This is a genomic window from Mycolicibacter terrae, from assembly GCF_010727125.1.
GTDB classification, from domain to species: domain Bacteria; phylum Actinomycetota; class Actinomycetes; order Mycobacteriales; family Mycobacteriaceae; genus Mycobacterium; species Mycobacterium terrae.
Genome location: NZ_AP022564.1, coordinates 2,281,818 through 2,338,657, shown reverse-complemented (window position 1 = coordinate 2,338,657; position 56,840 = coordinate 2,281,818). Strand labels below are relative to the sequence as shown.

The following is a 56,840-nucleotide window of genomic DNA, read 5'->3' as shown; positions in this document are numbered from 1 at the left end:
CTGGTGCGCCAAGGGGTTCCGTTCCGGACCGCGCACGAGGCGGCGGGCGCGGCGGTCAAGGCCGCCGAACAGCGCGGCGTCGGCCTCGACGAACTCACCGACTCCGAACTGGCCGGTATCAGTCCCGACCTGACCCCGCAGGTGCGCGAGGTGCTCACCGTCGAAGGTTCGGTGGCATCCCGCCACGCTCGCGGCGGCACCGCGCCGGCACGGGTCGCCGATCAGCTGACCGGCCTTGCCGAACGCGCTGCGCGGCAGCGCCAGTGGGTCGACGGCTGACCGATCTCGCGTTGCGCTAGCGTGGGCGGATCAACGCCCGCCGAACCGTTCTGAGCCCGTGGCGCCTTTTGATGGCGATCGCGGTGTGCGGGCTGTTGCCGCAATGCACCGGTGCGCCGCCGCCGGCCGCTTCGCCTGCGACGCCCCCGCCATCCGCCGACGCCCAACCGGCACCCGCAGCCGTCACCGCCGTCAGCGCCGCCGACCTCGGGGTCAGCTGGCGCCCCGGCTGCCCGGTCACCCCGGCGCAGCTGCGGCGGGTCACCGTGACCCACCTCGGCTTCGACGCCCGACCGCACCGCGGCGAGCTGATCGTGCATCAGGACCTGGTTCCGCAGGTCGTCGCGATATTCGAGCGGCTCTACCAGCTGGACTACCCGATCGAGAAGATGCGGTCGGTCACGAACTACCGCGGAGGCGACGATGAACTGTCGATGGAGGACAACAACACCTCGGCATTCAACTGCCGGCGGATCCCGGGTTCGGGCAACTGGGCCCAGCACGCCTACGGCCGTGCCATCGACATCAACCCGCTGCTGAATCCGTCGGTCGATCGCGGCAGGTTCGAGCCCAAGAACGCCGCGGTCTATCTGGATCGCCACCGCATCGAACCGGGACTGCTGCACCCCGGAGACCCCGCGGTGCGCGTCTTCACCGACGCCGGCTGGCGCTGGGGCGGCAATTGGAAGTCGCCGGTGGACTACCAGCACTTCGAGCGGCGCTGACGCGCTAGTCTGCGCTATTCGACGATCTCCGAGAGCTCCAGCCAGCGGCCCTCCTGCTCGGTCACCTCGTCCTCCAGAGCACGCAACTCCCGGGTGAGCTTCGCCAGCCCCACGTGATCGGAGTGGTCAAAAGCGGCCAGCTCGTGATGCTTGGCCTCGATCTGTTCGGCCAGCCGTGCCAGCCGGCGCTCGACGGCGGTCAGATCTTTCTGTGCGGCACGCAATTCCGCTCCCGACAGTGCCCCCGAAGCAGCCGGCGCCGGTCGCGACACCGGCACCCGGCGTGCAGCTGCGGCCAGCCGCAGGTACTCGTCGACACCACCGGGCAGATGCCGCAGGCGGCCGTCCAGGATCGCGTACTGCTGATCGGTGACGCGCTCCAGCAGATACCGGTCGTGGGAGACGACGATCAGCGTGCCCGGCCAGGAGTCCAGCAGGTCCTCGGTGGCGGTCAGCATGTCGGTGTCGACGTCGTTGGTCGGCTCGTCGAGCACCAGCACATTCGGCTCGGCCAGCAGGGTGAGCATCAACTGCAGCCGGCGGCGCTGCCCGCCGGAGAGCTCACCGACCCGCGCCGACAGTTGCGCGCTGCCGAACCCGAGCCGTTCCAGCAGTTGAGCCGGGGTCATCTCGCGGCCGTCGACCTGGTAGTCGTTGCGCAGCCGGCCCAGCACGTCGGCTACCCGGTCCGCGGCGAGCGACGCCAGCTCCCCGGACTGCTGATCGAGCATGCCCAGCCGCACCGTCTTGCCGCGCTTGACCCGTCCGCTGTCGGGCGTCACGGTGCCGGCGATCAGCCCGAGCAGGGTGGACTTCCCGGCGCCGTTGGCGCCGACGATCCCGGTGCGCTCCCCGGGACCGATCCGCCACTCGATGTCGCGCAGCACCTCCCGGCCGTCGAATGAGACCGAAACGTCGAGCAGGTCGATGACGTCCTTGCCCAGCCGCGCCGTCGCCAGCTTCACAAGCTCGACCTCGTTGCGCAGCGGCGGAACATCGGCGATCAGCGCGTTGGCCGCCTCGATGCGGAACTTCGGCTTGGAGGTACGCGCCGGCGCGCCCCGACGCAGCCAGGCCAGCTCTTTGCGTAAGACGTTCTGCCGCCTGGCTTCACTGGCCGCGGCCATCCGGTCGCGTTCCACCCGTTGCAGGACGTAGGCCGCATAGCCGCCCTGGAAGGGCTCGACGATGCGGTCGTGCACCTCCCACGTGGTGGTGGCCACCTCGTCGAGGAACCAGCGGTCGTGGGTGACCACCAGCAGGCCGCCGCTGTTGCGGGCCCACCGCTGCTGCAGGTGGCCGGCCAGCCAGGTGATCCCCTCCACGTCGAGGTGGTTGGTGGGCTCGTCGAGGGCGATCACGTCCCATTCGCCGATCAGCAGCGCGGCCAGCTGTACCCGCCGGCGCTGCCCGCCGGACAGCTCCGAGACGGTCGCATCCCAGGCGATGTCGGACACCAGTCCCTCGACCACATCACGAATACGCGGGCTGGACGCCCACTCGTGGTCGGCCTGGTCGCCGACCAACGTCGCCCCGAGGGTGCGGTCGGGGTCGAGGGTGTCGGCCTGGTCCAGCAACGCGACCCGCAGGCCGGTGCGGCGGGTGACCCGGCCGGAGTCCGGCGTCATGGCACCGGCGAGCAACCGCAGCAGAGAGGATTTGCCGTCGCCGTTGCGACCCACGATGCCGATGCGGGCGCCGTCATTCACCCCGAGGGTGACCGAGTCGAGCACCACGCCGGTGGGGTACTGCAGGTGAAGGGCCTCGGCTCCGAGCAGGTGTGCCACTGCCAGAACGCTACTGCCTGCCCGACGGTGCTTGCTGAACGAGCCGGGCCGACCGCGCTGATGTGCCAGAATGTGCACGTCATTGACGATCGGGCGCGACGTAGGGGAGCAGCGTGGATCTGAATCTGTCGGCCATCACCCGGCCGGTCGAGTGGCTCATGGCCACCGCGCAGAACGGCCTGGAGGTGCTGCGCTGGGGCGGTCTGGAGACCGGCACCGTGCCGTCGCCGTTCCAGATCGTCGAGAGCACCCCGATGTACAAGCTGCGGCGCTATTTTCCCCCCGACAATCGGCCCGGCCAGCCGCAGCCCGGGCCGCCGGTGCTCTTGGTGCACCCGATGATGATGTCGGCGAACATGTGGGACGTCACCCGCGAGGACGGCGCGGTCGGCATTCTGCACGCGGCCGGGGTGGATCCCTGGGTGATCGATTTCGGCTCACCCGACGAGGTCGAGGGCGGCATGCGCCGCAATCTGGCCGACCACATCGTCGGGCTCAGCCAGGCCATCGACACCGTCGCGGAGACCGCCGGGCGTGACGTGCACCTGGCCGGCTACTCCCAGGGCGGCATGTTCGCCTATCAGGCCGGCGCCTACCGGCATTCGAAGAGCATCGCGTCCATCATCGCGTTCGGCTCCCCGGTGGACACCCTGGCCGCGCTGCCGATGGGAGTGCCGCCCAATATCGCTTCCGGGGTCGCGGGTTTCATGGCCGACCACGTCTTCAACCGGCTGGACATCTCCGGGTGGCAGGCGCGCCTCGGCTTCCAGATGATGGACCCGCTCAAGACCGCCAAGGCGCGGATGGACTTCCTGCGCCAACTGCACGACCGGGAGGCCCTGCTGCCGCGCGAGGCGCAGCGGCGCTTCCTGGAGTCGGAGGGCTGGATCGCCTGGTCGGGTCCGGCGATCTCGGAACTGCTCAAGCAGTTCATCGCCCACAACCGGATGATGACCGGTGGCTTCGCGATCAACGGGCAACTGGTCACCCTGACCGACATCACCTGCCCGGTGCTGGCCTTCGTCGGCGAGGTCGACGATATCGGTCAGCCGGTTGCGGTCCGCGGTATCCGCCGCGCCGCTCCCAACGCGAAGGTCTTCGAATACCTGCTGCGGGCCGGGCATTTCGGTCTGGTGGTGGGGTCCAAAGCCGCCGAACTGACCTGGCCGACGGTCGCCGACTGGGTGCTGTGGCAAGAGGGCCAGGGTCCGCAGCCTGCCGGCGTGGCGCTGATGGCCGATCAGACCTCCGAACGCACCAAGGGCGGCGTGGCGATGACGTCGCGGGTCGCGCACGGGCTGGGGGAGGCCGGCGGTGTCGCGCTCACGCTGGCCCGCGGGGCCGCCGACGCCTTGGTGGCGGCGCAGAAATCGATGCGGACCATGGCGGTCGAGACGGCCCGCACCCTGCCCCGATTGGCCAGGCTCGGCCAGATCAACGACCACACCCGAATCTCACTGGGCCGCATCATCGATGAACAGGCCGCCGAGTCACCTGACGGCGAGTTCCTGCTGTTCGACGGGCGGGTGCACACCTATGAGGCGGTCAACAAACGTATCGACAACGTGGTGCGCGGGCTGATCGACGTCGGGGTGCGCCAAGGCGTCCATGTCGGTGTGCTGATGGCCACCCGGCCCAGCGCCATGGTTGCGATTGCGGCGCTGTCTCGACTGGGAGCGGTCGCCGTACTGATGCCGCCCGACGGCGATCTGGTCGCGGCCGCGCGCCTCGGCGGCATCTCCGAGATCATCAGCGGCCCGGGCAATTTGGACAATGCCATCGCGGCTGCCCGGGAACTGGACTGCAAGGTGCTGGTGCTCGGCGGTGGTGAGACGCGTGATCTGGGCCTGCCCGACGACGTCGACGTCGTCGACATGGAGCAGATCGACCCTGACGCCGTCGAGCTGCCCGGCTGGTACCGGCCCAACCCGGGATTCGCCCGCGACCTGGCCTTCGTCGCCTTCGGCACGATGGCCGGCGAGCTGGTGGCCAAGCAGATCACCAACTACCGCTGGGCGCTCTCGGCGTTCGGCACCGCCTCGACGGCCGCGCTGGGGGCCAACGACACGCTGTACTGCCTGACGCCGCTGCACCATGAGTCCGGGCTGCTGGTCAGCCTGGGCGGCGCCGTGGTGGGCGGGGCGCGCATCGCGCTGTCGCGTGGCCTGAACCCGGACCGGTTCGTCGCCGAGGTCCGCCAGTACGGGGTCAGCGTGGTGTCCTACACCTGGGCGATGCTGCGTGAGGTCATCGACGACCCGAACTTCGTGCTGCAGGGCAACCACCCGGTGCGGCTGTTCATCGGCTCCGGTATGCCGGTCGGTCTGTGGAACCGGGTCACCGAGGCGTTCGCGCCGGCCCACGTGGTCGAGTTCTTCGCCACCACCGACGGCCAGGCGGTGTTGGCCAACGTCTCCGGCGTCAAGGTCGGCAGCAAGGGGCGCCCGCTGCCCGGCGCGGTCGAGGTGGAGCTGGCCGCCTACGACCCCGAAAACGACCTGATCCTGGAAGGTGACCGTGGCTTCGTGCGCATCGCCGAGACCGACGAGGTCGGCGTGCTGTTGGCCAAGCCGCGCGGCCCGATCGACCCGTCGGCTTCGGTCAAACGGGGGGTGTTCGCCCCGGCCGACACCTGGATCTCCACCGAATACCTGTTCCGGCGCGACGCCGACGGCGACTACTGGCTGGCCGGTGGGCGCGGGTCGAGCGTGCACACCGACCGGGGGACGGCCTATCCGGTGTTGATCACCGACGCCCTGGGCACCGTCAACGGCGTGGATCTGGCGGTGACCTATCGGGTGCCGGCCGGCTCGCCCGGAGCTGCGGACCTGGTGGTGTCGGCGTTGACGGTGCGCCCGGGTGCGACGATCACCGCCGCGGACCTCAGTGAGGCGGTGGCCGCGATGCCCGTCGGCGCCGGGCCCGATGTCATCCATGTCGTGCCGGATCTGCCGCTGAGCGCCGTCTACCGCCCGACGCTGGGTGCGCTGCGCGAGACCGGACTGCCCAAGGCGGGCCGGAACTCCTGGTACTTCGATGCTGCCGGTCAGCATTTCAAGCGGCTGACCGCCGCGGTGCGCGCCGAACTGGCCGGGGGCCACAAGTGATCGACCCCGACCTGTTGGCCATTCTGGTCTGCCCTTCCGACCGCGGGCCGCTGCTGCTGGTGGAGCGCTCCGGGGACCGGGTGCTCTACAACCCGCGCATGCGCCGCGCCTATCGCATCGAGGACGGCATTCCGGTGCTGCTGGTCGACGAGGCCGCCACCATCGGCGACGACGAGCACGCCCGCCTCATCGCCCAGGCCCCTCCGGCAGATCGCCGGTGAAATAGCGCTGCAGGGTCGGGGCGACCATGTCCACGATCTGCTCGGCAGGCAGTGAGGCCAGTGGTTCCAGGCCGACGATGTAGCGGGCTACCACGATGCCCATCAGTTGGCTCGCGGCGAACTCGGCACGCAGGACGCCGGTTCCGTCCGGTTCGTCGATGCGGTGGGCCAGTTCTGCGACGACGATGTCGCGGAAGAACGAACGAGCCAGCGGCACTTCGGTTCCGGTGAGCATCGAGCGCATGGCCGCGATCAATCCGGTGCCGGACTGCGAATCCCACAGTGGCAACAGCAGCTCCGGGAGGGTGCGGCCGAGCTGATCGACAGGGGTTTCCCGCAACGGTCCCAGCACGACCATCGGATCGATCGGCAGCTCGGTGGCGGCGGCGAACAGCTGCTGTTTGGTACCGAAGTAGTGGTGCACCAGCGCGGCGTCGACGCCCGCATCGGCGGCCACCGCCCGGATCGAGGTGTTCCCGAATCCGTTGCGGGCAAACAGCTCCCGTGCGGACGCCAGAATCCTCTCCCGGCTGCCGGAGGCACCGGATGGACGGCCCGGCCTCCGGTTGGTCATTTCGGCGGACATCACGCCGTCCGTCGCCGCAGCGTCACCGCCGCCAGGGCCAGCGCGGCGACCGCGAACGCCAGCACGATGATGATGTCGCGCACCGCCACCCCGGTCAGCTCCGGATGGGTGCCCACCTGCTGAAGCGCTTCGAGTGCATAACTGGCCGGCAACGCGTTGCTGATCCACTGCAGCCACTCGGGCATCGCCGCGCGCGGCACGATGATTCCGGCCAGCAGCAGTTGCGGCACCATGACGAGCGGAATGAACTGCACGGCTTGGAATTCGGTGCGGGCGAAGGCACTGCACAACAGGCCCAGACCGACGCCGAGCACGGCGTTGACGATCGCGATCACGAACACCCACGCTGGGCTGCCCACGGTCTCGAAGCCCAGTAACCAGAACGCGACCACGCAGGCCAGCACGGCCTGGGCGGCCGCGGCGATCGAGAACGCCGTCCCGTAGGCGGCCAGCAGGTCGAGCCGGCGCAGCGGGGTGGTCAAGATGCGCTCCAGTGTTCCCGACGCGCGTTCGCGCTGCATCGTGATCGCGGTGATGACGAACATCAAGAACAGCGGGAACAGTCCCAGCAGGATCAGGCAGGCGACGTTGAACGGCGACGGCGTACCCGGCGGGTGCACGGCGTTGCCGAACATGAAATACATCAGGGTGATGACCAGGCTGGGCAGCAGCAGCACCATCGCGACACTTCGGTGGTCCCCGGCCAGTTGCCGCAGGATCCGTTGCGTGGTCGCCAGGAACGGCCGCAGCTGCAGCGTTCCGGTCAGCCGGCCCGGGGCGCGGTGGTGCGCCGGATGACGGACAGGAACGCTTCCTCCATCGACGTACATCCGGTCTCCTCTCGCAGTCGTCTCGGCGAGGTGCGCGCCAGCAGCCTGCCCTCGCGCATCAGCAATAGATCGCCGCAGTGCTCGGCCTCGTCCATCACGTGGCTGGACACCAGCAGCGTCGTGCCGCGCCGGGCCAGTGTCTGAAACTGGTGCCAGAGCTCCGCGCGCAGCACCGGGTCCAGGCCGATCGTCGGTTCGTCGAGCACCAGCAGGTCCGGCCGGCCGACCAGCGCGCAGGCCAGTGAGACCCGAGCGCGCTGCCCCCCGGACAGGTTGGCGCAGTAGTCGGCGCGGTGGCGCTGCAGATCCACCGCGTGGACCGCCTCGTCAGCGGCCTGGGTGTCGACGCCCGCCAGGGCCGCGAAGTACCGCACGTTGTCGATCACCCGCAGGTCGTCGTAGATCGTCGGCTGCTGAGGCATGTAACCGACCCGGTGGCGCAGCGGCGCCGAGCCGGCCGGGCTGCCCAGCACATCGACGCGTCCGGCGGTGATGACCTGGGTGCCCACGATGCAGCGCATCAGGGTGGTCTTTCCGCAGCCCGACGGCCCGAGCAGGCCGGTGATGGCACCGGGGGCGATCCGCACCGACAGATCGTGCAGCACCGGCCGCTTGCCGCGGACCACCCGGAGGTGCTCGATGGCCACGGCGGGGGCGCCGTGAGGCCCGGAGAATTCATCACGCGATGAAATCATCATGTGATGAATATTTGCCCGGTCGCGGCGCGTTGTCAAGGGTCCGGCAGAATCTGCGCCGTGAGTGCTGCCGAGCTTGCGGTGGATCCGCTGGCGGCCGCCCACCTGCTGCTCGGTGCCACGCTCGAGGCCCGCGGGGTTTGCGCGACGATCGTCGAAGTGGAGGCCTACGGCGGAGTGCCGGACGGACCCTGGCCGGACGCGGCGGCCCATTCCTATCGCGGGCCCACGGGTCGCAACACGGTGATGTTCGGCCCGCCCGGGCGGCTCTACACCTACCGCAGCTACGGCATGCACGTCTGCGCCAACGTGGCCTGCGGTCCGGACGGGACCGCCGCCGCGGTGTTGCTGCGGGCGGCGGTCATCGACGGGGGATCCGCGGTGGCCCGCTCCCGTCGCGGCGAGACGGTGCCCGCCACCGGCTTGGCCCGCGGGCCGGGAAATCTCTGCTCCGCACTGGGAATCGCCATGGAGGACAACGGGATCGATTTGTTCGACGCGCGCAGCCCGGTGCGTCTGCGGCTCGGTGTGCAGCTGGCCGCGCAGGCCGGTCCGCGGGTGGGGGTCAGCCAGGCCGCCGACCGGCCGTGGCGATTGTGGGTGCCCGGCCGACCCGAGGTATCGGCCTACCGACGCAGCCCACGGGCACCGGCGCCCGGCGCCAGCGACTGATCCGGGAGGGGGCCGCTGCTCAGGGCAGTAGATCCAGCGGCGCGATATCGCCCGGATCCAGCAGCGCGGTGCCGGCGGCGGAATGGGCCAGCGTGTGGATCAGCGCTTCATTGAGCGCGGTCAGTGATTCCCACAGCGGCGTGGACTCACTCAGTGGCGCAAAACCGCCGGGTGCGTTCATCATGGCGACGGCGAGGTCGTCGCGGGCGTTGAGGAATCCGGCGGTGATGCTGGTGGCCGGGTCGGTCAACGTCAGGTCGAAGATCGTTCCGAGCCCCTGCGCCACCGTGCCGAATGCCGCCCACAACTCCGGGAAGTCGCCAGACGACATCGCGGTCTGGATCGCCTCACTGCTATGCCCGGCGAGCACCTGGAGCCGCTCGACCAGCAGAATGACCGGCAACTCGATGTCTTTGATCGCCAGGGGCAGATTGTTGATGAGCGCGGACAGGCTGCCGTCCGGATTGGTCACCATGTCGTGGGCGATGATGCCCAGGTTGGGGCTGAACTCCGGGGTCAGCCGGTCCAGTACCGAGGGCACATCGGTTTGACCCCCGAAAATCGCGGTGAACTGCTCGGCGCCCATCGCCGCCTTGACCTGGTCGTACATCAGGTTGGCCCCCACCCAGGCGATGCCGTGGCTCTGGTCGTGCGCGTAGCCGTACTCGAATAGGCGTTCCTGTAGATCGGCGGCGCGTTCCGCGGCGGTGACGAGCGGGGTATCAGCCGGCAGAAGAGTGCCGATCTCATTCTTGACGTCGGCGACGTCGACGACCTCAGCCCGCACCGGGATGCTGGGAACGGAGCCGGTGATGTTCTGCCACCGCAACCAGACGCCCCCGTTGGTGATACCGGAGTTGTCCACCCAGTTCGCGACACCCGGGTCTTTGCCGCTGATGACGTAGTAGGTGAAGCCGTCGGAGTCATGGACGGCTTGGGTGTTGTTGAGGCTGCCGAATGTGGTCGCAAACGGAGCGGTCTGTCCCCAGGCGTTGGCGACCATGATGCTCGAGTACGCCGCGTCGATATGCGGCACCTGCACGATGAGTGCCTGGTCGGGCGTCAGCGAGAAGTGGCCCAAACTCGTCAGCTGGTTCGACAGCAACGGCCCCGGTATGTGCTCGGTGGTCGGTGCAATATCGGAGAACGTGTTGGCCGGGACGGTGTCGACGCCCTGGAACTGTCCGAGGTAGCTGCCGGACAGATTTTCCCTGGGGAGGTTCGCGGCGATGGTGCCCAGCATCGACGTGATCTGGTCGTCTGACAGCAGCGGGAAGGTCAGCGCCCCAGAGCCGCCCTGCTCCTCGATGGAGAAGCTGTTGTGTATCTGGCCCCAGTTGCCGAGGGTATCTCGAACGACAACCGTGTCGGCCCCGGCGATATCGACCCAGTTGCCGGCCGATACGCCCGTAGGCGCGGTGGAGCTCAGGACGATGGTGTAGCTGCCGTCCGCGTTGGGTGTGGCGTTCGTCAGGTCGACGCCGGCCGCGAGCGGCTCGAAGTCGGTCGTCACGCCGTTGCCCGAATTGGCCAGGAAGGTCACATCCTGGGTGCCGGGGGCGGGGTGCACCGTGATCACGTAGGTCTTGTCCGGGTCAACCGGCAGGGAGCTGTAGAAATTGTCTGGATTGTTGTAGGTCAAAAACGGTTGCGGGTCAGCAACATTGGCAGACCACGGGTACGGCGCCCAGGGCATGACCACGTCGTGGAACTCGTTTCTGGCCAGCATGTTGAGCGATGAGGCGAACATCGTGCCCGCCAACATCTGCTGATACTCGTGCAGCGTGGACAGGTCGGCCGGGGTGATGAAGGGAAAGCCGGTGTTGGTGTCGGTGATCTGCTGCTGCGCGTCGAGCAGCTGGTCGATCACCGGCTGCAGGGGAAGCGACGGCGCCGACTCGCCAACCGCGCGCGGTGCCATCATCAGCATCGCCATGGCGCCGGCCGCCAGGGACGTCGTCACAGTGGCCGCGGCGGCCGTCGATCGCCGCGTCAATCCGACAGGTGACATTGATCCCTCCGGTGGGTGATCGCGTGACTGAGGGCAACAATCGCGAGGCGAGGTCTGCCGTCGTGATATCGGCCAGGTTGAACAGGGTCACGCCGGCGCTGCGTGCCCGGCCCGGAAGCAGCGAGCCGAGATCGCGGCATACGACCCTCCCGGGTGTGGCAAAACTCCGAATAACGTGAGTGATCCATGAGATGCCCATAAATTGTGCGCGGTGGACACCCCTCGAGACAAGGGCATCGCCCACCTTCATCCAGCGCAGTGCAACACCTCACGGGCGGACACCTGGTTGTTCACGCATCGCAACACGGTGCCGCGCAGGTTCGACTACGCCGACGAGCTGTCGCAGCTGTGCGCTGGCGCGGGGTCACCGGTTGACCGAGCCTGACTGACGCCGGCCAAACATCAACGGGGAAGATCAAACCCATGAGTACTGCACCCGCGGGCATTCTCGACGAGCTGAACTGGCGCGGGCTGATCGCCCAATCCACCGACCTCGACGCCCTGACCGCCGCAGTGACAGGCGGGCCTATCACGGTCTATGCCGGATTCGACCCGACCGCGCCCAGCCTGCACGCCGGAAACCTGGTGCCGTTGCTGGCGCTGCGGCGCTTCCAGCGAGCCGGGCACCGGCCGATCGTGCTGGCCGGCGGGGCCACCGGCCTGATCGGCGATCCCCGCGAGACCGGCGAACGTAGCCTCAGCAGCGCCGACACCGTGGCCGAGTGGTCCGAGCGGATCCGCGGTCAGCTGGAGCGCTTCGTCGACTTCGACGACAGCGCCACCGGCGCGTTGGTGGTCAACAACCTGGAGTGGACCGCGTCGCTGTCCGCGCTGGAGTTCCTGCGGGATGTCGGGAAGCACTTCTCGGTCAACGTGATGCTGGACCGCGACACCATCCGGCGCCGGCTCGATTCCGAGGGCATCTCCTACACCGAGTTCAGCTACATGCTGCTGCAGGCCAACGACTACGTGCAGCTGCACCAGCGGCACGGGTGCTCGCTGCAGATCGGCGGCTCCGATCAGTGGGGCAACATCATCGCCGGGGTCCGGCTGGTGCGTCAGAAGCTGGGCGCGACCGTGCACGCGCTGACCGTGCCACTGGTCACCGCCGCCGACGGCACCAAGTTCGGCAAGTCCACCGGCGGCGGCAGCCTGTGGCTGGATCCGGAGATGACCAGCCCGTACGCCTGGTACCAGTACTTCTTCAACACCGCCGACGCCGACGTGATCCGCTACCTGCGCTGGTTCACCTTCCTGTCCGCCGACGAGCTGGCAGAACTGGAGCAGGCGACGGCCGAGCGTCCGCACGAGCGGGCCGCCCAGCGCCGGCTGGCCCGCGAGTTCACCACCTTGGTGCACGGTGCGGCGGCCACCGAGTCCGTCGAGCTGGCCAGCCAGGCCCTGTTCGGGCGGGGCGAGCTGGCCCGGCTGGACGAGTCGACCCTGACCGCGGCCCTGCAGGAGACGTCGGTGGCGCAGCTGGAGCCCGGCGCCGAGGGGATCGTCGATCTGTTGGTGGCGACCGGGCTGTCGGCGAGCCGGGGCGCGGCGCGGCGCACGATCGGTGAGGGGGGCGTGTCGGTGAATAACGTCCGCATCGACAGCGAGGAATGGGTGCCGGAGCCCGAGGACTTCCTGCACGGCCGGTGGTTGGTGTTGCGCCGCGGCAAGCGCAACGTGGCCGGCATCGAAAAGGTCTAGAGAAGGTCTAGAGAAGGTCTCCAGCGTGTCCAGCCGGGGGCCGGCGGCGCCGGAGGTTGATCTTGAAGGGCCGAAAAACCTCTGCTAGCAGCGGATTTGACTCCCAGTTTCACCTCGCGTAACTTAGTGCACGTCGCCGCGACCAGGCCAGACCGGGTAAGCGCGACAAGCCCGCGGAATCCGAGAGATTCACAAAGCGATTCCGGGGGCGTTTCACTTGTCCGCACGGCCGATGCGCGGCTTTATAGCCGCGGGTTGACTGCGCGTCCGGGTGAGGCGTGTTGTTTGAGAACTCAATAGTGTGTTTGGTGGTTTTTGTTTGTTGTTGTTTTTGCCATGCCTTCGGCGCCCCGTGTTGGGGGTGTGGTGTTGTTTTTGATGTCAGTTTTTGACTGATGTTTTTGGGATTGTTTCCAAATGGTTTTTGTTTGGAGAGTTTGATCCTGGCTCAGGACGAACGCTGGCGGCGTGCTTAACACATGCAAGTCGAACGGAAAGGCCCTTTCGGGGGTACTCGAGTGGCGAACGGGTGAGTAACACGTGGGTGATCTGCCCTGCACTCTGGGATAAGCCTGGGAAACTGGGTCTAATACCGGATAGGACCATGGGATGCATGTTCTGTGGTGGAAAGCTTTTGCGGTGTGGGATGGGCCCGCGGCCTATCAGCTTGTTGGTGGGGTGATGGCCTACCAAGGCGACGACGGGTAGCCGGCCTGAGAGGGTGTCCGGCCACACTGGGACTGAGATACGGCCCAGACTCCTACGGGAGGCAGCAGTGGGGAATATTGCACAATGGGCGCAAGCCTGATGCAGCGACGCCGCGTGGGGGATGACGGCCTTCGGGTTGTAAACCTCTTTCAGTATCGGCGAAGCTCCGTGGTTTTCTGCGGGGTGACGGTAGGTACAGAAGAAGCACCGGCCAACTACGTGCCAGCAGCCGCGGTAATACGTAGGGTGCGAGCGTTGTCCGGAATTACTGGGCGTAAAGAGCTCGTAGGTGGTTTGTCGCGTTGTTCGTGAAAACTCACAGCTTAACTGTGGGCGTGCGGGCGATACGGGCAGACTAGAGTACTGTAGGGAGACTGGAATTCCTGGTGTAGCGGTGGAATGCGCAGATATCAGGAGGAACACCGGTGGCGAAGGCGGGTCTCTGGGCAGTAACTGACGCTGAGGAGCGAAAGCGTGGGGAGCGAACAGGATTAGATACCCTGGTAGTCCACGCCGTAAACGGTGGGTACTAGGTGTGGGTTTCCTTCCTTTAGGGATCCGTGCCGTAGCTAACGCATTAAGTACCCCGCCTGGGGAGTACGGCCGCAAGGCTAAAACTCAAAGGAATTGACGGGGGCCCGCACAAGCGGCGGAGCATGTGGATTAATTCGATGCAACGCGAAGAACCTTACCTGGGTTTGACATGCACAGGACGCCGGCAGAGATGTCGGTTCCCTTGTGGCCTGTGTGCAGGTGGTGCATGGCTGTCGTCAGCTCGTGTCGTGAGATGTTGGGTTAAGTCCCGCAACGAGCGCAACCCTTGTCTCATGTTGCCAGCACGTTATGGTGGGGACTCGTGAGAGACTGCCGGGGTCAACTCGGAGGAAGGTGGGGATGACGTCAAGTCATCATGCCCCTTATGTCCAGGGCTTCACACATGCTACAATGGCCGGTACAAAGGGCTGCGATGCCGTGAGGTTTAGCGAATCCTTTAAAGCCGGTCTCAGTTCGGATCGGGGTCTGCAACTCGACCCCGTGAAGTCGGAGTCGCTAGTAATCGCAGATCAGCAACGCTGCGGTGAATACGTTCCCGGGCCTTGTACACACCGCCCGTCACGTCATGAAAGTCGGTAACACCCGAAGCCGGTGGCCTAACCCTTGGGAGGGAGCCGTCGAAGGTGGGATCGGCGATTGGGACGAAGTCGTAACAAGGTAGCCGTACCGGAAGGTGCGGCTGGATCACCTCCTTTCTAAGGAGCACCACTTTTTCCCCCGTGCCTCACATGGGTGAGGGTTTTTGCGGTTGGGACAGTGTTTGCCGGTGCCTGTAGTGGGTGGCCGGTGGTGCAGAGGAATTACGAACAACAACAAGCTTGCGAGATCATCAACTGCCAGGAGTCCTTGGGGGTTTCTGGTGGCCGGCTTTTGTGCTGGGCACACTGTTGGGTCCTGAGGCAACAGGCCCGTTTGTGCCCCCGGGTGGGGGTGGGTGTTGTTGTCGCCTCACACTTGGTGGTGGGGTGTGGTGTTTGTTTTGTGGATAGTGGTTGCGAGCATCTAACAAGCAGATTTTTGGTCTGTTTGTTTTGCAATTTTTGTTTCTTGGTTTTTGTGTTTGTAAGTGTTTAAGGGCGCATGGTGGATGCCTTGGCATCGAGAGCCGATGAAGGACGTGGGAGGCTGCGATATGCCTCGGGGAGCTGTCAACCGAGCGTGGATCCGAGGATGTCCGAATGGGGAAACCCGGCACGAGTGATGTCGTGTCACCCTCCGGTGAATGTATAGCCGGTGGGGAGGTAACGCGGGAAGTGAAACATCTCAGTACCCGTAGGAGAAGAAAACAAAATGTGATTCCGTGAGTAGTGGCGAGCGAAAGCGGAGGATGGCTAAACCGTATGCATGTGATACCCGGCGGGGGTTGTGTGTGCGGTGTTGTGGGGTCTGTGTTCCTCTTACCGCCGTGAGGGGCAGCAGTGAGAAAAGATTGTGTTAGCGGAAGTGGCCTGGGATGGTCTGCCGTAGACGGTGAGAGCCCGGTACGTGAAAACATGATCTCTGCTGTCACAGTGTCCCCGAGTAGCAGCGGGCCCGTGGAATCTGCTGTGAATCTGCCGGGACCACCCGGTAAGCCTGAATACTTCTCGATGACCGATAGCGGACGAGTACCGTGAGGGAATGGTGAAAAGTACCCGGGAGTGAAATAGTACCTGAAACCATGTGCCTACAATCCGTCAGAGCCTTCTCTTTGAGTGGGGTGATGGCGTGCCTTTTGAAGAATGAGCCTGCGAGTCACCGGCACGTCGCGAGGTTAACCCGTGTGGGGTAGCCGTAGCGAAAGCGAGTCTGAATAGGGCGTATCGCATCCGTTGGGGTGTGTGTAGTGGCGTGTTGTGGACCCGAAGCGGAGTGATCTACCCATGGCCAGGGTGAAGCGCGGGTAAGACCGCGTGGAGGCCCGAACCCACTTAGGTTGAAGACTGAGGGGATGAGTTGTGGGTAGGGGTGAAAGGCCAATCAAACTCCGTGATAGCTGGTTCTCCCCCGAAATGCATTTAGGTGCAGCGTTGCGTGTTTCTCACCGGAGGTAGAGCTACTGGATGGCCGATGGGCCCTACTAGGTTACTGACGTCAGCCAAACTCCGAATGCCGGTGAGTGTAAGCGTGGCAGTGAGACGGCGGGGGATAAGCTCCGTGCGTCGAGAGGGGAAACAGCCCAGATCGCCGGCTAAGGCCCCTAAGCGTGTGCTAAGTGGAAAAGGATGTGCAGTCGCGAAGACAACCAGGAGGTTGGCTTAGAAGCAGCCACCCTTGAAAGAGTGCGTAATAGCTCACTGGTCAAGTGATTGTGCGCCGATAATGTAGCGGGGCTCAAGCACACCGCCGAAGCCGCGGCAATACGTATGTATTGGGTAGGGGAGCGTCCTGCATCCGGTGAAGCCACAGAGTGATCTAGTGGTGGAGGGTGTGGGAGCGAGAATGCAGGCATGAGTAGCGATGAGGCAAGTGAGAACCTTGCCCGCCGAAAGACCAAGGGTTCCTGGGCCAGGCCAGTCCTCCCAGGGTGAGTCGGGACCTAAGGCGAGGCCGACAGGCGTAGTCGATGGACAACGGGTTGATATTCCCGTACCCGTGTGTGGGCGTCCCTGATGAATCAGCGGTACTAACCACCCAAATGGCAGATGATCTGATCCCTTCGGGGTGAGGGCGTTCGCCGGCTGCGTGGGACCTTCGTTGGTAGTAGTCAAGCGATGGGGTGACGCAGGAAGGTAGCCGTACCAGTCAGTGGTAATACTGGGGTAAGCCGGTAGGAAGTCAGATAGGCAAATCCGTCTGGCATATATTCCGAGAGGTGATGCATAGCCAATTGTGGCGAATTCGGTGATCCTATGCTGTCGAGAAAAGCCTCTAGCGAGCACGCACACGGCCCGTACCCCAAACCGACACAGGTGGTCAGGTAGAGAATACCAAGGCGTACGAGTGAACTATGGTTAAGGAACTCGGCAAAATACCCCCGTAACTTCGGGAGAAGGGGGACCCTCATACCGTCAACACCTTCGCGGTGGGCAGCGGGAGGGGGTCGCAGAAACCAGTGAGAAGCGACTGTTTACTAAAAACACAGGTCCGTGCGAAGTCGCAAGACGATGTATACGGACTGACGCCTGCCCGGTGCTGGAAGGTTAAGAGGACCGGTTAACCCTTCGGGGTGAAGCTGAGAATTTAAGCCCCAGTAAACGGCGGTGGTAACTATAACCATCCTAAGGTAGCGAAATTCCTTGTCGGGTAAGTTCCGACCTGCACGAATGGCGTAACGACTTCTCAACTGTCTCAACCATAGACTCGGCGAAATTGCATTACGAGTAAAGATGCTCGTTACGCGCGGCAGGACGAAAAGACCCCGGGACCTTCACTATAGCTTGGTATTGATGTTCGATGCGGTTTGTGTAGGATAGGTGGGAGACTGTGAAACCCGCACGCCAGTGTGGGTGGAGTCGTTGTTGAAATACCACTCTGATCGTATTGGACCTCTAACTTCGAACCATGAAGCTGGTTCAGGGACAGTGCCTGGTGGGTAGTTTAACTGGGGCGGTTGCCTCCTAAAATGTAACGGAGGCGCCCAAAGGTTCCCTCAACCTGGACGGCAATCAGGTGTTGAGTGTAAGTGCACAAGGGAGCTTGACTGTAAGACTGACACGTCAAACAGGGACGAAAGTCGGGACTAGTGATCCGGCACCCCCGAGTGGAAGGGGTGTCGCTCAACGGATAAAAGGTACCCCGGGGATAACAGGCTGATCTTCCCCAAGAGTCCATATCGACGGGATGGTTTGGCACCTCGATGTCGGCTCGTCGCATCCTGGGGCTGGAGCAGGTCCCAAGGGTTGGGCTGTTCGCCCATTAAAGCGGCACGCGAGCTGGGTTTAGAACGTCGTGAGACAGTTCGGTCTCTATCCGCCGCGCGCGTCAGAATCTTGAGGAAACCTGTCCCTAGTACGAGAGGACCGGGACGGACGAACCTCTGGTATACCAGTTGTTCCACCAGGAGCACGGCTGGATGGCCACGTTCGGACAGGATAACCGCTGAAAGCATCTAAGCGGGAAACCCACTCCAAGACCAGGATTCTCACCCATTTAAGTGGGATAAGGCCCCCCGCAGACCACGGGATCGATAGACCAGACCTGAAAGCACCGCAAGGTGTGAAGGGAACTGGCACTAACCGGCCGAAAACTTACCAACACACAACAAACAATGTGTTGCCCGCAACCACAACCACAAAACACCGTAAACCCACACCCCACCACCAAACACAAACATTGGTGACCCAGTGGACCCCCCCAACAAAAAGGGGAAACCGTCCACACACGGGAAAAATAAATAGAGTTACGGCGGACATAGCGACAGGGAAACGCCCGGTCCCATCCCGAACCCGGAAGCTAAGCCTGTCAGCGCCGATGATACTGCCCTACCGGGTGGAAAAGTAGGACACCGCCGAACACAACATAGTGAAACGCCCCCCGAGAAATCGGGGGGCGTTTCCATTTGCCAATTTGCCTCGCTGGCGATTCTGAAAATTCGTATGGAATTCAGGCTGGCGGGCCCAGCCAATGGTCGATCTCGAGGGCCACCCCCACCTCCAACCAGCGGTTGGGCAAGCGCCCGGGGGAGAGCAGTTTCTCGGCGCGTTTGAGCCGGCTGAGCACCGTATTGCGATGCGTGTAGAGCGCGCGAGCGGCGCGGGCGGCGCTGAGACCTTCGCGGAGGTAAACCCGCACGGTGTGGCGCAGGTCCGGGTCTGCGGTGGACAGCCGGCCCAGGACCCGGCCGAGGTAGGCGCGGGCAGCCTGCTCGTTCTGGGTCGCGAGGTGTACCAGGGCGATGTCGTCGAAGGCGGCCGCGCGTACCCGGTGGGCGCGGAGCAGCAATTGTTGCGCGCTGACTGCCTCGAAGTGGCTGCGCCGGAATCCGTCGACGTTGACGCCCGTGTCACCCACCGCCAGCCGCACTCCGTTGTTCTCATCGTCGGTGTCGTTGCGCAGCGCCTCGGTGAGGACGACGGGGTCCAGGGGCTGAGCAGACCCCAGCCAGAGCCACAGTGAGGAGGAGCTGGCCGGTACGGCCACCATTGGCGGTGACCCGGCGCGGCGCCGCAGCTCGGTCGCCGTGTGCATCAGCGCCGCCTGATCGGGCATGGCGGCGGCGGTCCACAGTACGGCGGCCACGTGGTGAGTGCCGCGGAGACGGTAGCCCAGCCGGTGCTCGGTGAGGTCGAGGTCGACGGGGTCCTCGTCGAGCAGCTGGGTGACGGTCGCGAGTCGCTGGGCGTGGGACTGCCACAGATAGTCCTCGCGTTCACGCTCGACCAGTGCGGTCAGCTCGTCGAGCGTGGCGTCGACCCATGAGCTGAGCGACCGGAAGACCAGGTCCAGTGCTGCGGCGACAGCGGCTGGGTCTGCATCCAGCTCGAAGGTCCGCTGCATCCACAGCCGCCAGGCCTCGTCCTTGGCGACGTGGTAGCCGGAGAAGACGGCGCGGTCGGCTCCCCGCCGAATCACCTCGCGGGCGATGCCCACGACGGGGCCCGCCAGCGCAGGAGCCACCGGCTGATGGGGCGCTCGCGCGATGCTCGCCGCCCAGTGCCGGACGTTGAGGCGGGTGGACTCGCGCGCTTCCTGGCTCAACAGCGGATCGGTGTTGACCGGCTCTCCGAGGCCGGTCAGTGCGGCCGCTTCCACGCGGGGTAGCGCCCCGCTGTCCGGGTCGAGGAACCAGGACGCCACCTCGCGCACCAGATCCTCGGGCACGACTCGTCTGGGCCCCGGTTCGGATCCGTCGCCCGCCGTCATGGCTGGAGGCTACGCCCAGATGTGCAATTGCACATCCATATGCGCTAAGTCAGTGCGAATTGCCCCTGTCGCCGTGCCAAGGATCACGTGACGATGGACACAGATCAACGAAGGAGTTGTCGTGGCCACCAATTCACGCACCGTTGCCGCCCTCGACCGGGGCGCACACTCGCACAACCCGGACTCGCCCGATGTGGAGATCCTCATCATCGGCGCCGGCCTCACCGGGCTCGGCTTCGCCTCCCGGCTGAAGATGCAGATGCCCGAGCGGTCGGTCCTGATCGTGGATGCCCACCAGGAGGTCGGGGGCACCTGGCACCTGTTTCGCTATCCCGGCGTCCGCTCGGACTCCGACCTGATCACCTACGGCTATCAGTACAAGCCGTGGACCAAGGAAAAGGCGATCGCACCGGGTTCGGAGATCAAGGACTATCTGATCGAGACGGTCGAGGAGTTCGGCCTCGCCGACCGGGTGCGCCTGGGCACCCGGGTCGAGTCGCTGGCCTGGTCGTCGGCGGAGTCACTGTGGACGGTCACCCTGCGCGACGTCGCCGGTGGTGAGTTGGACACGCTGCGTGCGCGCTGGATCGTCTCGGGCACGGGCTACTTCGACCACGCGGGCGGCTACCGCCCGACCTGGCAGGGTGAGGAGCACTTCGACGGGACCCTGGTGCACGCGCAGCAGTGGCCCGAGGACCTCGACTACACCGACAAGCGCGTGGTGGTGATCGGCAGCGGCGCGACCGCCGTGACCCTGCTGCCGGCGCTGGCCGAGAAGGCCGAATTGGTCACCATGTTGCAGCGCTCACCCAGCTACATCCTGCCGCTGCCGGCCAAGGACGTGGTCTTCAACCTGCTGCGCCGCTTCATGCCGGTCGGCTGGGCATTCCAGGCGACTCGCCAGGCCAACATTCAGCGCCTGCGCGCGATCGTCAGCCTCAGCCGGCACTGCCCGCGGCTGGTGCGGTCACTGATCCGACGGGTCAACAAGGCCTTTTTGCCCAGCGGCTTCGACGTCGACACCCACCTGAACCCGGCGTACAAGCCGTGGGAGCAGCGGATGTGCTTCGTCCCCGACGGCGACCTGTACGGCGCGATCAAGCGTGGTCGCGCCACGATCGCCACCGACACCATCAAGCGGTTCGTCCCCGACGGCATCGAGCTGGCCTCGGGGCAGTTCCTGGCCGCCGACATCGTGGTCGCCGCCACCGGCCTGAAGCTGCTGCCCTTCGGAGGTATAGCGGTTTCCGTCGACGGTGAGTCCGTCGACTGGTCTGACACGGTCACCTACAAGTCGGTGATGCTCAGTGGGCTGCCGAACTTCTTCTTCGGCTTCGGCTACACCAACAACTCGTGGACCCTGCGGATCGATCTGGCCAGCGAATACCTGACCCGGCTATTGGACTTCATGGACCGGCGCGGGTTCGACACCGTCGTGCCGCAATTCACCGACGTCGATGCCGAGCGGGAGCTGATCCTCGACGATCTGACGTCGAACTACGTGCGGCGCAGCGTCGGCGCCTTCCCCCGTCAGGTCAAGGACGGTCCGTGGACGTTCAAGAGCCACTACCGCTTCGACCTCGAACGGCTCGCGGGCCCGATCGACGACGGCACCCTGCAGTTCGCGTGCAGCGCCGTCCGCCCGCAGTTGACGACTGCCGGCGGTGCCGCATGAAGCGCAATGACGTGACTTTCCGCAGCGCGGGAACCACCTGTGCCGCTTGGCATTATGCCGGGCAGGGCGCGGCATTCCAGACCGAGGCCGGGCGCCCCTGTGTGGTGATGGCCCACGGCTTCAGTTGCACCCGGGACGCCGGACTGGAGGGCTACGCCGAAGGGTTCGCCGCGGCGGGACTCGACGTGTTGCTCTTCGACTACCGCGGGTTCGGCGCCTCCGGCGGGGAGATGCGCCAACACATCGACTACCGGGGGCAGCGCGCCGACTACCATGCCGCCGTCGCCGCCGCCCGCCGCCTGCGCGGCGTCGACCCCGACCGAATCGTGTTGTGGGGCACCTCCTACTCGGGCGGGCACGTCCTGAACGTGGCGGCCCGTGACCGGCGTATCGCCGCGGTGCTGTCGCTCACGCCCGCCGTCGACGGAATCCCGGTGCTCGGCATGATCGCCAAGTCCGCCGGGGTGGGCAAGCTCCTGGCGCTGACCGTGGCGGGGCTGCGCGACCGGGTCGGCCGGCGCCCGTACATGCTCCCGGCGATCGGACCGGCCGACTCCCCGGCCGTGATAGCCAAAGACGGTGCCCTCGAGGACTTCCTGGCGGTGACCGGCCCGTGGTGGCGCAACGAGATTCGTGCCCGGTGCACCCTCGACGTCGCCCGCAACCGGCCGGTCCTGGGCATCCGAAGGATCACAGCGCCGCTGCTGGTCCAGGTGGGTGATCTGGACACGGTGGTGTCCTCGCCGGCCGCCGAGCGCGCCGCCCGCAAGGCCACCGCGCCCACCGAACTGCGTCACTATCCGGTGGACCACTTCGACGTCTACGCTGATCCGTGGCTGCCGACGGTCTTCAAAGACCAGCTGGAGTTCGTGTCCCGCTGGCTCGATGCGTCCGGAACCGACGCCACGGCGAGTTCCCGCGAAGTGGTCACCTCGGTAGCGATCTGACAGCCCGCAGACCGCCGAACACAACCTGGTGAAACGCCCCCCGAGAAATCGGGGGGCGTTTCCATTTCAGAGCCCCGGCGTGTCAGGGGTTTTTGGTCAGCCGGATAACCAGGGTGGGCTGACCCGGGCAGTGCGACGTGAGAATGAGCGAGGCGTTGTCCAGCGTGGCCGTGCAGGGCGCACCCCCGGCGTCGAAGGCGCCGACGGGGCCGCTCCAGATATTGCGCTGCAGGTGCAGGTCACCCGGTGACCCGGCGCCGGTGTCGAGGTGGCTGCAGTCGGGACCGCACGGGGTCAGGGTGAAGGTGGTCGTACTGCCGCGTTGGTAGCGGCCTCCGCCGTCGATCATCGTCGCGGTGTAGCTTCCGTGCAGCGGTGCTGCCGAGGCGGGACCGACCAGGCCGGCCACCGCGCCTGCCACCGCCCCGACGACGGGCGCAAATCGCATGAGCATGCCGCGCCTCCTCATCTACCTCGCGATGGCGACCCCCCGCCTCGACGTCGTGGACTGACTGGCCTGACGCTAACCGGATCGGGACGCTCGGGGATACAGGGATTTCCCTGGTAATCGTCTGCGGTCGAACGGTGGGAAAACAGGGCCGAAGGGCCCTCAGCGGGCCGGCATCGCCGCTATCCGCATCCGGTTCGATGGTGGCGGCGGCACGGCAGTGAATGGGCAGCTCGGGGGGCGGTTTGGGCGATTCGGTGCAGTCGTCGGAGTAACGACGACGGCCCGTATCCTTACACGAGGTTTTACGGTGAAAGGTTTTCGTGGTCGACAACAGAGCAAGTGGCGGGCGCGGTCAGTCGCGTGGGGGTTCCGGAAGTGGCCAACGCGGCCCGCAGCAAAGGCGGGGTGCGGGCGACCAGCGGCGCACGTCCACCGGCGACCAGCGCCGGACATCCGGGGGTCCCAGACCGGACCGGGATCGGCGTACCTCGCCTCGGCGGGATCACGACGGCGGCCAGCGGCCGCCCCGGCCATCCGGTGAGGAATTCACCCCGCGCTATGACGATCCGCCGCTTCCCGAGGGGATCGAACCCAAGCAGTTGGCGCCGGAGGTGCGCCGGGAACTGAGCACCCTCAACCGCGCCACCGCCGACGGGGTCGCCTGCCATCTGGTGGCCGCCGGCATGCTGCTCGATGACGACCCGCACACCGCGTTGCTGCACGCCCGGGCGGCCAGGGCGCGTTCGACGCGGATCACCGCGGTCCGCGAGGCGGTCGGGATCGCTGCCTACCATTGCGGCGACTGGGCCCAGGCCTTGGCCGAGCTGCGCGCCGCGCGCCGGATGGGTAGTAAATCCGCTCTGCTGCCGTTGATCGCCGACTGTGAACGCGGCCTGGGCCGGCCGCAGCGGGCGATTGAGCTGGCGGCCGGCCCCGAAGCCGCCGAACTGGAGGGTGACGAGGCCGACGAGCTGCGGATCGTCGTTGCCGGCGCCCGCGCCGACCTCGGCCAGCTCGAGCAGGCGCTGACGGTGTTGTCGGCTGCGCCGGCCGACCCCGAGCGCACCGGATCGACGGTGGCGCGGCTGCACTACGCCCACGCCGAGACCCTGGTCGCCCTGGGCCGCGACGACGAGGCGCTGGAATGGTTCCTGCGGGCCGCCGCGGCCGACACCGAGGGAGTCACCGACGTCGAGGAGCGGATCGCCGATCTGGGCGGCTCGGCGACGCTGGCAGACGAATACGACTGTCTGCTACTGGATCTCGACGGCACGGTGTTCCGCGGTGGCGAACCGACCGTCGGAGCCGTCGAGACCCTGGCGGAGGTGGGCAGCCGCGCCGTGTTCATCACCAACAACTCCTCGCGGGGCGCTGACGAGGTCGCCGAGCATCTGACCCGGCTGGGCTTCACCGCTGCCGCCGAGGACGTGGCCACCAGCGCCCAGATCGCGGCGCACCTGCTGGCCGAGCAGCTGCCCGCCGGATCACGGGTGCTGGTGGTCGGCACCGAGTCACTGGCCGCCGAAATCACCGCCGCCGGACTGGAACCGGTACGGCTGGCCGCCGATGAGCCGGCCGCGGTGGTGCAGGGCCTGTCCACCGAGACCGGCTGGGCCGAGCTGGCCGAGGCTGCCCTGGCGATCCGGGCCGGCGCGAAGTGGATGACCACCAACGTCGACAAGACCCTGCCGTCGGAGCGCGGTCTGCTGCCCGGCAACGGGTCGATGGTGGCCGCGCTGCGGGCCGCGACCGACGCCGAACCCCAGGTCGCCGGCAAACCCGGCCCGGCATTGCTCACCGAGGCCCTGACCCGCGGCGAGTTCTACGCCCCACTGGTGGTCGGTGACCGGCTGGACACCGACATCGCCGCCGCCAACGCCGCCGCGCTGCCGAGCCTGATGGTGCTCACCGGCGTCAACTCGGCACGCGATGCGGTCGGCGCCGTAGCCGAGCAGCGACCGACCTACATCGGCCACGATCTGCGGGCACTGCGCCTCGACGCCGATCGGCTGGCGATCGGCCCGCAGCCGTACTGGCAGACCAGCGTCGAGGGCACGACGATCACCGTCGCGACGGCGCAGACCGACGACGACGGCGGTGATGGTGATGGTCTGTCGATCGTGCGGGCGCTCGCGGCCGCGGTGGCCGACGCCGACCTGGCCGGGCGCCCCTTCACCGTCGAGTCCGCCGACGACACCGCCGGGCAGGCTCTGCAACATTGGTCCCTGCTCGGCCCGTGGCCCGGAGGGGCCCCAACGGGCATGGACTAGCGTTGGTGGCACCCATGAACAACGAGATTGATGACGTCCGCGAGCGCATCGCGGTGTTGCTGGCCGAGCTGCCCGGGGAAGCCGAGCTGGCCGGCCTGCCGGCCCACAGCGATCTCGGTGATCTCCAGGCCTTGGCGCGGCGGCTCGAAGAAGCCCACGAGGTCTTGGTGCGGGCACTGGAGTCGGTGGAGAAGGGCTGAGGGCACATGTCGCGGCGCGCTCGCGTTGACGCCGAGCTGGTCCGGCGCGGGCTGGCGCGCTCCCGCCAGCAGGCCGCCGAATTGATCGGCGCCGGCAAGGTCACCATCGACGGCATTCCCGCCATCAAACCGGCCACCGCCGTGACGCTCACCGCCGCCCTGGCGGTCGTGGATGACGGCGAACGCAGCTGGGTGTCGCGCGGCGCGCACAAGCTGATCGGCGCCCTGGACACCTTCGGGATCAGCGTCGCCGACCGGCGATGTTTGGACGCGGGCGCCTCGACCGGCGGATTCACCGAGGTGCTGCTCGACCGGGGCGCGGCCCGGGTGGTCGCCGTCGACGTCGGCTACGGACAGTTGGCCTGGGCGTTGCGCACCGACCCGCGCGTCGTCGTGGTCGAACGCACCAACGTCCGTGGGCTGACCCCCGACACCGTCGGCGGACCCGCCGAGCTGATCGTCGCCGACCTGTCGTTCATCTCGCTGGCCACCGTGCTGCCCGCGCTGACTGGCTGCGCGTCACCCGACGCCGATATCGTTCCGATGGTGAAGCCGCAGTTCGAGGTCGGACGAGAACAGGTGGGCGCCGGCGGGGTGGTGTCCGACCCGGGCCTGCGTGCCGACGCGGTGCTCTCGGTGGCGCACCGCGCGGCCGAATTCGGGTGGGGCACCGTCGCGGTCACGGCCAGCCCGCTGCCCGGGCCGTCGGGCAACGTCGAATATTTTCTGCATCTGCGTGCCGCCGCCGCGCCGCTTACCGGTGACGCGTTGGAGGCAGCCGTCCAGGATGCCGTCGCGAGGGGGCCCCAGTGAATATCGGGAGCCAGGAACGCACCGTTCTGCTGGTGGTGCACACCGGGCGTGAAGAGGCCACCGACACCGCGCGCCGCGTCGAGAAGGTGTTGGGCGACCACGGCATCACGCTGCGGGTGCTGACCGCCGAAGCCGTCGACAAGGGCTCGCTGCACCTGGCGCCCGACGACATGCGCGAACTCGGCGTCCAGATCGATGTGGTGGACCCCGACACCCGGGCCGCCGAGGGCTGCGAACTGGTGCTCGTTCTCGGCGGTGACGGCACCTTCCTGCGGGCCGCCGAACTGGCCCGCAGCGCCGACATCCCTGTGCTGGGGGTCAATCTCGGCCGGATCGGCTTTCTGGCCGAGGCCGAAGCCGACCACATCGACCGGGTCCTCGACCACATCATCGCCCGCGACTACCGGGTGGAGGACCGGATGACGCTCGATGTGATGGTGCGCGCCGACGGGGAGATCATCGACAGCGGGTGGGCGCTCAACGAGGCCAGCATGGAGAAGGGCCCGCGGCTGGGCGTCTTGGGTGTCGTCGTGGAGGTGGACGGCAGGCCGGTGTCGACGTTCGGCTGCGACGGCGTGCTGGTGTCGACACCGACCGGGTCCACCGCCTACGCGTTCTCCGCGGGCGGGCCGGTGCTCTGGCCCGACCTGGACGCGATCTTGGTGGTGCCCAACAACGCCCACGCCCTGTTCGCCCGGCCGATGGTGACCAGTCCCGACTCGACGATCGCGATCGAAGTCGAGGGCGATGGACACAATGCACTGGTGTTCTGCGACGGCCGGCGCAAGATGCTGGTGCCGGCCGGCGGCCGGCTCGAGGTGCAGCGCGGCGACACCCCGGTCAAGTGGGCACGGCTGGGCCGATCCCCGTTCACCGACCGGCTGGTGCGCAAATTCCGGCTGCCGGTGACCGGCTGGCGCGGACAATGACCACGGTGCCGGCCGTTGCTTACTGAGATCCGGATCGAGTCGCTGGGCGCGATCCACGCGGCGACCGCCGAATTCGACCGTGGCCTGACGGTTCTGACCGGGGAGACCGGCACAGGCAAGACGATGGTCGTCACCGGGCTGCACCTGCTCGGGGGCGCCCGCGCCGACGCCACCCGGGTGCGCTCCGGGGCGGCCCGCGCGGTGGTGGAGGGCCGGTTCTGCACCGCCGATCTGGCGCAGGCGGCGGCCGCGCAGATCGACGAGATCCTTCAGGCCTGCGGGGCCGAACGCGACGAGGACGGCAGCGTGATCGCCGCTCGCTCGGTCAGCGCCGACGGGCCGTCGCGGGCCTACCTCGGGGGCCGCGGGGTGCCGGCCAAGTCGCTGAGCGCCTTCACCGGCGGGCTGCTGACCCTGCACGGTCAGAACGACCAGCTGCGGTTGATGCGCCCGGACGAACAGCGCGCGGCACTGGACCGGTTCGCCGCGGTCGGCGCCCGGCTGGAGCGCTACCGCAGCGCACGGGCGGCCTGGATGTCGGCGCGACGCGAACTCGTCGAACGCCGCGACCGCGCCCGCGAACTGGCCCAGGAAGCAGACCGGCTCACCTTCGCGTTGCGGGAGATCGATGCCGTCGACCCGCACCCCGGAGAGGACGACGCGCTGGCGAACCAGATCCGCCGGCTCTCCGAACTCGACGCGTTGCGCGCCGCGGCGTCCGGGGCGCGGGCGGCGCTGGCCGGCGGCGTGGAAGACGCAGTGGACGAGGCCAACGACGGGCCGACATCGGCCACCGACCGGCTCGCTCAGGCGAAGGCGGCGCTGACCGCCACCGACGACGCCGCCCTGCAGGGACTGGGCGAACAACTCACCGAGGCGCTCACGGTGGTCGACGACGTGGCCCGCGAACTCGGTGGCTACCTCGACGAACTGCCCACCGGCGCCGAGGCGCTGGACGCCAAGCTGGCGCGGCAGGCCGAGCTGCGCTCCTTGACCCGCAAATACGCCGCCGACATCGACGGGGTGCTGGCCTGGGCGGCGCAATCCCGCGACCGGCTGGCTCAACTCGACGTCTCCGAAGAAGCGCTCGCCGGGCTGACCCGTCGTGTCGACGAGCTCGCCGAACAGGTGGTGAAGACCGCCGCCGACCTCAGCGCCGCGCGCAGCAAAGCCTCGCGTGGGTTGGCCAAGGCGGTCAGCGCCGAGCTGTCCGGGCTGGCGATGGCCGACGCCGAATTCACCATCGGTGTGACCCACAGCCCGGCCGCTGACGACGACCCGGCCGCCCTGCGGTTGCCGTCGGGGCAGAGCGTGCATGCCGGCGCCGACGGCATCGACGATGTCGAGTTCGGGCTGGCCGCGCACCGGGGCATGACGGTGCTGCCGCTGGCCAAGAGCGCCTCCGGCGGCGAGCTGTCCCGGGTGATGCTGGCGCTGGAGGTGGTGCTGGCGACGTCGTCGTTGTCAGCGGCGTCGCGCGACTCGGCCGGCACCACGATGGTCTTCGATGAGGTCGACGCCGGCGTGGGTGGCCGCGCGGCGGTGCAGATCGGCCGTCGGCTGGCGCGGCTGGCGCGCACCCACCAGGTCATCGTGGTGACGCACCTGCCGCAGGTCGCGGCCTATGCCGATGCGCACCTGGTCGTCGACGCCGGAGGCGGTGGGGCCAGCGGCGTGCGACGCCTCGATGACGACGGGCGGGTTGCCGAGCTGGCCCGGATGTTGGCCGGTCTCGGCGAGACCGACACCGCGCGTGCGCACGCGCGGGAATTGCTCGACGCCGCCCAGGAGGACCGTGTCGAGAGCGCCGGGGTGGGCCGCGCCGAATAACGGGCCGGGCGGCTAGGCCACCCCGGATCAGTTCTTCTTCAGCCGGTACTTGTAGTAGGCGCCGTCATCAAAGGTGAATGTGCCGCTGAGGGAAGAGTTTTCGACGGTGGTGGTGAATCCGTGCGCCTGCCCCGGTGGTTGGGACGCAATCCAGGAATCGCCCGACAGGTGGAAGTCGTAAGGGGTGTCGCCGCCGGCCACCTCGACGTGCCGACAATCCGGACCGCAGCTGCCGACATGCCACGTCTGCGTCTGGCCGACCTGGAACTGGTTGGATTCGGAAATGGTCATCGTGTAGGTGCCGTCTGCCAGTTCGGCGTTCGCCGGGCCGGCCAGGCCGAGCGACGCACCCGCCGCCAGTGCGGCCAGGCACGAAATTCGTATCGCCATCATGTCGCTGGTTCTCCGTCCTCGGAGTCGGTGCCCCGGTCGCGTCGACATTAGGGCCGGAAAAGGCATGGCGGATACAGGGGAATCCCTGGATTTTCCGGCCTGGAGCTACGCCATCATCGTGTGACTGATGTGGCGTGATAGAACTTCTGAGGCTGGTGTTACGGCGCGCCTCCCCGTTTTCCGCGCATTTCCCGGACACAATCGCGCCCATGAAGATGTCTGCTCTGTTGTCTCGTAACGCCTCCCGGCCGGGTGTCGTCGGCACGGCCCGGGTCGATCACGACATCGACCGGTTGCTGCGGCGGGTGGGCCCCGGCGACATCGTGGTTCTCGACATTCTCGACCTGGACCGGATCACCGCCGACGCATTGGTGGAAGCCGAGATCGCCGGCGTCGTCAACGCCTCGGCGTCGATCTCCGGGCGCTACCCCAACCTCGGGCCCGAGGTGTTGGTCGCCAACGGCGTCACCCTGATCGACGAGGCCGGGCCCACGGTGTTCAAGAAGATCCGCGACGGCGCCAAGATCCGGCTGCACAACGGCGCCGTCTATTCCGGTGACCGACGCCTGGCGCGAGGCGTCGAGCGCAGCGACGTCGAGATCGCCGACCTGATGATCGAGGCCAAGACCGGATTGGTGGCGCACCTGGAGTCGTTCGCCGGCAACACCATCGAGTTCATCCGCAGTGAGAGCCCGCTGCTGATCGACGGGATCGGGATCCCCGAGATCGACGTCGACCTGCGTCGCCGGCATGTGGTGCTGGTCGGCGACGAGCCCGAGGCCGCCGACGATCTCAAATGCCTCAAGCCGTTCATCAAGGAGTACCAGCCCGTGCTGATCGGCATCGGCGCCGGCGCCGACGTTCTGCGCAAGGCGGGATACCGCCCGCAGCTGATCATCGGCGACCCCGATCAGATGAGCGCCGAGGTGCTGCGGTGCGGATCGCAGGTGGTGCTGCCGGCCGACGCCGACGGTCACGCGCCGGGCCTGGAGCGCATCCAGGACCTCGGCGTGGGTGCGATGACGTTCCCGGCCGCCGGTTCCCCGATGGACCTGGCGCTGCTGCTGGCCGACCATCACGGCGCGGCGCTGCTGGTGACGGCCGGGCACACGGCGAACATCGAGACGTTCTTCGACCGGACCCGTCAGCTGACGAATCCGTCGATGTTCCTGACCCGGCTCAAGGTGGGCGAGAAGCTGGTGGATGCCCGGGCGGTCGCCACGCTGTACCGCAACCGGGTCTCCGCGGGCGCCATCGCACTGCTGGTGCTGGCCATGCTGATGGCTGTCATCGTCGCGCTGTGGGTGTCGCAGACCGACGCGGTGGTACTCGACTGGCTCGGCAACTACTGGCACCACCTGACGCAGTGGCTGCAGCACTGGGTCACCTAGGAGAACTGGGGCCGACGCCGCGATGATCACCCCGCGATACCACGCGATGTCGCTGACGGCGGTGCTTCTGGCACTGGTGTTCGGCGTGGTGCTGGGCTCCGGACTGCTGTCGGGACCGGTGCTGGGCAGCCTGCAGTCCGACAAGCAGGAACTGCGCGCACAGATCGACGCGCTGCACGAACAGCAGAACGCACTGGACGAGCGAGTCGGCAACGCAAACGATTTCGACGCCCAGATGGCGCCCCGCATCGTGCGTGACGCGCTGAACGGCAAGTCCGCGGTGATCTTCCGGACCCCGGACGCCGCGGACGACGACGTCGAGGCGGTGGCACGGATCATCGGCCAGGCCGGCGGCACCGTCACCGGAACGATCGCGCTGACGGCCCAGTTCGTCGAGGGCAACGCCGAGGAGAAGCTGCGTGCCGTGGTGGAGTCCGGGATCGTGCCGGCCGGTGCCCAACTGAGCGCCGACCTCATCGACCAGGGCGCCCAGGCCGGCGACCTGCTCGGCATCGCGTTGCTGGCCAACCCGCGCCGTCCCGACCCGCCGGCGCCGCCCGGCCCACCCGTTGATGACGCCCAGCGCGACACCGTACTGGCGGCGCTGCGCGACACCGGCTTCATCACCTACCACGACCAACGGTTCGCGTCGGCCAACGCCGCCGTGGTGATCACCGGGGGAGCGCTGCCTGACGACGCCGGCACCAGCGGAGTGAGCGTGGCCCGGTTCGCGGCGGCACTTGCCCCGCACGGCTCGGCGACGGTGCTGGCCGGCCGGGACGGCTGCGCCTCGGGCACCGCGGCCGTCGCGATGGCCCGCACCGATTCCGCGGTCACCGAAGCGGTCAGCACCGTCGACGACGTCGACCTCGAGGCCGGGCGGATCACCACCGTCATGGCGGTGAGCAGTCTGATCAACGGCGGGCAGCCGGGACGGTACGGGATCGGTCATGGCGCCGCTTCGGTCACCCTCGCCCAATAGTCCCGGCGACAGCTGCCGGGCGGCGTGGCTCGGCGTGGCTCGGCGTGACTGGGCGTGTCCAAGGCCGGAATCGCCCGACGATGTTAGGGTGAGATTCCGTGGGTCGGCAGGCCCTCAATCCTGCGCCGTCGTCACGGAGGTTGGTGTTGCCACCACTGCGAAAGCATCCGCAAACCGAGCCGAAGCATCTCTTCGTCACCGGTGGAGTTGCATCCTCGCTCGGTAAGGGTCTGACCGCAAGCAGCCTGGGCCAGTTGCTGATCGCCCGCGGCCTGCAGGTCACGATGCAGAAGCTGGACCCCTACCTCAACGTCGACCCCGGAACGATGAACCCGTTCCAGCACGGGGAGGTTTTCGTCACCGAGGACGGCGCCGAGACCGACCTCGACGTCGGCCACTATGAGCGGTTCCTGGACCGCGACCTGCCGGGGTCGGCGAATGTGACCACCGGGCAGGTGTATTCGACGGTCATCGCCAAGGAACGCCGCGGCGAGTACCTCGGTGACACCGTGCAGGTGATCCCGCACATCACCGACGAGATCAAGCGGCGCATCCTGGCGATGTCGGAGCCCGACGCCGACGGCAGGCGCCCCGACGTCGTCATCACCGAGATCGGCGGCACCGTCGGCGACATCGAGTCGCAGCCCTTCCTGGAGGCCGCTCGCCAGGTCCGCCACGACGTCGGCCGGGACAACGTGTTCTTCCTGCATGTGTCGCTGGTGCCCTACCTGGCGCCGTCGGGTGAGCTCAAGACCAAGCCGACCCAGCACTCGGTGGCGGCGCTGCGCAGTATCGGCATCACCCCCGACGCGCTGATCCTGCGCTGCGATCGCGACGTGCCCGAACCGCTGAAGAACAAGATCGCGCTGATGTGCGACGTCGACATCGACGGGGTGATCTCCACCCCGGACGCGCCCTCGATCTACGACATCCCCAAGGTGCTGCACCGTGAGGAGCTGGACGCCTACGTGGTGCGCCGGCTCAACCTGCCGTTCAAGGACGTCGACTGGACCGAGTGGGACGAGCTGCTGCGCCGCGTCCACGAACCGCATGAGACCGTGCGAATCGCCTTGGTGGGCAAGTACATCGACCTGTCCGACGCCTACCTGTCGGTCATCGAGGCGTTGCGGGCCGGCGGATTCACCCACTACGCGAAGGTCGAGATCAACTGGGTCACCTCGGACGCGTGTGAAACCCCGGCGGGGGCGGCCACCGCATTGGGGGACATGCACGGGGTGCTGATCCCCGGCGGGTTCGGAATTCGGGGCATCGAGGGCAAGATCGGCGCCATCGCCTATGCACGCACCCATGCGTTGCCGGTGCTGGGACTGTGCCTGGGACTGCAGTGCATCGTGATCGACGCGGCCCGCGCCGCCGGTATCACCCAGGCCAGCTCGGCGGAGTTCGATCCGGACACTCCTGATCCGGTGATCGCGACCATGGCCGATCAGCAGGATGCGGTCGCCGGAACGGCCGACCTCGGCGGGACGATGCGCCTGGGCGCCTATCCCGCTGTGCTGGAACCGGGTTCGATTGTGGCCGAGGCCTATCAGACGACCGAGGTCTCCGAGCGCCACCGGCACCGCTACGAGGTCAACAACGCCTACCGGGACCGGATCGCCGAGAGCGGCCTGCGGTTCTCCGGCACGTCCCCGGACGGGAAGCTGGTGGAGTTCGTCGAGTATCCGCGCGAGATGCACCCGTTCCTGGTGGGCACCCAGGCGCACCCGGAGCTCAAGAGCAGGCCCACCCGGGCGCACCCGCTGTTCGCCGCGTTCGTCGGCGCGGCCATGGACTACAAGGCCGCCGAGCGGTTGCCGGTGGAGATCCCCGAGCACGCCCACGAACACCACGAGTCCCTCGATGCCCAGAACGGAGCCGACGGCCACGGCGGCAGTGCCCAGCCGTTGACCGATCCTCTGAACGAAGCCCTGCCGGAACACGTCACCCGTGGCTGAACACGTCTTCGAGACCGTCTCGTCGCAGCTGCTGCACAGCGGCAAGATCTTCGCGCTGCGCCGCGACGAGGTGCGGATGCCGGGCGGCAAGACGGCCACCCGCGATGTGGTGGAACACTTCGGTGCTGTCGGAGTGGTCGCCATGGATGAGTCCGGCAATATCCCGCTGATCTACCAATACCGTCACGCCTTCGGCCGGCGGTTGTGGGAGCTGCCCGCCGGGTTGCTCGACACCCATGGTGAGCCGGCGCATCTGACCGCCGGGCGTGAACTCGTCGAGGAGGCCGGTCTGACGGCGACCAGCTGGCAGGTGCTGGTCGACCTGGACTCCACGCCGGGCTTTTCCGACGAGTCGGTGCGGGTGTATCTGGCCACCGGGTTGTCGGAGACCGACCGCCCGGAGGCCCACGACGAGGAGGCCGATCTCACGCTGCGCTGGTATCCGATCGCCGAGGCGGCCAAGCTGGTGTTCAGCGGCGAGATCGTCAATGCCATTGCGGTGGCGGGAATTCTGGCCGCTTACGCACTCACCCAGGGGCTGGGGACCCCACGTCCGGTGGACGCCGAGTGGGTCGACAGACCGACCGCGTTCGCCGCCAGGCAGAGCCGGTCATGACCGCGGCGGCCCGGCCGGTGAGCCCGCTGGCCGGGCAGCTGCAGGGTTACCTGGATCATCTGACGATCGAGCGCGGAGTCGCGGCCAACACGTTGAGTTCCTACCGGCGCGACCTGCGGCGCTACAGCGAGCACCTGCAGGCCCGCGGCATCGAGGACCTGGCCGGTGTCGGGGAGAACGACGTCACCGACTTCCTGGTGGTGCTGCGGCGCGGTGATCCGGAAAACGGCGTGCCGGCGCTGTCGGCGGTCTCGGCCGGGCGCGCCCTGATCGCGGTGCGGGGCCTGCACCGGTTCGCGGCCGCGGAGGGCATGGCGCCGGTGGACGTGGCACGCGGCGTCAAGCCGCCGACGCCGGGACGGCGACTGCCCAAGAGCCTGACCATCGACGAGGTGGCGGCGCTGCTGGCAGGTGCCGGGGGTGAGAGTGCTTCGGACGGCCCGCTGACGCTGCGCAACCGGGCGCTGCTGGAGTTGCTGTACTCGACCGGATCTCGGATCTCGGAGGCGGTCGGCCTGGATCTCGACGACATCGATGTGCGCGACCGGTCGGTGCTGTTGCGGGGCAAGGGCGGCAAGCAGCGGCTGGTGCCGGTGGGGCGGCCCGCGGTGGCGGCGCTGGACGCCTACCTGGTACGGGGCCGCCCGGGCCTGGCGGCGCGTGGCCGTGGCACCGCGGCGATGTTCCTCAACGCCCGCGGGGGCCGGCTGTCGCGGCAGAGCGCCTGGCAGGTGCTGCAGGACGCCGCCGAACGAGCCGGGATCACCGCGAAGGTGTCACCGCACACGCTGCGGCACTCGTTTGCGACCCATCTGCTCGACGGTGGCGCCGACGTGCGGGTGGTGCAGGAGCTGCTCGGTCATGCCTCGGTGTCGACCACCCAGATCTACACGCTGGTCACGGTGAACGCGCTGCGCGAGGTGTGGGCCGGCGCCCACCCCCGCGCCCGCTAGTACCCGATTTTTTGCGCGAGCGTGCGTGTTAGCACGGCGACACGCCGCTGAAACTGGCATTCTGCGCACGCTCGCTAGCCGAGGAACGTCGACTCCAGCACCAGATCGTGCAGCAGGCTCTGGTACTCCACATGCGTCTTGTGCTCGATGGTGTCCCAGTGCGTCCCCTGCTGAGCCCGCATGTATTCGCGGTAGCGCGGTGCCCCCGGCAACTTGACGTTGTCGGCGACCACGACCGACCCCGGGTGCAGCCAGCCCCGGTCCAGGATGCTCTGCAGGTCGGGCAGGTAGGCATCCTTGTCGTGGTCGAGGAATAGAACGTCCAACGCACCGGCGGCGAAGCCGTGCCGTGCGGTCAGCGCGTCCAGCGTGCGCCCGCCGTCGCCGATGGTGCCCACCACACAGGTGATCCGGTCGGCCACCCCGGCGTGTGCCCAGATCTGCCGGGCATTGTCGGCATTAGCCTCGGCGAGCTCGATCGAATAGATCCGGGCCGCCGGGGCGGCGCGCGCGATGCGCAGGGCGCTGTAACCGCAGTAGGTGCCCAGCTCCAGTGCCAGCGCCGGGCTGACCCGCTGCACCGCGGCGTCGAGCAGGGCGCCCTTCTCGTCGCCGATATTGATCAGCAGCGACTTCTCGTAGGCGAACTCGTCGATGCGGGCCAGCACGTCGTCGATGTCGCCGGGCCGGGCCTTCGACAGCACGTAGTCGACGGCGGCGGCTTCGCGACCGTCGCCGATCTGGCCGGTCGTGGTCAGGTTGCGGGCACCGGTCGCCATCCGCAGGAACGACCACCGCAGGAAGGGGATGCGTCGTTTGAGGCCCATGGTGTGATCCTATGGCGATCGGCACGACTGAGGACTGCTCATGTAGCAGGTGTGGGCGCCGGTCACCCGTTAGACTTCTGCGGATGTCCGCCACCACCTCGCCGTACCGGCCATGAGCGACGACGACAGCCCCGGCGTCGGCTTGACCGGGCGTCCACCGCGGAACATCCCCGAGCCGCAGCCCCGCTCGACGCACGGACCCGCCAAGGTCATCGCGATGTGCAACCAGAAGGGCGGCGTCGGCAAGACCACCTCGACTATCAACCTCGGTGCGGCGCTGGCCGAATACGGCCGCAAGGTGTTGCTGGTGGATCTGGACCCGCAGGGTGCGCTGTCGGCAGGTCTCGGCGTGCCGCACTACGAGCTGGCCCACACCATCCACAACCTGCTGGTGGAGCCCCGGGTCGACATCGACGAGGTACTGCTACAGACCCGGATCGAGAATTTGGACCTGATCCCCTCCAACATCGACCTGTCCGCGGCCGAGATCCAGCTCGTCAACGAGGTGGGCCGGGAGCATTCACTGGCCCGGGCGCTGCGAGCGGTGCTCGACCGCTATGACTATCTGCTGGTGGACTGCCAGCCGTCGCTGGGGCTGCTCACCGTCAACGGACTCGCCTGCGCCGACGGAGTGGTGATCCCGACCGAGTGCGAGTACTTCTCGCTGCGCGGCCTGGCGTTGCTGACCGACACCGTCGAGAAGGTCCGCGACCGGCTGAATCCGAAGCTGGAGATCAGTGGCATCCTGTTGACCCGCTATGACCCGCGCACGGTCAACTCCCGAGAGGTGATGGCGCGGGTGGTGGAGCGCTTCGGCGATCTGGTGTTCGACACGGTGATCACCCGCACGGTCCGTTTCCCCGAGACCACCGTGGCAGGGGAGCCGATCACCACTTGGGCTCCGAAATCCGGTGGTGCGCAGGCTTACCGCGCGCTGGCCCGCGAAGTCATCGACCGATTCGGCGCGTGAACTCCGACACTGAGATCGAATCGGCTGCCACCGGTTTTCGGGTTCGACTGACTAACTTCGAGGGTCCCTTCGACCTGCTGCTGCAACTCATCTTCGCCCACCGGCTCGACGTCACCGAAGTGGCGTTGCACCAGGTCACCGATGATTTCATCGCCTACACCCGCGACGTCGGCCCGCAGCTGGGTCTGGAGGAGACGACGGCGTTTCTGGTCATCGCCGCCACCCTGCTCGATCTCAAGGCGGCCCGGCTGCTGCCGGCCGGGCGGGTCGACGACGAAGAGGACCTCGCCCTGCTGGAGGTCCGTGACCTGTTGTTCGCGCGACTGCTGCAGTACCGGGCGTTCAAGCACGTCGCGCAGATGTTCGCCGAACTCGAAGCCGCCGCGCTGCGCAGCTATCCGCGGGCGGTGGCGCTGGAGGACAGCTTCGCCAACCTGCTGCCCGAGGTGATGCTGGGCGTCGACGCCGACTCGTTCGCCCAGATCGCGGCGGCCGCGTTCACGCCGCGCCCGGTTCCGATCGTGGCCACCGAGCACCTGCATGAGGTGATGGTGTCGGTGCCCGAGCAGGCCGGAGTGCTGCTGCGGCTCCTGGAGGCGCGGGGCAGCGGTCAGTGGGCGTCGTTCTCCGAACTGATCGCCGACTGCCGGGCGCCGATCGAGATCGTCGGCCGCTTCCTGGCGCTGCTCGAGCTGTATCGGACGCGGGCGGTAGCATTCGACCAGTCAGAACCACTTGGTGTGCTCCAGGTGTCGTGGACCGGTGAGAGCCCGGCCGCGGAAGAGTTAGTAGACCTGGTGAAAGCAGAATCGGCCGAGTAGTGCGAGACGAATTGATGACTGACCACATGCCCGAACCCGAGGTGGCGGAGCCGTCCGGGCCTTCTGAGCCGTCCGGGGCCGCCGAGTTCGCCGGTCCTTCGGGCTCCGACCTGGGTATCGACGTCGCCGTTGCCCCCGAACTCGAGGACTCCGAGTTGGGCGCGGTGCTCGAGGCCCTGCTGCTGGTGGTGGACACGCCGGTGAGCGTCGAGGCGTTGGCGACGGCCACCGACCAGCCGGTGTACCGGATCAGCGCCAAGCTGCGGGCGATGGCCGACGAACTCGCCGAACGCGACAGCGGCATCGATCTGCGTGAGGCCGGCGGCGGCTGGCGGCTTTACACCCGCGCCCGGTTCGCCCCGTATGTGGAGCGCCTGCTGCTCGACGGCGCCCGGTCCAAACTGACCCGGGCCGCCCTGGAAACGCTGGCGGTGGTCGCCTATCGCCAACCGGTGACACGCGCGCGGGTCAGTGCGGTGCGCGGCGTCAACGTCGACGCGGTGATGCGAACACTGCTGGCCCGCGGCTTGATCACCGAAGCGGGCGCGGACGCCGACACCGGCGCGGTGACGTTCGCGACCACCGAGTTGTTCTTGGAGCGGCTGGGCCTGTCCTCGCTGTCGGACCTGCCTGACATCGCACCACTGCTGCCCGATGTGGACGTGATCGACGATCTGAGCGAATCCCTGGACAGCGAACCGCGTTTCATGAAGCTCGGCGGTGCGCCGGCGGCCGATCAGCCGCTGACTTTCGATGTGGACCACGACTGATGGCCTTCTCCCATTCCGAGCCGGACGCCGATGGCGTGCGCCTGCAGAAAGTGTTGTCGCAGGCCGGGGTTGCGTCGCGCCGGGTCGCCGAGCGGATGATTCTCGACGGCCGGGTCGAGGTGGACGGGCAGGTGGTCACCGAGCTGGGCACCCGGGTGGACCCGGGCGCGGCGGTGATCCGTGTCGACGGGGCGCGGGTGACCGTCGACGACACGAGGGTCTACCTGGCGTTGAACAAGCCGCGCGGCGTGCATTCGACGATGTCGGACGACCGCGGCAGGCCCTGCATCGGCGACTACGTCGAGCATCGGGTTCGCGGTGATTCCAAGCTGTTTCACGTCGGAAGGCTCGACGCCGATACCGAGGGACTGATGCTGCTGACCAACGACGGCGAGTTGGCGCACCGGCTGATGCACCCGTCCTATGAGATCCCCAAAACCTATGTCGCCACCGTGCTCGGATCGGTGCCCCGCGGGTTCGGCAAGAAACTGCGCGACGGTATCGAACTCGACGACGGACCGGCGAAGGTCGACGACTTCGCGGTGGTCGACGCCGTGCCAGGAAAGACGCTGGTGCGAGTGACCCTGCACGAAGGCCGCAAACGTATCGTGCGCCGGATGCTGGCGGCTGTCGGATTTCCGGTACAGGAATTGGTGCGCACCGATATCGGCGCGGTTGGCTTGGGGGAGCAGCGACCCGGCACCATCCGGGCATTGAGCCGCAAAGAGGTAGGCGAACTGTACAAGGCGGTCGGGCTGTGAGCGGAGGCAACAGCGTCGTCGTCGCGATCGACGGGCCGGCCGGAACCGGGAAGTCCTCGGTGTCACGGGGTTTGGCGCGCGCGCTGGGGGAGCGGTATCTGGACACCGGCGCGATGTACCGCGTCGTCACCTTGGCGGTGCTGCGCTCCGGTGTGGCCCTCGATGACGCCGAGGGCATCGCCCGGATAGCCGAGGGCGTCGAGGTCGCGGTGGATTCACACCCCGACGGAGACCGTGCGTACCTTGGCGGAGAAGATGTTTCGCATGAGATCCGCGGCGACGAGGTGACCCGGGCGGTATCGGGAGTCTCGGCGATTCCCGCGGTGCGCTCCCGGCTGGTCGACTTGCAGCGGCAGTTGGCCGCCGAAGCCGGCGGTGTGGTGGTCGAAGGCCGTGACATCGGCACCGTGGTGTTGCCCGACGCTGACGTAAAAATTTTCCTCACCGCCTCCGCCGAGACACGGGCCCGGCGGCGCAACGACCAGAACGTGGCGGCCGGGCTGGGCGATGACTATGCGGCAGTGCTGGCCGACGTGCTCCGCCGCGATGAACTGGATTCGACCCGGCAGGTGTCGCCGCTGCGTCCCGCCGACGACGCGGTGATCGTCGACACCGGGGAGATGACGCAAGCGCAGGTGGTCGACCACCTGCGGGAATTGGTCGAGCAGCGCTGCGGGGCGATCCGATGAGTCCTTCTGAATCCGACGGCACCTGGGTCGACGAAAGCGACTGGGAGATCGGGGAAGACGGTAGCTTCGACGATCTGGTCGAGGACTCCGGCCCCCCACCGGTGGTGGCCGTGGTGGGCCGGCCGAACGTCGGCAAGTCGACTCTGGTCAACCGTATCCTGGGCCGGCGCGAGGCCGTCGTGCAGGACCTGCCCGGGGTGACCCGCGACCGGGTGTCGTATGACGCGTTGTGGACCGGGCGCCGCTTCGTGGTGCAGGACACCGGTGGCTGGGAACCCGACGCCAAGGGCTTGCAGCAGCTGGTGGCCGAGCAGGCGTCGGTGGCGATGCGCACCGCGGACGCGGTGATCCTGGTGGTGGACTCGGTGGTAGGCGCCACCGCCGGCGACGAGGCCGCCGCCCGCATCCTGCGCCGCTCCGGCAAACCGGTGTTCTTGGCCGCCAACAAGGTTGACGGTGAACGCGGTGAGGCTGATGCGGCGGCGCTGTGGTCACTGGGGCTGGGCGAACCGTTCGCGGTCAGCGCCCTGCACGGGCGCGGGGTCGCCGACCTGCTCGACGAGGTGATCGCCAAGCTGCCCGAGGTCGCCGAAACCGCCGGGGGTGGAGGTGGCCCGAGGCGGGTGGCGCTGGTCGGCAAGCCCAATGTCGGCAAGAGTTCGCTGCTGAACAGGTTGGCCGGCGACGAGCGTTCGGTGGTGCACGACGTCGCCGGAACCACCGTCGACCCGGTCGACTCGCTGATCGAGATGGACGGCAAGATCTGGCGTTTCGTCGACACCGCCGGGCTGCGCCGCAAGGTCGGACAGGCCAGCGGACACGAGTTCTACGCCTCGGTACGCACCCACGGCGCCATCGACGCCGCCGAAGTGGTGATCATCTTGGTCGATGCGTCGCAGCCGCTGACCGAACAGGATCAGCGCGTGCTGGCCATGGTGATCGAGGCCGGCCGGGCGCTGGTGCTGGCCTTCAACAAGTGGGACCTGGTCGACGAGGACCGGCGCTACCTGCTGGACAAAGAGATCGACCGCGACCTGGCCCGGGTCAGCTGGGCGCCGCGGGTCAACATCTCGGCGAAAACCGGTCGCGCCGTGCAGAAATTGGTGCCCGCGCTGGAGGGCGCGCTGAAATCGTGGGACACCCGGATCTCTACCGGGCAGCTCAACACCTGGCTCAAAGAGGTGGTCGCCGCGACACCGCCGCCGGCACGGGGCGGCCGTGCACCGCGAATCCTGTTCGCCACCCAGGCCGCGTCCCGCCCGCCGACGTTCGTGTTGTTCACCTCGGGATTCTTGGAGGCCGGTTACCGCCGGTTCCTGGAACGACGACTGCGCGAGACCTTCGGATTCGAGGGCAGCCCGATCCGGATCAACGTGCGGGTGCGAGAGAAGCGGGGCGCCAAGCGCTCTCGCTGAGGCGTCGGAGAAGGGGGAGCCGGTGCCGGTTTCGCAGATGGTGTTGATCATCCTGGCCGGAGTGGGCGCCGGGGCGGTCAATTCCCTGGTCGGCTCGGGCACGCTGATCACCTTCCCGACCCTGGTGACGCTGGGGTTTCCGCCCCTGACCGCGACCATCTCGAACTCGATCGGCCTGGTGGCCGGCGGAGTGTCGGGAACCTGGGCCTACCGCCGGGAACTGCGCGGGCAGTGGAACCGGCTGCGCTGGCAGATCCCCGGATCGGTGATCGGTGCGGTCTGTGGCGCTTATCTGCTGTTGCACCTGCCCGAAAGCGTGTTCAACCGGGTGGTTCCGGTGCTGTTGATCGCGGCACTGGCACTGGTGGTGGTCGGCCCGAAGATCCAGGCGAACGCCCAGCGCCGCGCCGAGCAGGCCGGCCGATCGGTGGACCATCTGAGCAGGGGCCGGATGGTGGCGCTGACGCTCGGAACGTTCGCGGTCGCGGTGTACGGAGGCTATTTCTCTGCCGCGCAGGGCATTTTGCTGATCGGCGTGATGGGGGTGCTGCTGCCCGAGTCGATGCAGCGGATGAATGCCGCGAAAGTGCTGCTGACGCTGTTGGTCAACGTGGTCGCCGCACTGGCCTACATCATCACCGCGTTCGACCGGATCAGTTGGCCCGCAGCGGGATTGATTGCAGTCGGCTCATTGATCGGTGGATATCTGGGCGGGCACTACGGGCGCCGGCTGTCACCCAATGCGCTGCGGGCGGTGATCATCGTGGTCGGCCTGATCGGGCTCTACCGACTGATGGCGGTCTGAGCGCCTCAGATCGCGTCGCGGTGGCGCCACCGGTCCCAGCGGGTCCGCGGGGCGCGGAACGCGGACATCACCGTGCTCATCGGCGCGGCCTTCTGCTGTGCCGGCGCGGCGGGCTCGGCCGGAACCACCGCCGGCTTCTCGCCCTCCCACCAGATGGGTTCCAGCAGCGCCGAGATCACCGGAATCGCGCGTTCGACGCTCTTGCGCCCCCACTGGCCGGCCCGGTCGATGGTGCCGGCCGACGGCGCCAGGTTTACCGGCGACAGCGTCGGAGTGAACCGGACCAGATGGTCGGCGTAAGGGGCGTTGCGCACCATCTGCAATTGGATGGCCTGGGTGATCGGCACCAGCCACAGGTTTCGCGGATCCCATTGCGGATGGAAGCAGTCGAAGGCGAGGTAGCAGGCGTTGCGGGTGCCCAGCCGGCCGTCGCGGACCCGTTTCCAGGCCAGCTCGACCGGAACGTTGCTGGCGGCGCCGCCGTCGACCAGCGCCCCGACGTCGTTATCGGCCAGCAGCGCGTCGAGCAGCGGCCGCATCTTGGGGTCTTTGGTCTCGTGGTGCAGCACGCCGGGGATCGCCGAGGAGAATGACGCCGCGTCGACGACGTTGATGTCGCGGTCGGGATTGTCGCCGGCGACGATCAGCGGGGTGACCACCCGCGGGTCGATGAAGGCGGCCGTCTGCCACAGGCGGGTGGCGATCTGCGGGCCGAGCCCGATCGACAGATACGGGAAGGACCGCAGCTGCAGCGCGGCGAGCCGCTGATTGCGGTACCGGGAGGGCAGCGCCGCGAAGGGCTGCCGGCGCACCCCGGCCACCACCGCATCGAAGGGGATGGCCAGATCCGACATGCGCATCGGCTCGCCGTCCTCGCGGCGGAACATGGCGTCGGCGAACTGGTCGAAGTTCAGGGAGAACACTCCGGTCAGGCCGTGGCGGCGGCGCAACCGCTCGGGCCCCAGGATGGCGCGATAGGACACCGTCTTGGCCCAGGCGACGTATTCCTCGATGGGGACCGGTAGCGCGCGGCTGACCACCGAGCCCAGCACCGACCCGAACGACGAGCCGATCAGGTAGTCCGGGATGGGTCCGGCCTCCAGCAGCGCCTGCATGCCGCCGATATAGACGAATCCCGCGCCGCCGCCCCCGCCGAGGACGGTGACCAGCTTCTTGTGGCCCACCTCGGCGTCGAGCTCGGATCGCGAGAAGTCATTGCCGTGATGTTCGACCAGCAGGCTGCGCTGCTCGTCCTGGCCGGCGGCCAGCCCACCCAGGGCGTCGCGGGCCGCGATCAGCGCGATCACCGGGTCGCGTTCCTCGCGCAACGGGCCGTAGAGGGCGTCGGCCACCCGGGCCCGCCAGGGGGCCAGCTCCGCGCCTACGGAGACATCGCCGCGTCCGCGGGTGCCGCCCGGTCCGGCCGCGCCGGGCTCGAAGTCATCGAGCCGGGCGAAATTGAGCAGGTAGCGAAGCCGACGCAGCTGCTCGGCGCTCAGCACGTCCGGCTTACGCAAGGCGTGCCGGACCAGCCGGTTCTCCATCTTCTGCAGCAGCAGCATGGCGTCGCCGATGTCGACGGCGTCGACGACGTCGTCGGTGACGGCGTCTTCGGTGGTCCCGGGGATGTGCATCGGCTCCGGGCGGCGATCGGCCATGCCGAGCAGGGCTTCGACAAAGGGGATCTGCATCAGTCGCGGTTCCTGGGGTTGTGGCGGTGCCGAGGGGGGCACGCTCGCGTGGCCGAGCCTAGCCTCTCGTGCCCGGCGGCCGGCGGCCCTCACGCGGGTTTCGGAGCGTCCGGGTGCTTGCGGTAGGCTTTCGACCTGCTGCCGGGCTTGTCCGGCGGCGGCGGGCTGTGGCGCAGTTTGGTAGCGCACTTGACTGGGGGTCAAGTGGTCGCAGGTTCAAATCCTGTCAGCCCGACAGCAGGTCAGAGGCGTTTTTTGCGCCATGCATGGCGTTGAAAGTCTCCGACGTACGCCCTTTTGTACGCCCACCGGAGCTGTGCTGCCGGTGTGTGCCAGTCATAACGAAACACCGGGACACGGCGCCCATACCAAGATGCCCAGTCCCTCATCGGCCTGCGGAACGCATTGGTCCACTTCAAGCCCGAAACTCAGTGGAACGACGAGATGCACCGTCTGCACCGGTGCATATCCCGGGGCTGCGTGGCGGACTGCGAGCGGGAGCATTGCGGGTTAATTTGTCGTCCATGACGAACGAAGAACAGCTCCGGCAGATAGCCAGGGACGTATTCCCAGACTGGTCGCGGCCGCCCAGGATCGTGGTTGAGCAGATCGGCGAGCTGGTTAGGCGATGGCCCGTTGAAGGCTTCGCCCGCGAGACGCTGCCAGATCAGCAGCGCCGTCTTGTGTGGATCGACGGGTACGCGATCGGACAGCTGGACTACATCGCGGACGCTGCGGAGGAGCAGAATCTGGATGCGCTGATCCGGCCGCTGAGCCAGGTCACTGGGGTCGATGTCAACGTCTGTGGTTCGGCGGATACTTTCGGACAGCGAACGTATCGGCGCGCAGTGATGGTGCGCTTTGCATCGGGGAATCCGATTGATGTCGACACGACCCAATACACGAATGACAGCCTTCGTGGTCACGCCGACCGGTTCATCGATCGGGTACTTGACGCAATAGCGGGCACCTCCGCCGGGGGATCTCAGTAGAGGACCGCCCCCAGCCTGTTGGCTGGGGCAGTCGCCGGGAATCTGGCGATCGCGAGTTGAGGTGACGGTCATTAAGCGCCTCGGCAGCGCGTGCCGATTTGGAATGGCCGGGTACGTGCTCACTGGTGGACGAGAGTGTGTGATCTTCCAGCTCATCGACGACCATTCCCGCTACGCCGTCGCTTCCAAGGTGGCCTGGGGTGAGACAACTGAGGCGGCGATCGCAGTGTTCGACAAAGCCGTTGCCGCCCGCGGAGTGCCCCAACGACTGTTGTCCGACAACGGAATTGCACTGAATCCCTCACGGCGTGGATACCAGGGCCGCCTCGTCAAACAACTCTCGCGCCTGGGGACCCAGGCGATCACCGGAAAGCCGTACAAGCCGACCACACGGCGCAAAAACAAACGCTTCCATCAGACCTTGTTCCGCTACTTGGATAAACAACCGCTGATCAGCACACTGGCCGAACTGCAGGCCCAGGCCGACGCCTTCGATGACATGTACAACAACGAACGCCCCCTCGGGGCTGCCTGGTCGTGTCACGCGCGCGGGCGGCATGGGTAGCCACCTCGAAAGCCGAAGCGCCTCACCCTAAGCCCGATCGCCCTTCTTCCTCCAACCCGCAGCAAAGCAATTCCAACCAGCACCAGCGCCCAAGGACTTACCGGCCGGCACCCACGTCGCGACGCTGACCAGCGCCGGCGGACTCAGGCTGGCAGGGGTCACCTATCAAATCGACGACCGGCGCGGCTTTAGACAGGTCTTGGTCCTCATCGACGGCGACAAGATCTCCGTGGCCGACCTTGACGGCGAAGTCCTCATCGAGCACACCCGGCCAAGCCGGGGGTCAGATACGTCGGCAACGGAAGATCTCGCGGCCCGCGCCAAGACCGATAAGCGTCACCGAAGTCCTGACACACCAACTGTCACCAATGTCCTGACACACCAACTGTCACCGAAGTCCTGCGACATCGCATCACGTTCCCGTTCGCCGTGGCGATCATGCTCGGGAAAGCTCGAATATCGGTATCACGCGTTTGGTATTGGCTTGGAAGCGATCGACATGAGGAATTTCCTGCCGTAACGCGTTCCAGACGCGACGCCGTTCCGGCTCGGACAGCTCACGTACCCGCACCTCGTGGATGGTCGTACCGGTGCCGGTGTTTGAGCCGACCTCGACGCACGCCTGTGTCACCGCTCGCAGGTTATGTACCCAGGCAGGCGCTTTCGGGCTTCCCCCGTCCGCGCCGACGACATGCCACCGTTCCTCGAAATCAAAGCGGTAGAGAGGCGTCACTCGGGGTGCTCCTGATTTCGCCCCCACCGTGTGCAGTAACAGCCCACGCATACCGGCGAACAACCCTTGGACGATCGCACCGTTGTTGGCTCGGAATTGTTGGATCGTGTCGTCGTTGATCGCCGTCGACGACGGTGCATCACCCACGGCCGACTTCTTAAGTTCGTCCAGGTCGGGCGGCGCCCACCGGTACTCCGCGGAAGGACTCTCATCCGGCATGACTTTTCCAACCTCTCAACTGGTGTCGTGCAACATCGACAGCCAACAGCCCCGTGGCACCTGGCATTCCCAGTCACGGGCGGTGTGCTGCGCACCCATGGCCACCGGACCCGCCGACGACGTACCGCCAAGTTCGCGTAGGGACGCGTTGATGACGCTGTGCCGGGTGCTCGACCCGAGCTGCTGCGCCTGAGCGAAGGCCCGTTCGCCGTTGGGCCGGCCGTGGCCGGACGCGCCGGACCGACCGCCCCACCGTTGACCGAAACCGGGCGCTGCTCCTATGCTGTCCCATACTGACAACGCATGTTGTCCAAAGACGCCCAACAGTGACTGGGAGTGCGTGCTCGTGACTCAGGAAATGGCGGATAACTGCCCGGCGGCCAGCGATGCGGAGATGGCCTCGGGCTGTCCGGTGAGCACCGGTGGTTATGACGCGGTACCGCTGGGGCCCGACTCGTTGACCTGGAAGTACTTCGGGCAGTGGACGGGGCTGTTCCAGGGGACCTGGGCGGGCTCGATGCAGAACATGCACCCGCAGCTGGGCGCCGCGGTCAAAGATCACTCGATCTTCTTCATGGAGCGGATCCCGCGGCTGATGCGGTCGATCTACCCCATCGGTGGCGTGGTGTTCGACGGCTACCGCGCCCCGCAGACCGGCGCCGAGGTCCGCGATTACCACATCGGACTCAACGGCGTCGACGACCAGGGGCGCCGCTACAGCGCGCTGAACCCCGAGGTCTTCTACTGGGCGCACGCGACGTTTTTCAAGTCGACCCTGCTGGCCGCCGAGAAGTTCGCCGGCGGACTGACCGAGGACGACAAGCGCCAACTCTTCGACGAGCACATCACGTGGTATCGCATGTACGGCATGAGCATGCGGCCGGTGCCCAAAACCTGGGAAGATTTCCAGGAGTACTGGGATCACATGTGCCGCAACGTCTTGGAGAACACCTGGGCGGCCCGTGAGGTCATGGACCTGTCGACCATGCCCAAACACCCTTCACTGGAATGGATTCCGGATCGGTTGTGGGCGCTGAACCTCAAGGTCATGCAGCGCTTCCTGACCTTCATGACGGTGGCCCTCTATGACCCGCCGGTGCGCGAACTCATGGGCTACACCTGGTCGGCGCGCCAGGAGCGGTTGCACGGGTATCTGTGCAAGGCGATCACATTGGTGTCCAAGTACGGTCCCAAGCGCGCCTTGATGCATCCGCGCAAGCGTTCGGCGTTGGACCGTGCCTCGGGCCGGCTTCCGGTGGATGCACCCCTGGTGCAGACCCCGGCGCGTAACCTGCCGCCGGTTGAGTACCGCGACAGCCCGCACTTCTACTGCCCGAACGTCGACTGAGCCGGCCGGTGGCAGGCCACCCGCCTCAGCTGTTCAGCGCCCAGACGGAGTAGTTCAGGGCGGTCGCGAACAGGATCCAGGCGAAGTACGGCAGCAGCATCACGGCCGCCGGGCGGCGAATCTTCCAGAACAATGTGATGGTGACTGCCACGGCGACGTCCAGTAGCACGATGTCGATAAGGGCGAGACCCCGCCAGCCGAGTCCGAAGAACAGCGGTGACCAGAGCAGGTTCAAGACGAGCTGTACCCCGTAGGCGATGATGGCGGGGTTTCGCCACCGCGGGTTCACCCGCCAGACGAGCCAGGCCGCGACCGCCATGAGCAGGTAGAGGGCGCTCCACACCGGTCCGAACAGGTAGCTCGGTGGTGCCCAGCCGGGTTGGGCGAGATTTCCGTACTCTCCTGCGGCGCCGGCGGAGGCGATCCCGCCGAGGGTCGCGACGATGATGACCACGACGAGCGAGACCAGGAACGCGGCCAAGTGCTGAGAACTCGGCTGCTGTGTTTTCGGCGAGATCGAACCCATCACGCCACACTAAACCGAATCTTCTTGGCATGAGCGGCCGTCGGTCCTTCGCCATATGCTGCCGGCATGAGCACACCCGGTGTTGACGACCGACGCAGGCATATGGCCGTTCTGGCCGCGACCATCAAGGTCTGCCGGCTCTGCCCAGGATTGAATATTGCCGGTGAGACGGAATCGGCGCCCGGCTATGGAGCGGTGGACTCGCCGGTGGCATTGGTCGGTCAGAGCCTGTGCGGCAAGCTGTGTATGGAATCGCAGATACCGTTCACCGGCGGTTCGGGATGCCTGCTCGACGAGAGCTTCGTGCGGGCCGGTCTCGAAAAGCGGGATGTCTTCATCACCAACGTCGTTCACTGCCACCCGCCACAGAATCGTGAGTCGCTGCCGGACTGGGTCAGCAATTGCAGCCCCTACCTGAGCCTCGAGTTGAAGATCGTTCAGCCGCGGGTGGTCATCGGGCTCGGCCAAGACGCCAAGGTGGCACTGGAGCGGATGTACGGTCTGAAGGCGCAGAAACTGCAACGCCCGTGCCAGCCTCTGGCCCTTGCGGCAGTCGACGGGCGAGGGCCGGAGTTGTTGTTCACCGAGCACCCGTCGTGGATCAAACGCCAGCATGATGAGCGGCTGACCGACCAGTACGTGGGCAGCCTCGCTGATGCCTACCGGGCGGCGTTTCGTGGCGTCGCGGGGTAACCCGGAAGGCACGCCAGGCGAAGGTCAGCTGCAGGCCTGTTCACCGGCGGTGACGCCGTCAGGGCTGCAGTTCGCAGATCACCACCGGAATCTCACGGCTGGTCCGGGTCTGATAATCCGCATACCCTTTGTAGGCCGCGGTGATCACCGGCCACAGCTCGGCGCGCTCTTGCGGGGTTGCGGTGCGCGCGTGGATTTTTCGCCGGTCGCCGTTGATCACCAGCTCGGCGTCGGGATGCGCCTTGAGGTTCTGGTACCAGTCGGGATGGCGGTCGTCACCGCCCTTCGACGCGACGAGCACAACCCGATTCGCATCGTGAACGGGCGCCGTCAGAAAGCAGGACCGCGGCAGCCCGGACTTGCGACCCGTCGTGTGCAGTTCGACCAGCGGCATCCCAAACGGTTTGGCCAACAGTCTGTTGCCGCTGACGGTGAGGACCACCCGGTGCGCCAGGTTCATCAACTTGGCCCCGGCGTCCTTGAGCGCGTTGCCGTTCATCTGGCCATTGTCCACCCGCGCACCGAATCGCAGGCCACCTCGGGCACACCTGAGCTTGCCCCCGGGTCTCAGTCCAAATCGGCGAGGACCTTGCGCGCTGCTTCGAGTTCTGCCTCGAGGGCGGCGATCCTGGCGGCCTGCTGGGAGCGCGCCTCGTCCATCAACGCTTCGATGGGCGTGAACAGCTTCTCGTGCAGTTCCTTGGCGGCGCGGGAGACGGCGGCGGCCGCGACGGCCACATCGCGGACCAGGTAGCTGTTGCCCTGCTTGATCTCGGCGTGCCACTCGCCGTCGGCAGAGCCGGTCACGGTGAGGGTCAACTCGAAGGTCTTGGCCTTCTTGCCGGTTGTCTTCTTGGCCGGGGCCTTCGGTGCCGGAGCAGCAGCAGCGGGAGGGTACGGGGTCGGCGTGCTGGCGGCAGGGGAATTCACCTCGGGGGCGTGGTCGGTGAGGTTCGGGGCTGTTACGGCGAAAGTCGGTGCGGTCATGGTGGCGGCGGACTCCTTCTCATCGTCGCCCGCGTGAGCGGGCCGGCCTGGACCCATATTAGAACACACGTTCGACGTGATGGGATGGCCGGCGTAGCCACCGCGGCGGCCGGCCCCGCCGCTCAGTCCGGCGGCGCCGGGCTCATCGAGGTGATGAAGTACGTCTCGTGCCCGGTCGGATAGCCGCCGCCGTTGGTGGCGATGTGGACGTGGTCGTAGTGGTTGGCGGTCTCGTTGCCGTAGTCAGACGTCCAGTTGCCGCCGCCGACCCCGGGGTAGATCTTCTGCCGCCAGATCACGTGGTTGACACCCCAGCGCCTGGCGTTGGCCAGGGCATATCCGGCGATCTGGTCGCCGAGCAGGATTCCGGCCTCGCTGTGGTAATCCGGGATCATCACGTCGATGGCCAGCCCGTCGGGATGCCAGCGCAGCGGATCCTGACGGTAGCCGTAGATCGTCTTGATCTCCTGGAACAGCACGCCGATGGCGCGGGCCGCCCAGATGGTCTTGACCTGCAGTCCGTTCTCGGGTGCCACCCCGGCCGGCAGCGGGAAGGTGAACTGCTGGCCTTCGGCCGGCATCGGCACGTTGGCGGCCAGCGCGGCGGCCTCGGCAGCGTTGGCCATCCGGATCCCGCCGGCGGGTGGCGGCGGTGCGGGCGGTGCTGCCGCTTCGGCCGCCTCGGTGGGTGCCGGCACCGGAGCGTGGCTGCTCTGCGCCTGGATGAGGGCGGCGGAGACCGCCAGCGACGCCACGATGGCGAGACCGCGACCGCAGCGCCGGGCGATCATCCCTCTGTTCACCCACAGCACTTTAGTGAACTGACCTCGGATATCGCAGGACACTGGCCCAGGACGGCTACCGCGTCGCATACTCCGGGGTCCAGCGTGAGCGCCGGACCGCGGACGCCAGCTGATCATCGGAGGCCTCCGGCGCCACTCCGTCGCGCACCGCTTGGATCGCCACCGCGGTCGCGATGCGGGTGGTGATCTCCGGCAGATCCTCGAATGCCGGCAACAGTGGCCGGCCGGGATCGGACAGCGCGGGGGAGGTATCGCCGAGGGCGGAGGCCGCCGCCCGCATCATGGCGTCGGTGACGCGGGTCGCGCGGGCGGCGGTCACGGCCAGCCCGATCGCCGGGAAGATGTAGACGTTGTTGCACTGCGCGATGGCGCGGGTCTGATCGCCACGTCGCACCGGGGCGAACGGTGACCCGGTGGCGATCAGCGCCCGCCCATCGGTCCAGACGTCGAGTTCGGCAGGGTGGGCTTCGGCCCGGTCGGTCGGGTTGGACAGCGGGAAGATGATCGGGTGGTCGGTGTTGGCCGCCAGGTGACGAACGATGTCCTCGGTGAAGGCGCCCGTCGCCGTCGACAGCCCCAGCAGGATGCCCACGTCGACGTGGCGCACCACGTCGGCCAGCCCCCGACCCTCCCAGCCGCCGACACGGGATGCGGGTTGAGCGAAGCGGCGCTGGCTGTCCGACAGGTCGGTGCGGTCGTCGGTCAACAGCCCGTCCACATCGATCGCCCAAAGCCGTTCGGCCGCTTCGGAATCGCTGAGCCCCTGGGCCACCATCTCCTGGCGGATCATCTCCAGCACACCGATGCCGGCCGAGCCGGCGCCGAACATCACCACCTGCTGCCGCGTCAGCGGACGCCCGGCGGCCCGGACGGCGCCGTGCAACGCGCCCAGGGTGACTGCCGCGGTGCCCTGGATGTCGTCGTTGAACGTCAGTAACCGCCCGCGGTAGCGCTCCAACAGCGGCAGCGCGTTCGCGGTGGCGAAATCCTCCCACTGCAGCAGCACGTCGGGCAGTTCCGCGTGCACCACGGCGACGAAGTCGTCGACGAACGCGTAGTACTCCTCGTCGCTGATGCGCCGATGGCGCCAGCCGAGGTACTGCGGATCGTCGAGCAGTTCGACGTTGTCGGTGCCGACATCGAGGATGATCGGCAGGGTGCGGGCCGGCGCGATCCCGCCGATCAGGGTGTACAGCGACAGCTTGCCGATCGGGATGCCCATGCCGCCGATGCCCTGATCGCCCAGGCCCAGGATGCGTTGCCCGTCGGTCACGACGATGACGTCCACCTGGCGCTCACGCCGGTTACCCAGGACCTCGCGCAACCGCTCCCGGTCCGGGTAGGACACGAACAGCCCGCGCGGTCGCCGGTAGATCTGACTGAACCTGCGGCAGGCTTCGCCGACAGTGGGTGTGTAGACGATCGGCAGCATCTCCTCGATGTGCTCGCTGAGCAGGCGGTAGAACAACGTCTCGTTGCGGTCCTGCAGCGCCCGCAGGTAGATGTGTTTGTCCAGATCATCACGGCGGGTGGAGAATTCGGCGTAGGAGTGGGCGGCCTGTTCGGCGATGGTCTTGACCGCCGACGGCAACAGGCCCAGCATGCCGTACCGGCGCCGCTCGTCATGGGTGAACGCGGTGCCCTTGGTGGTCAGCGGATCGAACAGCAGATCCTGTCCACGACGTTCCCGCTCCTGGTGGCTCACCTCGTCACCTCTCATCTCAACCCGGGTCATCACCGCAGTAGATGAGCTTTTCGATAAGCTGCGGCGCGCCGCAGTACCGGTCCGGTAGATGGATGTGCACGCCGGCGTGGCGCATCGGCCAATCGTAACGGCCGGTGTGCGAGGGAGGCACAACTCAGCGTCGTGCCCGGTCGATGCGCCTGATCATCCGAGCGGTGGCATTCTCTACGGCCAGTGTGCGCGCGGCCGTCTTCCCGCGGGTTTTCAACCGGTTCAGTGCCGATCGGATGGTGATGCCCCGTTCGTAGGCCTCCACCACCCGCGGATCCACGTATGAACCGCGGGCTACTGCCGGTGTGTTACCCAATTCCTCGGCGACACAACGCATCACTTCCGCAATCTCCCGCCGTCGGACGGTCTTCGAGGTCGGCTCGCGGGCGGCGGCGAAGCTTTCGGCCGCCAGCACGGTGCCATGCCAGGTGCGCAGGTCCTTGACGCTGAACTGCTCGCCGGTCAGTTCCCGGAACCGCTCGTTGAGGTCGTCGGCGCGTACCTCGCACCAGCCCTCGGGCGTGCGGTACACCAGCAGCCGGGGAATGTCGGTCGGCGCACGCAGCAGCGAGCGCACCGCCCGGACCACCAGCGGATCGTCCACCGACACCGTCCGCCGTACACCGCTTTTGGCCGGATAGTCGAAGTCCACGCTGCCGCTGCGGATCCGGACGTGGTCACGCAGCAGGGTCGCCAGCCCGAAACTGCCGTTCTCCTGGACGTATTCCTCGCCGCCGGCGCGAAAATAACCCCGGTCGATCAGCTGCTGGGCCACCGCCAGCACCCGGTCGCGTCTCAGTCCGCGGCAACGCAGGTCGGTCAGCACATCGGCTCGCCACTGCGGCAGCAGCCTGGCCAGGGCCAGCACCCGGTCGTATTTCTCCTCGGACCGTTCGGCCTGCCACTGCGGGTGGTACAGATACTGCCGACGCCCGGCGGCATCGGTTCCGACGGCCTGAATGTGCCCGTTAGGGTGCGGACAGATCCACACGTTGCGCCACGCCGGCGGAATGACCAACTCCTTGATGCGGGCGAGCACCTCCGGGTCGTCGACCGGCCGGTGCCCGTCGGTATAGGAAAAGCCGCGGCCCCGACCGACGCGGCGGAACCCGCCGGCCCCGACATTACTTCTGCGCAGCCTCATGGCACGGAATTACCCGCAGCGCACCCGGCCGACACCCGGATGAAGCCGGGCAGTCGCTGCTAAGAACCGGGGCAGAGCTCGTGCTGTGCGGCCTCCGCGATGAGGGAGAACTGCGGCCACGCCGGATAGTGCGGCTGTTGAGCCGCCACGCTCCGGCCGACGTGCAGGTTCTCGCAGATCATGTGCCCGAGCGCGCGCACGCTGGGCTCGGGAATCGGTTCGTCCCCGGCGTACCGGGCGGTGTAGCCGTGCGAGGCGAGGTATTTCATGAAGCCGGCCTCGTCGGCGAGGGCTGGGCCGGCGCCTGGAAGGGCCCCGACGAAGAGGCAGGCGGCGGCCAGCGGTGCGGTGAACCGGACGCTCCAACTCATAGCGGCGATGCTACGACGAGCGTGGGCGGTGCAGCTGACCGGTCCGGATCGGAGGCCGGCAAGACCCTTCGGCGCAGGCCGGATAGCTGCTAGCGTCAGCGGCGAGAAAGAAAGGCGCTGGACGTGAAATCAACCGCCCTGGCGACAGCCCTGGCCGCGCTGGCCGCGCTGATCGGTGTCGCGTCATCGGCCCACGCCGACCCGCTCAATCCCCGGGATCCCGATTACTGCGGCAACAGCCCGGACATTCTGCTGTGCGCCGCGCAGAAGTCGACCTACCCGAACGCGGGGGAGATGGCCTACCTCAACGCCATCCGCCCGCAGTTCCCGCCCGGCAGCGAAGCGCCACGGCTGGCCGCCGGACGGACCGCCTGCCTGGAGTTCCCCAAGCATCCGACCAGCCTGATCGTCGAGCAGGTCTCGGTCTACCTGCAGATCCCCAAGCCGGCCGCGGGCCAGGTGGTCGACTCGGCGCACTCCAACATCTGCCCGACGGTGCCGCAGCAGAGCTGAACCGGCTCACGGGCCGTCGCAGCGCAACCCGTCGCGGATCGCGGCCTGCGCCGCGACGTCGCACTCGTTGTATCGCAGACACCACTGCCGGGCGGCGTCCGCCTCCGGTCCCTCGCCGCGGGCCACGTCGATCGCCAGCTGGGAGACCAGGCCGCCGGCATCGTCGACCTCCCACTGGTAGCCGAAGTACCCGGCGACGCATTTGATCGACGACGAGGTGCGGGCGAAATACTCCGCGTCGAACCACTGGCGCAGGTCGTAGGTGAGTCCGTCGAGGGCCGCGGCGACGGCGGGGAACCTGCGGGTACTCGACGTCTCAGGATGGTGCCAGTGGAAGACGCGCAGTGATTTGTCCTCCCGCTCGGCCCGGCCGCGCAATTGCCGGATCCGGGAAGCGAATTCGTCGGCGAGCCCGGCTTCGCCGTCGTCGTCGAGCGGTTCGAAGGAGACCACCGGGTCGTAGTGGGCGGTGGTGTCGTCCTGGCCGTCACGGATGCGCAGACCCCACTGGTAGATCCTGGCCTCGCTGTCCCACTCGATGTCGAAGTCAACCTCGATATCGGCGCAGGGAACCACCGGACGCTCCGTCCCGCGTTGCTCGTAATCGAGTTCGGCACAGCTCATTCGGGCGCGCCGGACCACCTTCGCCAGACGATCCGCCGGCTTCTGGGTGCCGACCGATTGGATGCGGAACGCCTCGAGGTGGGCATCGGGGTCGACCTGGGCCAACTGAGTGACGCTCAAGCTCTCGCCGTCGCCGCAGTGCCGGTACAGATACTGCCACTCCCGCACGTTGAGGTGGCCGGTCTCGATCGCAAAAGATGCGTCGTCGTCGCCGGCGACCGTGGCGCAGTACTCAAACCAATCACAGGTGTCGCAGTCGCTGATCCGATAGGGGCGCACCAGTTCTCGTCCGGACGCCGCGGCGTGCGCGACTTCGAGGCGAAAGGCGAACTCATGGTCGTAGCGCTGCAGGGCGGAGCGCTTCTTGCGGTGCTCCGGTTCGCTGGCGGAATAGGTGGTGATGGTCTCGGCCTGCAGGTCGTACCAGGTGATGCCGTGTTCCTCGCCGACGAGCTCGGTGAGGTCGGAGCTGCCGATGATGCCGCCGCGGTGCACGCCGGGGTGATATCCCAGCTCCTCCAGCATCCGGGTGTAGTGCGCCAGCTGCATGACATCGTCACGCCAACGCGCCCCGTGATCGTTGTAGCCGGGGCGGGTCAGCATTTCATCCGGCGCCGACAGTGTCGACACCGCCACCGCGGAGCGTTTCGACGTGCTCAGGGTGCGGTGATTCTTGATGTCGACGGGCAGGTAGCCCGATCCGTGCCGGATCAGCACATCGGGCAGGCCGCTGCGGCCGTTCACCTGCGGCAGGAGTGCGCCGACGATGACATCGACGCCGGTGTCCATCGCCGCGAGGGTGCGCCGGCGCTGCTCGGATCGGCCGGCGCCGGCGTCGAGCACCACCAGTTGCTCCGAAGCGCCGTAGTGGTCCCGCAACTCGTCGAGGATCGCGCTCTCGAAGGCAACGCCGGCATCGCGCAAGGCCACCAGCCCCGGCGAGGGCTCGGCCGGCTCCGCGATACCGGGGGCGAACAGGTTATGGGTGACGCGGGCGCACTGCTTGGCGTGATATCCGCCGAGCGTGACCGGTGCCATCGGTTCTTCCTGCCTGAGTCCTAGGTTGAACGCCTTGTACCGGCGGCGATTTCGCCGATCAGTGCCGCAACGATCCCGAACGCGAAGTACAGCGGAATCAGCCACGGAGCCACCCCGAACAAGGCGTCGGAGTCGTCGGCGTAGCGGAAATGGCCCGCCGCGGCGATCGCGATCTCGATGGCCGGCCCGCAGACCGCGGCCAGAATCCCGCACACGATCGCGGGACGATCCCCCAGGGCGCAGAAGGTGAGGACCGCGAAGGCGCAGATCAACGTCGTGATCGGAACCTGCGGCGCGGTATGCAGCATCGCGGTGACGACATAGCTGCCCAGCACGGCGGCGACACCGGCCGCCCCCTGGCGTACCGTCACCGCGCTCCGGACCGCGGGAAGATGCAGTCGCAGCTCCGCCAGGATCGCGGTGCCGGCACCGACCATGACCGCAAACCAGATCGGGCTGCTCCACACGAACGGCACCGCGTGCGACGGCGGCAGGTACTCGGTGGTTCCGGTGACCACGTGAGAGTGATCGCCGACCAGGCCTGCCGCGGCGCCCACGACGAAGAGCACCAGCACGATCCAGGGGCGTAGCTTCACCATCGCAGTATCGTCCATGGCGATGAGCGACGACGACCGCGCCCTCTGGGATGACAAATTCGCCGAGCGAGGCCTACCGGAGCCCGAGGCGATCGGCCCGGCGGCGGTCTTCGCGTCCTACCGGGACGAGTTTCC

Annotated in this window: 52 protein-coding genes, 1 tRNA gene, 3 rRNA genes and 2 pseudogenes (2 of these 58 cut by a window edge); 38 read left to right on the top strand and 20 right to left on the bottom strand. The window is 67.3% G+C overall.

What is annotated here, in order from left to right; all coding sequences use genetic code 11:
* Positions 1–279: the 3' end of an argininosuccinate lyase gene (gene argH, locus G6N23_RS11280; protein WP_085262304.1), read on the top strand. 1,134 nt of this gene lie to the left of the window's left edge; the window shows 279 of its 1,413 coding nt (coding positions 1,135–1,413); the start codon falls outside the window, past its left edge; it ends in the stop codon at positions 277–279.
* Between the two features lie 71 nt (positions 280–350).
* The gene (locus G6N23_RS11275) at positions 351–1,004 is read left to right on the top strand and encodes a M15 family metallopeptidase (protein WP_085262303.1); all 654 of its coding nucleotides are present in this window, start codon (positions 351–353) and stop codon (positions 1,002–1,004) included.
* A 14-nt stretch (positions 1,005–1,018) separates the two neighbouring features.
* Here the strand turns inward: G6N23_RS11275 and G6N23_RS11270 are convergent, their stop codons facing one another.
* Positions 1,019–2,791 (bottom strand): ABC-F family ATP-binding cassette domain-containing protein, encoded by a 1,773-nt coding sequence (locus G6N23_RS11270; protein WP_085262302.1) that lies wholly within the window; start codon positions 2,789–2,791, stop codon positions 1,019–1,021.
* A 158-nt stretch (positions 2,792–2,949) separates the two neighbouring features.
* Here G6N23_RS11270 and G6N23_RS11265 point away from each other — a divergent pair, with 158 nt between their 5' ends.
* Positions 2,950–5,898: an acyl-CoA synthetase gene (locus G6N23_RS11265; RefSeq protein WP_234808707.1), complete on the top strand. Its 2,949-nt coding sequence runs from the start codon at positions 2,950–2,952 to the stop codon at positions 5,896–5,898.
* Complete coding sequence (locus G6N23_RS11260) at positions 5,895–6,119, top strand: Trm112 family protein (protein WP_085262300.1); 225 nt, start codon at positions 5,895–5,897, stop codon at positions 6,117–6,119. Before G6N23_RS11265 ends, G6N23_RS11260 begins: the two co-directional genes overlap by 4 nt.
* On the opposite strand, the gene G6N23_RS11255 is transcribed toward G6N23_RS11260, so the two are convergent.
* Genes G6N23_RS11255 through G6N23_RS11245 form a run of 3 tightly spaced genes read right to left on the bottom strand, consistent with a single transcriptional unit; the run spans position 6,085 to position 8,233 of the window.
* Positions 6,085–6,708, bottom strand: a complete 624-nt coding sequence (locus G6N23_RS11255) for a TetR/AcrR family transcriptional regulator (protein WP_234808701.1) — start codon at positions 6,706–6,708, stop codon at positions 6,085–6,087. The two genes, G6N23_RS11260 and G6N23_RS11255, sit on opposite strands and share 35 nt — an antisense overlap.
* Positions 6,705–7,535, bottom strand: coding sequence for an ABC transporter permease (locus G6N23_RS11250; RefSeq protein WP_085262298.1), 831 nt, complete (start codon positions 7,533–7,535; stop codon positions 6,705–6,707). The genes G6N23_RS11255 and G6N23_RS11250 overlap by 4 nt, the downstream gene beginning before the upstream one ends.
* The gene (locus G6N23_RS11245; protein WP_085262297.1) at positions 7,469–8,233 is read right to left on the bottom strand and encodes an ABC transporter ATP-binding protein; all 765 of its coding nucleotides are present in this window, start codon (positions 8,231–8,233) and stop codon (positions 7,469–7,471) included. Before G6N23_RS11245 ends, G6N23_RS11250 begins: the two co-directional genes overlap by 67 nt.
* A 57-nt stretch (positions 8,234–8,290) precedes the next feature.
* On the opposite strand from G6N23_RS11245, the gene G6N23_RS11240 reads away from it, so the two are divergent.
* The gene (locus G6N23_RS11240) at positions 8,291–8,902 is read left to right on the top strand and encodes a DNA-3-methyladenine glycosylase (RefSeq protein WP_095173850.1); all 612 of its coding nucleotides are present in this window, start codon (positions 8,291–8,293) and stop codon (positions 8,900–8,902) included.
* Positions 8,903–8,921: 19 nt separating this feature from the next.
* On the opposite strand, the gene G6N23_RS11235 is transcribed toward G6N23_RS11240, so the two are convergent.
* Positions 8,922–10,913, bottom strand: a complete 1,992-nt coding sequence (locus G6N23_RS11235) for a DUF1214 domain-containing protein (protein WP_109560211.1) — start codon at positions 10,911–10,913, stop codon at positions 8,922–8,924.
* Positions 10,914–11,124: 211 nt separating this feature from the next.
* On the opposite strand from G6N23_RS11235, the gene G6N23_RS11230 reads away from it, so the two are divergent.
* The 5 genes from G6N23_RS11230 to rrf all read left to right on the top strand — a co-directional run bounded on the left by G6N23_RS11230 (position 11,125) and on the right by rrf (position 18,312).
* Entirely contained in the window at positions 11,125–11,298 is a 174-nt protein-coding gene (locus G6N23_RS11230; protein WP_157997531.1) for a hypothetical protein, read from the top strand.
* A gap of 38 nt (positions 11,299–11,336) precedes the next feature.
* Positions 11,337–12,614 carry a tyrosine--tRNA ligase gene (tyrS, locus tag G6N23_RS11225; protein ID WP_085262295.1) on the top strand — a complete coding sequence of 426 codons (1,278 nt, stop codon included), beginning with the start codon at positions 11,337–11,339 and terminating at the stop codon, positions 12,612–12,614.
* A gap of 425 nt (positions 12,615–13,039) precedes the next feature.
* Positions 13,040–14,572, top strand: a 16S ribosomal RNA gene (locus tag G6N23_RS11220).
* 365 nt (positions 14,573–14,937) lie between these two features.
* Positions 14,938–18,054 (top strand): 23S ribosomal RNA (locus G6N23_RS11215).
* Positions 18,055–18,199: 145 nt separating this feature from the next.
* Positions 18,200–18,312: ribosomal RNA gene (rrf, locus tag G6N23_RS11210) — 5S ribosomal RNA — on the top strand.
* Together the 16S, 23S and 5S rRNA genes form the textbook arrangement of a ribosomal RNA operon.
* Positions 18,313–18,401: 89 nt before the next feature.
* On the opposite strand, the gene G6N23_RS11205 is transcribed toward rrf, so the two are convergent.
* The gene (locus tag G6N23_RS11205; protein WP_095173852.1) at positions 18,402–19,661 is read right to left on the bottom strand and encodes a PucR family transcriptional regulator; all 1,260 of its coding nucleotides are present in this window, start codon (positions 19,659–19,661) and stop codon (positions 18,402–18,404) included.
* Between the two features lie 121 nt (positions 19,662–19,782).
* On the opposite strand from G6N23_RS11205, the gene G6N23_RS11200 reads away from it, so the two are divergent.
* The gene (locus G6N23_RS11200) at positions 19,783–21,336 is read left to right on the top strand and encodes a flavin-containing monooxygenase (RefSeq protein WP_085262686.1); all 1,554 of its coding nucleotides are present in this window, start codon (positions 19,783–19,785) and stop codon (positions 21,334–21,336) included.
* The gene (locus G6N23_RS11195) at positions 21,333–22,283 is read left to right on the top strand and encodes an alpha/beta hydrolase (RefSeq protein WP_085262685.1); all 951 of its coding nucleotides are present in this window, start codon (positions 21,333–21,335) and stop codon (positions 22,281–22,283) included. Before G6N23_RS11200 ends, G6N23_RS11195 begins: the two co-directional genes overlap by 4 nt.
* Before the next feature lie 82 nt (positions 22,284–22,365).
* Here the strand turns inward: G6N23_RS11195 and G6N23_RS11190 are convergent, their stop codons facing one another.
* Positions 22,366–22,737 carry a hypothetical protein gene (locus G6N23_RS11190; RefSeq protein WP_085262684.1) on the bottom strand — a complete coding sequence of 124 codons (372 nt, stop codon included), beginning with the start codon at positions 22,735–22,737 and terminating at the stop codon, positions 22,366–22,368.
* 392 nt (positions 22,738–23,129) lie between these two features.
* On the opposite strand from G6N23_RS11190, the pseudogene G6N23_RS21950 reads away from it, so the two are divergent.
* The 6 genes and pseudogenes from G6N23_RS21950 to recN all read left to right on the top strand — a co-directional run.
* Positions 23,130–23,948: pseudogene (locus tag G6N23_RS21950) on the top strand (tetratricopeptide repeat protein); the annotation flags it as partial.
* A gap of 60 nt (positions 23,949–24,008) precedes the next feature.
* Positions 24,009–25,004, top strand: a complete 996-nt coding sequence (locus G6N23_RS11185) for an HAD hydrolase-like protein (protein WP_234808732.1) — start codon at positions 24,009–24,011, stop codon at positions 25,002–25,004.
* A 14-nt stretch (positions 25,005–25,018) separates the two neighbouring features.
* A complete protein-coding gene (locus G6N23_RS11180) occupies positions 25,019–25,204 on the top strand; it encodes a hypothetical protein (RefSeq protein WP_085262683.1) in 186 nt (61 codons plus the stop codon).
* Between the two features lie 6 nt (positions 25,205–25,210).
* A complete protein-coding gene (locus tag G6N23_RS11175; RefSeq protein WP_085262682.1) occupies positions 25,211–26,017 on the top strand; it encodes a TlyA family RNA methyltransferase in 807 nt (268 codons plus the stop codon).
* 2 nt (positions 26,018–26,019) lie between these two features.
* Positions 26,020–26,946 (top strand): NAD kinase, encoded by a 927-nt coding sequence (locus G6N23_RS11170; RefSeq protein ID WP_085262695.1) that lies wholly within the window; start codon positions 26,020–26,022, stop codon positions 26,944–26,946.
* A 15-nt stretch (positions 26,947–26,961) separates the two neighbouring features.
* A complete protein-coding gene (gene recN, locus G6N23_RS11165) occupies positions 26,962–28,776 on the top strand; it encodes a DNA repair protein RecN (RefSeq protein ID WP_085262681.1) in 1,815 nt (604 codons plus the stop codon).
* 27 nt (positions 28,777–28,803) lie between these two features.
* On the opposite strand, the gene G6N23_RS11160 is transcribed toward recN, so the two are convergent.
* Positions 28,804–29,169, bottom strand: a complete 366-nt coding sequence (locus G6N23_RS11160; RefSeq protein ID WP_085262680.1) for a hypothetical protein — start codon at positions 29,167–29,169, stop codon at positions 28,804–28,806.
* A 209-nt stretch (positions 29,170–29,378) separates the two neighbouring features.
* Here G6N23_RS11160 and steA point away from each other — a divergent pair, with 209 nt between their 5' ends.
* The 5 genes from steA to xerD all read left to right on the top strand — a co-directional run bounded on the left by steA (position 29,379) and on the right by xerD (position 35,069).
* On the top strand, positions 29,379–30,560 hold the full coding sequence (gene steA / locus G6N23_RS11155) for a putative cytokinetic ring protein SteA (RefSeq protein WP_085262679.1): 1,182 nt from the start codon (positions 29,379–29,381) through the stop codon (positions 30,558–30,560).
* Positions 30,561–30,582: 22 nt separating this feature from the next.
* Positions 30,583–31,542, top strand: coding sequence for a copper transporter (locus G6N23_RS11150; RefSeq protein WP_085262678.1), 960 nt, complete (start codon positions 30,583–30,585; stop codon positions 31,540–31,542).
* A 155-nt stretch (positions 31,543–31,697) separates the two neighbouring features.
* Positions 31,698–33,500 carry a CTP synthase gene (locus G6N23_RS11145; protein ID WP_085262694.1) on the top strand — a complete coding sequence of 601 codons (1,803 nt, stop codon included), beginning with the start codon at positions 31,698–31,700 and terminating at the stop codon, positions 33,498–33,500.
* A complete protein-coding gene (locus G6N23_RS11140) occupies positions 33,493–34,116 on the top strand; it encodes an NUDIX domain-containing protein (protein ID WP_085262677.1) in 624 nt (207 codons plus the stop codon). The genes G6N23_RS11145 and G6N23_RS11140 overlap by 8 nt, the downstream gene beginning before the upstream one ends.
* A 17-nt stretch (positions 34,117–34,133) precedes the next feature.
* Positions 34,134–35,069 carry a site-specific tyrosine recombinase XerD gene (gene xerD / locus G6N23_RS11135; protein WP_095174175.1) on the top strand — a complete coding sequence of 312 codons (936 nt, stop codon included), beginning with the start codon at positions 34,134–34,136 and terminating at the stop codon, positions 35,067–35,069.
* A gap of 74 nt (positions 35,070–35,143) precedes the next feature.
* Here the strand turns inward: xerD and G6N23_RS11130 are convergent, their stop codons facing one another.
* Positions 35,144–35,896: an O-methyltransferase gene (locus G6N23_RS11130; protein ID WP_085262675.1), complete on the bottom strand. Its 753-nt coding sequence runs from the start codon at positions 35,894–35,896 to the stop codon at positions 35,144–35,146.
* 112 nt (positions 35,897–36,008) lie between these two features.
* Between G6N23_RS11130 and G6N23_RS11125 the strand changes: the two genes are divergently transcribed.
* The 7 genes from G6N23_RS11125 to G6N23_RS11095 are packed head-to-tail and all read left to right on the top strand — an operon-like array spanning position 36,009 to position 42,127.
* A complete protein-coding gene (locus G6N23_RS11125) occupies positions 36,009–36,866 on the top strand; it encodes a ParA family protein (protein WP_085262674.1) in 858 nt (285 codons plus the stop codon).
* Complete coding sequence (locus G6N23_RS11120; RefSeq protein WP_085262673.1) at positions 36,863–37,687, top strand: segregation/condensation protein A; 825 nt, start codon at positions 36,863–36,865, stop codon at positions 37,685–37,687. Before G6N23_RS11125 ends, G6N23_RS11120 begins: the two co-directional genes overlap by 4 nt.
* Before the next feature lie 14 nt (positions 37,688–37,701).
* The gene (gene scpB / locus G6N23_RS11115) at positions 37,702–38,457 is read left to right on the top strand and encodes an SMC-Scp complex subunit ScpB (RefSeq protein ID WP_085262693.1); all 756 of its coding nucleotides are present in this window, start codon (positions 37,702–37,704) and stop codon (positions 38,455–38,457) included.
* Positions 38,457–39,218 (top strand): pseudouridine synthase, encoded by a 762-nt coding sequence (locus tag G6N23_RS11110; RefSeq protein ID WP_085262672.1) that lies wholly within the window; start codon positions 38,457–38,459, stop codon positions 39,216–39,218. Before scpB ends, G6N23_RS11110 begins: the two co-directional genes overlap by 1 nt.
* Positions 39,215–39,907 carry a (d)CMP kinase gene (gene cmk, locus G6N23_RS11105; protein ID WP_085262671.1) on the top strand — a complete coding sequence of 231 codons (693 nt, stop codon included), beginning with the start codon at positions 39,215–39,217 and terminating at the stop codon, positions 39,905–39,907. Before G6N23_RS11110 ends, cmk begins: the two co-directional genes overlap by 4 nt.
* Positions 39,904–41,322, top strand: a complete 1,419-nt coding sequence (gene der, locus G6N23_RS11100; protein ID WP_085262670.1) for a ribosome biogenesis GTPase Der — start codon at positions 39,904–39,906, stop codon at positions 41,320–41,322. Before cmk ends, der begins: the two co-directional genes overlap by 4 nt.
* 37 nt (positions 41,323–41,359) lie before the next feature.
* Positions 41,360–42,127: a sulfite exporter TauE/SafE family protein gene (locus tag G6N23_RS11095; RefSeq protein ID WP_085262692.1), complete on the top strand. Its 768-nt coding sequence runs from the start codon at positions 41,360–41,362 to the stop codon at positions 42,125–42,127.
* Between the two features lie 5 nt (positions 42,128–42,132).
* On the opposite strand, the gene G6N23_RS11090 is transcribed toward G6N23_RS11095, so the two are convergent.
* The gene (locus tag G6N23_RS11090) at positions 42,133–43,785 is read right to left on the bottom strand and encodes a patatin-like phospholipase family protein (RefSeq protein WP_234808731.1); all 1,653 of its coding nucleotides are present in this window, start codon (positions 43,783–43,785) and stop codon (positions 42,133–42,135) included.
* 194 nt (positions 43,786–43,979) lie between these two features.
* On the opposite strand from G6N23_RS11090, the gene G6N23_RS11085 reads away from it, so the two are divergent.
* The 3 genes and pseudogenes from G6N23_RS11085 to G6N23_RS21945 all read left to right on the top strand — a co-directional run.
* A tRNA-Pro gene (locus G6N23_RS11085) sits at positions 43,980–44,053 on the top strand.
* Between the two features lie 289 nt (positions 44,054–44,342).
* Positions 44,343–44,810 carry a hypothetical protein gene (locus G6N23_RS11080; RefSeq protein WP_085262668.1) on the top strand — a complete coding sequence of 156 codons (468 nt, stop codon included), beginning with the start codon at positions 44,343–44,345 and terminating at the stop codon, positions 44,808–44,810.
* Positions 44,811–44,922: 112 nt separating this feature from the next.
* Positions 44,923–45,327, top strand: a pseudogene (locus G6N23_RS21945) (DDE-type integrase/transposase/recombinase); the annotation flags it as partial.
* 484 nt (positions 45,328–45,811) lie between these two features.
* Here G6N23_RS21945 and G6N23_RS11070 read toward each other — a convergent pair.
* The gene (locus G6N23_RS11070) at positions 45,812–46,255 is read right to left on the bottom strand and encodes a nitroreductase/quinone reductase family protein (protein WP_235653473.1); all 444 of its coding nucleotides are present in this window, start codon (positions 46,253–46,255) and stop codon (positions 45,812–45,814) included.
* Between the two features lie 70 nt (positions 46,256–46,325).
* On the opposite strand from G6N23_RS11070, the gene G6N23_RS11065 reads away from it, so the two are divergent.
* Together G6N23_RS11065 and G6N23_RS11060 are read left to right on the top strand one after the other, a co-directional pair.
* The gene (locus tag G6N23_RS11065) at positions 46,326–46,520 is read left to right on the top strand and encodes a hypothetical protein (RefSeq protein ID WP_133055506.1); all 195 of its coding nucleotides are present in this window, start codon (positions 46,326–46,328) and stop codon (positions 46,518–46,520) included.
* A gap of 165 nt (positions 46,521–46,685) precedes the next feature.
* Complete coding sequence (locus G6N23_RS11060; RefSeq protein WP_095173856.1) at positions 46,686–47,675, top strand: oxygenase MpaB family protein; 990 nt, start codon at positions 46,686–46,688, stop codon at positions 47,673–47,675.
* Between the two features lie 25 nt (positions 47,676–47,700).
* Here G6N23_RS11060 and G6N23_RS11055 read toward each other — a convergent pair whose 3' ends face one another.
* On the bottom strand, positions 47,701–48,201 hold the full coding sequence (locus G6N23_RS11055) for a TspO/MBR family protein (protein WP_085262665.1): 501 nt from the start codon (positions 48,199–48,201) through the stop codon (positions 47,701–47,703).
* Between the two features lie 66 nt (positions 48,202–48,267).
* Between G6N23_RS11055 and G6N23_RS11050 the strand changes: the two genes are divergently transcribed.
* A complete protein-coding gene (locus G6N23_RS11050; protein WP_085262664.1) occupies positions 48,268–48,894 on the top strand; it encodes a uracil-DNA glycosylase in 627 nt (208 codons plus the stop codon).
* Between the two features lie 58 nt (positions 48,895–48,952).
* Here the strand turns inward: G6N23_RS11050 and G6N23_RS11045 are convergent, their stop codons facing one another.
* From G6N23_RS11045 to G6N23_RS11020, 6 genes are all read right to left on the bottom strand, one after another.
* Positions 48,953–49,393: a nitroreductase family deazaflavin-dependent oxidoreductase gene (locus tag G6N23_RS11045; RefSeq protein WP_085262690.1), complete on the bottom strand. Its 441-nt coding sequence runs from the start codon at positions 49,391–49,393 to the stop codon at positions 48,953–48,955.
* A gap of 68 nt (positions 49,394–49,461) precedes the next feature.
* A complete protein-coding gene (locus G6N23_RS11040) occupies positions 49,462–49,881 on the bottom strand; it encodes a DUF6319 family protein (RefSeq protein WP_234808730.1) in 420 nt (139 codons plus the stop codon).
* Between the two features lie 122 nt (positions 49,882–50,003).
* Positions 50,004–50,672, bottom strand: a complete 669-nt coding sequence (locus tag G6N23_RS11035; RefSeq protein WP_085262663.1) for a VldE C-terminal domain-containing protein — start codon at positions 50,670–50,672, stop codon at positions 50,004–50,006.
* 67 nt (positions 50,673–50,739) lie between these two features.
* The gene (locus tag G6N23_RS11030) at positions 50,740–52,350 is read right to left on the bottom strand and encodes an NAD-dependent malic enzyme (RefSeq protein WP_328822123.1); all 1,611 of its coding nucleotides are present in this window, start codon (positions 52,348–52,350) and stop codon (positions 50,740–50,742) included.
* A 193-nt stretch (positions 52,351–52,543) separates the two neighbouring features.
* On the bottom strand, positions 52,544–53,563 hold the full coding sequence (locus G6N23_RS11025; RefSeq protein WP_085262661.1) for a DNA topoisomerase IB: 1,020 nt from the start codon (positions 53,561–53,563) through the stop codon (positions 52,544–52,546).
* A 59-nt stretch (positions 53,564–53,622) separates the two neighbouring features.
* Complete coding sequence (locus tag G6N23_RS11020) at positions 53,623–53,934, bottom strand: DUF732 domain-containing protein (RefSeq protein ID WP_085262660.1); 312 nt, start codon at positions 53,932–53,934, stop codon at positions 53,623–53,625.
* 123 nt (positions 53,935–54,057) lie between these two features.
* Here G6N23_RS11020 and G6N23_RS11015 point away from each other — a divergent pair, with 123 nt between their 5' ends.
* Entirely contained in the window at positions 54,058–54,447 is a 390-nt protein-coding gene (locus G6N23_RS11015) for a hypothetical protein (RefSeq protein WP_085262659.1), read from the top strand.
* A gap of 6 nt (positions 54,448–54,453) precedes the next feature.
* On the opposite strand, the gene G6N23_RS11010 is transcribed toward G6N23_RS11015, so the two are convergent.
* Complete coding sequence (locus G6N23_RS11010; RefSeq protein ID WP_085262658.1) at positions 54,454–56,109, bottom strand: recombinase RecB; 1,656 nt, start codon at positions 56,107–56,109, stop codon at positions 54,454–54,456.
* A 20-nt stretch (positions 56,110–56,129) separates the two neighbouring features.
* Positions 56,130–56,708 (bottom strand): diacylglycerol-binding protein, encoded by a 579-nt coding sequence (locus tag G6N23_RS11005; RefSeq protein ID WP_234808728.1) that lies wholly within the window; start codon positions 56,706–56,708, stop codon positions 56,130–56,132.
* Positions 56,709–56,727: 19 nt separating this feature from the next.
* On the opposite strand from G6N23_RS11005, the gene G6N23_RS11000 reads away from it, so the two are divergent.
* A protein-coding gene (locus G6N23_RS11000) for a class I SAM-dependent methyltransferase (protein ID WP_085262688.1) crosses the window boundary here: on the top strand, positions 56,728–56,840 show its start. Its footprint extends 460 nt past the window's final position; only the first 113 of its 573 coding nucleotides appear in the window; its start codon is at positions 56,728–56,730; its stop codon lies beyond the right edge, outside the window.

Bases quoted from the DNA above. Each gene is read 5' to 3' on its own strand.
- G6N23_RS11275 (WP_085262303.1), top strand. From the start codon at position 351: ATGGCGATCGCGGTGTGCGGGCTGTTGCCGCAATGCACCGGTGCGCCG.
- G6N23_RS11265 (WP_234808707.1), top strand. From the start codon at position 2,950: ATGGCCACCGCGCAGAACGGCCTGGAGGTGCTGCGCTGGGGCGGTCTG.
- G6N23_RS11250 (WP_085262298.1), bottom strand. From the start codon at position 7,535: ATGTACGTCGATGGAGGAAGCGTTCCTGTCCGTCATCCGGCGCACCAC.
- G6N23_RS11245 (WP_085262297.1), bottom strand. From the start codon at position 8,233: ATGATGATTTCATCGCGTGATGAATTCTCCGGGCCTCACGGCGCCCCC.
- G6N23_RS11235 (WP_109560211.1), bottom strand. From the start codon at position 10,913: ATGTCACCTGTCGGATTGACGCGGCGATCGACGGCCGCCGCGGCCACT.
- tyrS (WP_085262295.1), top strand. From the start codon at position 11,337: ATGAGTACTGCACCCGCGGGCATTCTCGACGAGCTGAACTGGCGCGGG.
- G6N23_RS11205 (WP_095173852.1), bottom strand. From the start codon at position 19,661: ATGACGGCGGGCGACGGATCCGAACCGGGGCCCAGACGAGTCGTGCCC.
- G6N23_RS11195 (WP_085262685.1), top strand. From the start codon at position 21,333: ATGAAGCGCAATGACGTGACTTTCCGCAGCGCGGGAACCACCTGTGCC.
- G6N23_RS11190 (WP_085262684.1), bottom strand. From the start codon at position 22,737: ATGCTCATGCGATTTGCGCCCGTCGTCGGGGCGGTGGCAGGCGCGGTG.
- G6N23_RS11180 (WP_085262683.1), top strand. From the start codon at position 25,019: ATGAACAACGAGATTGATGACGTCCGCGAGCGCATCGCGGTGTTGCTG.
- G6N23_RS11175 (WP_085262682.1), top strand. From the start codon at position 25,211: ATGTCGCGGCGCGCTCGCGTTGACGCCGAGCTGGTCCGGCGCGGGCTG.
- G6N23_RS11160 (WP_085262680.1), bottom strand. From the start codon at position 29,169: ATGATGGCGATACGAATTTCGTGCCTGGCCGCACTGGCGGCGGGTGCG.
- steA (WP_085262679.1), top strand. From the start codon at position 29,379: ATGAAGATGTCTGCTCTGTTGTCTCGTAACGCCTCCCGGCCGGGTGTC.
- G6N23_RS11150 (WP_085262678.1), top strand. From the start codon at position 30,583: ATGATCACCCCGCGATACCACGCGATGTCGCTGACGGCGGTGCTTCTG.
- G6N23_RS11130 (WP_085262675.1), bottom strand. From the start codon at position 35,896: ATGGGCCTCAAACGACGCATCCCCTTCCTGCGGTGGTCGTTCCTGCGG.
- G6N23_RS11125 (WP_085262674.1), top strand. From the start codon at position 36,009: ATGAGCGACGACGACAGCCCCGGCGTCGGCTTGACCGGGCGTCCACCG.
- scpB (WP_085262693.1), top strand. From the start codon at position 37,702: ATGACTGACCACATGCCCGAACCCGAGGTGGCGGAGCCGTCCGGGCCT.
- G6N23_RS11110 (WP_085262672.1), top strand. From the start codon at position 38,457: ATGGCCTTCTCCCATTCCGAGCCGGACGCCGATGGCGTGCGCCTGCAG.
- der (WP_085262670.1), top strand. From the start codon at position 39,904: ATGAGTCCTTCTGAATCCGACGGCACCTGGGTCGACGAAAGCGACTGG.
- G6N23_RS11095 (WP_085262692.1), top strand. From the start codon at position 41,360: ATGGTGTTGATCATCCTGGCCGGAGTGGGCGCCGGGGCGGTCAATTCC.
- G6N23_RS11090 (WP_234808731.1), bottom strand. From the start codon at position 43,785: ATGGCCGATCGCCGCCCGGAGCCGATGCACATCCCCGGGACCACCGAA.
- G6N23_RS11080 (WP_085262668.1), top strand. From the start codon at position 44,343: ATGACGAACGAAGAACAGCTCCGGCAGATAGCCAGGGACGTATTCCCA.
- G6N23_RS11065 (WP_133055506.1), top strand. From the start codon at position 46,326: ATGACTTTTCCAACCTCTCAACTGGTGTCGTGCAACATCGACAGCCAA.
- G6N23_RS11060 (WP_095173856.1), top strand. From the start codon at position 46,686: ATGGCGGATAACTGCCCGGCGGCCAGCGATGCGGAGATGGCCTCGGGC.
- G6N23_RS11055 (WP_085262665.1), bottom strand. From the start codon at position 48,201: ATGGGTTCGATCTCGCCGAAAACACAGCAGCCGAGTTCTCAGCACTTG.
- G6N23_RS11050 (WP_085262664.1), top strand. From the start codon at position 48,268: ATGAGCACACCCGGTGTTGACGACCGACGCAGGCATATGGCCGTTCTG.
- G6N23_RS11045 (WP_085262690.1), bottom strand. From the start codon at position 49,393: ATGAACGGCAACGCGCTCAAGGACGCCGGGGCCAAGTTGATGAACCTG.
- G6N23_RS11040 (WP_234808730.1), bottom strand. From the start codon at position 49,881: ATGACCGCACCGACTTTCGCCGTAACAGCCCCGAACCTCACCGACCAC.
- G6N23_RS11035 (WP_085262663.1), bottom strand. From the start codon at position 50,672: ATGATCGCCCGGCGCTGCGGTCGCGGTCTCGCCATCGTGGCGTCGCTG.
- G6N23_RS11025 (WP_085262661.1), bottom strand. From the start codon at position 53,563: ATGAGGCTGCGCAGAAGTAATGTCGGGGCCGGCGGGTTCCGCCGCGTC.
- G6N23_RS11020 (WP_085262660.1), bottom strand. From the start codon at position 53,934: ATGAGTTGGAGCGTCCGGTTCACCGCACCGCTGGCCGCCGCCTGCCTC.
- G6N23_RS11010 (WP_085262658.1), bottom strand. From the start codon at position 56,109: ATGGCACCGGTCACGCTCGGCGGATATCACGCCAAGCAGTGCGCCCGC.
- G6N23_RS11005 (WP_234808728.1), bottom strand. From the start codon at position 56,708: ATGGTGAAGCTACGCCCCTGGATCGTGCTGGTGCTCTTCGTCGTGGGC.